This window comes from Sphingorhabdus sp. EL138 (assembly GCF_945890115.1).
GTDB lineage: Bacteria > Pseudomonadota > Alphaproteobacteria > Sphingomonadales > Sphingomonadaceae > Sphingorhabdus_B.
The window spans coordinates 1-44266 of the sequence record NZ_CAMDCK010000020.1 but is presented as its reverse complement, the minus strand read 5'-3'; the positions used below and the strand labels follow the sequence as shown (position 1 = coordinate 44266).

Here is a 44266-nt window from a genome sequence, read left to right as displayed (position 1 = left end):
AAATCATGATGATGTCCTCAACCGGGTCGACGAAAAAGGCGGTGGAATACATGCCACCCCAATAAAAATCGCCGTTGGAACAAGGCGCAAGTGTCGCGGCGCTGTCGATGGTTGTGGCAAAGCCAAGACCAAAGCCAATGCCGGCCATTTCGGCCTCACTGAACAAGGATTTCGACATTTGCGTCAGGTCTTGACCGCCGGGAATATGATTGGCGGTCATCAATTCTATTGTCTTGGGGCTCAAGATTTGTACGCCGTCAAGCGCACCCCCGTTCAGCAGCATCCGGCAGAACCGATGATAATCCGCAACGCTCGACGCTAGGCCCCCACCGCCGGAGTTAAATGACCAGCCTTTGGCCCACATGCTTTCGGCTCCCGCTTTGTCGATCAGCTTCATTTTCGCTTCGGGGTCAAAGCCAAAGCCTTCGGGGATACGCGCTGCCTTATCGGCGGGCACTTGAAAAAATGTATCGGTCATGCCCAAAGGCGCAAAAATATGCGTTTGGAAATATTCAGGCAGGGATAGCCCGCTGATCCGTTCAACCAATATGCCGACGATGTCGGTGGCAACCGAATAATTCCACTGCGTGCCGGGGTCGAATTCCAGCGGGATTTGCGCAAGTGTATCAATCACGCTTTGCGATGTGTTTTTGGTCCAGCTTTCAACATCGGTCTTGCGATAGGCCGCGTCGACATTGCCTTGTTCCTGAAAGCTATAGGTGAATCCGGCCGTATGCCGCAGCAAGTCAACCACCCGCATGAGCGTGGATGGCGCGCGCGTCATAAATGGCACATTGCCGCCACCGCCCACAAACACGCCCAATTTTGCAAATTCGGGGATATATTTGATGACCGGATCGGTCAGCGCGACCTTGCCCTGTTCCACCAACTGCATGAACGCGACCGAAGTGATTGGCTTGGTCATCGATGCGATGCGGAAAATGGCATCTTCGGCCACGCCCGAGCTCCATTGCAACGCGATATCGTCACCGCGCCCAACCAGCACGGACGCAAAAGGCAATTTGCCATTGTCGAGATAATTGGCCTGAATAAATGCGGGAATCCGCGCGAGGCGGTCGGGCACGAAACCTAAATCTTCGGCGTTCATACGGCGGTTTGTCCTGTCAATTGGCGGGTAACGGGGTGCGAGCTGGAAAGCCCGCCGTCCACGGCAATGGCTTGGCCGTTGACATAAGAGGCTTGGTCGCTGGCAAGGAACAAGGCAACATTAGCGAGCTCCTCTGGCTGCGCACCTCGGCGCAATGGGTTTAGGCGGCCGATTTTTTCGGTCACGCCCTTTTCGCGGGCATAATCGAAAGTCGGCTTCGTCATGCCGGTTTCGGTGAGACCCGGGCAAATCGCGTTGCAGCGTACATTGGTGCCTGACAATTGCTGCGCGCTGACCTGCGCCAAATTGATAACGCCGGCCTTTGACGCCGAATAAGGTGGCCCGCCTGCGCCCGAACGAATGCCCGCGACGCTTGCTGTCAAGATGATCGACCCGCCATTGCCTGCATCGGCCATGACCTTTCCGGCATGTTTAACCATCAGCCACGGGCCAATCAGGTTGACGCGCAGAACGCTGGTGAAATTTTCGACCGTATTGTCGAAAATCCCCTCCATGCCCCCGGAAATGCCTGCATTGGCAAAGGCGATGTCGAGATGGCCGTGGAGCGCGATGGCCTTGGCGACCAAAGCTGTGACATCCGCCTCATCGCCTGCGTCCATTTGCACGGCGGTGGCGGCATCGCCGATCATCGCAGAGGTGTCGTGGACGGAGGCCGCCATATCGCCCAAAACGACCTTCGCACCCTCGGCTGCGAAACGGATGGCGGATGCGCGGCCAATGCCGGAACCCGCGCCCGTGATGATGGCGACTTTGCCCTCTAATGCTCCACTCATACGACGACGCCCCCATCAACGACAATTGTCTGCCCTGTCATAAAGCTTGATGCGTCGGATGCCAAATACACCGCAGCGCCAGCGATCTCGCGCGGCTCGCCGATGCGGCCCAATGCCGCGCCAGAGGTGGACGCTTTCAGATTTTCGGGATTCTCCCACAATGCCTTGGCAAAATCGGTTTTCACTAGCCCCGGTGCGATCGAGTTGATGCGCACATTATACGGCCCATATTCCCGGGCGAGGTTTTTGGTCATCTGGATATCCGCCGCCTTGGTGATTGCATACGCGCCCAAGATCGGTGAGCCGCGCAGGCCGCCGATGGACGACACAATCACGATGGATCCCGATTTCCGCTCGATCATTTCGGGTACGACCATTTGGATCAGCCAATGCTGCGAGACGATATTGTGATCGAGTGTTTTGCGCAGTTGCTCGTCGGTGATGGTCGCCATCGGGCCATAATGCGGGTTCGATGCCGCATTGCAGACCAGAACGTCGACTTTGCCAAACGCCTTGCGGGTTTCGTCGACTAGGTTTTGCAAGGACTCTTTGGAGGAGAGGCTTGAGGCCACGGCAATCGCAGCGCCTGAATGCTTGGCATTGATGCCAGCAGCCACTGCTTCGCAATCCTCGATATTCCGACTGGAAATCGCAACCTTTGCGCCTTGCCCGGCCATTTCTTGGGCAATCGCTTGCCCGATGCCGCGTGACGAACCGGTGATGATGGCGACCTTACCGGTCATATCGAATAATGACATTTCTCTCACTCCAAGTTCCTCCCCGCTTGCGGGGAGGGGGACCATCCGTAGGATGGGGGAGGGGGCTCTCCACTCTAACATCATGCTAACGGAGAACCCCCTCCGTCAGCCCTGCGGTCTGCCACCTCCCCACGAGTGGAGAGGAACTTATTTCTACGCCCCGGCTTTTTCGGCGAATTTCCAGGCGGATTCGGCCAGCGGGAACACGCGTTCGGCCATGGCTTGCGCATGGGATGAACTTGCGGTGCCGTCGATGACGCGTTTCTTGATGCCCTGAATAATCCCGGCTAACCGGAAAAAATTATAGGCAAAGTACCAGTTCATGTCTGGCACGCCGTCGCGGTTCGTTGCCGCGCAGTAACGTTCCACCATCGCGTCAAGTTCGGGAATACCTAAGCTCGCGCGGTCCAAATCCATAATGCCCGACCGGCCCTCATTTTGGGTAACCCAAGCCATTGCGGCATAGGTGAAATCCGCCAGTGGGTCGCCCAGCGTCGACAATTCCCAATCCAGAACCGCGATGACCTTAGCCTCTTTTGCATCGAAGATCATATTGTCGATGCGATAATCACCATGCACCACACTGGTGCGCGTTTGTTCGGGCAAAGTCTTGGGCAGCCATTCGATCAGCCGCTCCATTTCGGGCATGGTTTCGGTTTCGGCGAGGCGATATTGCTTCGTCCAGCGTTCGACCTGCCGTCCGAAATAGTTTCCGGGCTTACCAAAATCGGACAGGCCAGCGCTTTCGACATCCACATTGTGCAAGGCCGCGAGGGTATCAATCATCGCCTCATAAGTGGCGCGGCGCTCAGGCGGGTTTGACCCCGGCATAGCGCCGTCCCAAATAGTGCGACCCTCAACCATGTCCATGATGTAAAACATGGACCCAGCGATACTGTCATCGGTGCACAGGCCAAAGGGCTTGGCGACCGGAAAGCCCGTGGGATAGAGGCCAGCAATAACTTTATATTCACGGTCAACGGCATGCGCGCTAGGCAATAGCACGCCAAAAGGCTTGCGGCGTAGGACGTAGGAACCGCTTTTCGCGTTCAACCGGTAGGTCGGGTTTGACTGCCCACCTGCAAATTTCAGAATCTCGACCGGGCCTTTAAAGCCTTCGACATTATCCGACATCCATGCCGCCAATTTATCGGCGTCGAGGATGTCGGCTCCGGTCGGCGCAACGGTGCCGGTAAAGGCCGTCTGCGCATCAATCGGGGTTGGGGATGCGCTCATTGGTCAAAAACGATGACCGAACGGGCGGAGTCACCGCGCTTCATCTGGTCAAAGCCTTCGTTAATCCGTTCCAACGGAATGGTTTCCGAAATGATGGTGTCGAGGTCGAGCATCCCGCGCATATAAAAATCCACCAGACGCGGAATATCAACCGGAAAGCGGTTGCCGCCCATGATCGCGCCTTGCAGTTTCTTGCCCGACAATAGGTCCATCGCGGATAGGCCAACCGAATGCTGCAACGGCATCATGCCCAAGATGGTAGCCGTTCCGCCGCGCTTCAGCGACTTGACCGCAAGTTCGCCCGATGCAGGACGACCTACAGCCTCAATCGCATGATCGACGCCGCCCTTGGTCAATTCCTGAATTTGCTTGGCTGCATCGGCATCCATGGGATCGATGACATCGGTCGCACCCAGCTTCATTGCAAGTGCACGTTTTTCCGGCATAGGGTCAGCAGCAATGATGCGGCCAGCGCCAGCAATTTTCGCGGCATTGATAGTCGCAAGACCAACACCGCCGCAGCCGATCACGGCCACGGTTTCGCCCGGCGTTACTTTGCACGCGTTGAATATCGTGCCGGCCCCTGTCGTCACGGCGCAGCCGATAACGGACGCTTGCGGTAAAGGCATGTCGGGATGGATTGCGACGCACGCATGTTCGTGCACCAGCATCATTTCGGCATAAGCCGACAGGTTCAGCATCTGGTTGACAATGCTGCCATCTGGCCGCGTCAGACGCGGAGCCTCACCTGCTTTACGCCGTGTGTCGCCGCCAAGGCACAAGGACATGCGTCCAGTGACGCAATATTCGCAATGGCCACAAAACGCCGAAAGACAAGTGACAACGGCGTCACCCACCTTCACGGTGCGCACTTCGCTGCCCACAGCCTCAACAATGCCCGCCGCCTCATGCCCTGGGATAGCGGGCAGTGGATGCGGATAGGTACCTTCGATGAAGTGCAGGTCGCTATGGCATAGCCCGCAGGCCGCGGTGCGGATCAGCACCTCATGCGGCCCGGGATTGGCAATGTTGATCTGCTCAATCTGAAGCGGTTTGCCCGCTTCGATTAGAACGGCAGCCTTCACCGTGTTGCCCCCATATCGCCGCTGGACAGGCCGTCTTTGCTGCGGCTTCCATGCTTGCCAAGCTCCATACGGGCAATCGCGCGAGCGTGCACTTCGTCGGGACCATCGGCCAGACGCAAGGTGCGCTGATGCGCCCAAGCAGATGCGAGACCGAAATCGTCGGACACACCGCCGCCGCCATGCGCTTGGATGGCATTGTCGATGATGCTCAACGCCATATTTGGGGCCTGCACCTTGATCATCGCGATTTCTGCCGCCGCCGCCTTGTTGCCGACCTTGTCCATCATGTCCGCAGCCTTCAGGCACAGCAGACGCGTCATTTCAATGTCGATACGGGCACGCGCAATGCGCTCTTCCCATACGCTATGTTCGGCAACGGTCTTGCCAAAGGCAACGCGCGATTGCAGGCGCTTGCACATTTTCTCCAGCGCCTCTTCCGCCGTACCAATGGTGCGCATGCAATGGTGGATGCGGCCTGGTCCAAGGCGGCCTTGCGCGATCTCAAACCCGCGACCTTCGCCCAGCAACATGTTCGATGCCGGAATGCGGACATCCTTCAATTCGATTTCCATATGACCATGCGGCGCGTCGTCATATCCGAATACGGGAAGGTGACGCAGAATGTTAACGCCGGGGGCATCAAGTTCCATCAACACCATCGATTGTTGCGCATGGCGTTTGGCTTCGAAATCGGTCTTGCCCATGACAATCGCGATTTTGCAGCGCGGATCGCCTGCGCCTGATGACCACCATTTCACGCCGTTGAGGACATATTCGTCGCCTTCGCGGCGGATCGAAGTTTCGATATTGGTGGCATCCGACGACGCAACGGCTGGCTCCGTCATCAAGAATGCCGAACGGATTTCGCCGTTCATCAACGGGATCATCCACTTTTCTTTTTGCTCTGCGGTACCGTAACGCAGGAACACTTCCATATTGCCGGTGTCGGGTGCGGAACAGTTATAGACTTCAGATGCAAAGCCGATGCGGCCCATTTCTTCGGCGCACAATGCATATTCCATGTTGGTGAGGCCGGGGCCATCAAAATGGACGCTGTCGTCGACATGCACGCGGCCCGACGTTGGCGGCATGAACAAGTTCCAAAGGCCAGCGGCCTTCGCGCGCGCCTTTTCCTCTTCAACGACTTGAAGCACTTTCCAACGGTCGCCCACTGCCTGTTCGGCATAATAATCGGCGATGCGCGGACGCAAGAAGCGTTCATTATGGTCGCGGATACGGTCCCGCCAGTATGTTTGCTTGTCGTTGAGATCGAAATCCATGACTCATTCCTCTTTCAAATTTAATTGACTGGTTAACTGGCAGACTCTGCCGCCGTGTTCAAGGCGCGCAAGCGTTCATTGTGACTTTCGCGCGAAATCGGGAAATGGCGCAGGATCAGAATGCCGATAATTCCAAAGCCCACCACTGCGCCCATATAATATAACGCCAACCCGTCGAGGACAGCGACATCAACTTCGCCCGGCTTCGCATCTTGCGGGAAATTGGCAAAGCTCAGGATCATTCCGGCGGCAAAGGTGCCGATGCCAACCGCGCATTTTTGCATGAAGAAATAGCCTGCGAAAAACAGCCCTTCGGAACGCCTGCCCGTTTCCTGCTGCGATGCCTCAACCACATCGGCCATCATTGAGGATGTCAGCATCATCATACTTACCGCCGCGCTATTGGCGATGGTCATTAACGCAAACATGAACAGGATCGAAGGGTCCGACGGCGCACCGGGCACAAGGTCAAGCAGCCAGCTACCGTATAATACGCCCGTGAAGGTCAGTGAGATAATCGCGAACAGGATCGCCGCATTTTTCTTGCCCAGTCGCGCGGAGACAAATGGGACGATGATGAAGGCAATGATGACCGTCGAGAATAGGGTCAGCGCATAATAAAGCATTTCCATCTGTTGCAGCTGCCACAGAAAGGAGAGCTGATAATTGGTGAGCGCAAAGGTCATCCCTTGATTGATGAGCCCGAACAGCGCGGCGGACACGAGCCATAGAAAGGCGCGGTTCGATAAGGTCGCTTTCACCTCGGCAAAAGCATGGCCAAGGCCGGCACCGCGTGGCGCTGGGGGGGATTGCTTGGCCACATGCCGATGCTGGCCAAGCGCGGAAATCAACACCGCGCCGCTCATCATTAGCGCGCCCCAGACCGAATAAGCATCATATCCCGCAGGGTCGCTCACGCCCTTTTCGCCGGTGAAGAAAATGCCATAAGCGAAAATGAGCATGAGCAAGCCGCCCGCCCAGCCAAATAGGAACCGATAACGTATCAACCGTGTGCGTTCGTCATAATCGCCGGTAAGTTCAGGCACGAGGGCGATGGACGGCACCTCGCACATTGCCACGAATGTGCGCGCCAAGACGGCGGTGCAGAACAGCCAGATTATCGTGCCCGTCTGCCCCATTGCGGGGGGATGCCACAGCAACAGCCAGATGATGCCAAGCGGAATGGCCGCCGCATATAACCAAGGCAGGCGCCTGCCCCATTTGCTTTGCGTACGGTCGGACAATTCGCCAATAATCGGGTCGGCAAAGGCATCGAATATCAGCGCGGCCATGATGACGGTGCCAACAAGACCGGCATTGATTCCCAACACCTGATTATAGAAGATCAGCAAGAATACTGAAAAGCCATTGTCCTTGACGCCATAAGCAACTGAGCCGAGGCCGTGCATGACTTTTAACGATCGGGGAAGCGCGACGACTGATGTCATGTCGGATTAAATCACAAACCGCGAAAAGGTATGTTTTCCGGCGAATCGCACGATGTTTCTCTCCTATATCCCGCGCTTATGCTAGGGCCGCGACCTCGTCTGTCAATCGAGATGCAAATGACGTTACGGCATGCATCGTTCACCGATAAAGGCTTGCGTTTCGGTGCGTGACCGCCCAAAAATTCATCACGCAATTAAACAGGAGAGCCTCATGTCCGACCTTGAAACATTCCGTGCCGAGGCGCGCGCCTGGCTGGAGGAAAACTGCCCCGCCGAAATGCGCACACCGGCCAAAGGTGACGAAGACGTCTGCTGGGGTGGACGCAATTTCCTGTTCCAATCCGAAGCCCAAAAATTGTGGCTCGAAGCTTGCGTCGCCAAGGGCTACACCGTGCCTGATTGGCCCAAGGCTTATGGCGGCGCTGGTCTTTCCGCGCAGGAAACAAAAATACTGCGTCACGAAATGGCAAAGCTTGGCTGTCGCTCGCCGCTCAACAGCTTCGGTATCTGGATGCTTGGGCCAGCCTTGCTGAAATTCGGCACCGAAGAACAAAAAATACATTATATGGGCCAAATCGCCCGCGGCGAAATCCGTTGGTGTCAGGGCTATTCGGAGCCAGGTTCAGGCAGCGATCTTGTGTCGATGCAGACCTTTGGCGAGGATAAGGGCGACCATTGGGTCGTCAATGGCCAGAAAATCTGGACGTCATATGCGGACAAGGCGGACTGGATTTTCTGCCTTGTGCGCACCGACAAGACCAACAAATATCACGGCATCAGCTTCCTGTTGTTCGACATGGAAACGCCCGGTGTTTCGACCAAGCCCATCAAGCTGATTTCGGGCAATTCGCCTTTCTGTGAGACATTTTTCGACAATGTTGTTGTGCCGAAGCATCAAATTGTTGGCGAAATCAATCGCGGCTGGGATGTGGCGAAATATCTACTTGGCCATGAACGCGAGATGATCTCGGGCATGGGCGGCGATGGCGGCGTGACCTCGATCGGCGCGGCGATGAAGGCGACCTTGGCCGAAGAGCCTGTGCTGCGCGCGCAAATGGCCTTGTTCGATGTCGATAACCTGACCTTCCGTGCGCATGGCGAACGTTTCATGGACGAATGGAAAACGGGCAAGGCGCACCCCGCTTATTCCAACCTGATGAAATATGTCGGCACCGAATTGAACAAAAAACGCAATGAGTTGGTGATGTCGATTGGCGGCAGCCAAGCGCTTGAGTGGGAAAGCGAGCGCGCCAATGGCGGGTCGAAGGCGCGTAATTGGTTGCGGACCAAGGCGAACTCGATTGAGGGCGGCACCAGTGAAGTGATGCTGAACGTCGTGTCGAAGCGCATCCTTGAGATGCCGGGCGGTTAAACACGACCGTTACCCCCGCGCAGGCGGGGGCCAACTCGTGCCGGTTAAATTTAAGGCGCGGGGGTTGGCTTCCCGCCTGCGCGGGAATGACGGGATAAATCGTCGGCATGACGAGATAGATTTGGAGAGGCTTTAACATGGCAATGACCTTAAACGACGACCAGAATATGCTGCGCGACAGCGCGCGGGATTTCATGGCTAGCGAAGCGCCCGTTACCCATTTCCGCAAGTTCCGCGACATGGGGTGCAAGGACGGTTTTAGCCATGGCCTGTGGAAGCAATTTGCCGAAATGGGCTTTACGGGCATCCTCATCCCCGAGGCTGATGGCGGCATGGGCATGGGGCAGATTGAGGCTGGCATTGTCCTTGAAGAAATTGGCCGCAACCTGTCACCCTCGCCTTTCCTGACCACGTCAGTTGCGGCGGTTGCGGCGTTGAAGTTGGCGGACAAGGCGATGCGCGACCGCTGGTTCCCCGGCATATTGGCTGGCGAAACCGTGATCGGCATCGCGATTGAAGAAGGCGTCAAGCACCGTCCGGAGAAAATCGCCTGCGTTGCGGAACGCAGCGGCAATGGCTTTAAGCTGACGGGGCAAAAGCAATTTGTCGTGCAAGGCGCGTCATCGGACATGCTGATCGTCGCGGCGCGCACCGCTGGCGCGGCAGGTGAAACCGATGGTTTGACCTTGTTCGCGGTGGACAAGGATGCCGCCGGCCTGTCGATGGAGGCAGCAAGGCTTGTTGATTCCGCTGTTGCTGCGCATGTAAAACTTGACGGTGTTCAGGTGGATGCCGACGCCGTCATCGGCGAAGTCGATGGCGGCTGGGCCGTGCTCTCCAAAATGCTCGACGCTGGACGCGTGGGTGCTGCTGCTGAAATGGTGGGCGTTGGCACGGGCGCGATGGACATGACCTTTGAATATCTAAAGACGCGCAAGCAATTCGACCGCGTCATTGGCGAATTTCAGGCGCTTCAACACCGCGCGGCGCATTTATATGGCGAAATGGAAGGCGCGCGTTCGATCGTGCTGAAGGCGCAATCTTTAATGGACGAAGGCCATGCCAAGGCCGAACTGTATGTCGCCGCAGCCAAAGCGAAGGCCGGGCTGGCCTGCAATCTTTCGGTGCGAGAAGGCGTGCAAATGCATGGCGGTATCGGCATGACTGACGAATATGACATCGGCCTATATATGAAGCGCGACCGCAGCTTGAACGAATTTTTCGGCGACGCTTATTATCACGCAGATCGCGTGGCGACGATGAGCGGTTATTGAGCATTCTCCCCTCCCGCATGCGGGAGGGGCCGGGGGAGGGTTGTCGCCTGCTTCTTAGCCCGCTCGCCTGTGGCGAGCCCCACCCCTAACCCCTCCCGTCTGCGGGAGGGCAACTGTCAGGAGAGACCCATGGACATCAACACATTATTCAACCTCAAGGGCCGCGTGGCCTTAGTCACTGGCGGATCGCGCGGCATCGGCAAGATGATCGTCGAAGGCTATCTCAAGGCTGGCGCAGCACGCGTGTATGTCAGCGCGCGTAAGGTCGACCAGATTGAGGAAACCGTCGCCGAATTCGGCAATCAGGTCATCGGCCTGCCTTGTGACCTTTCGACCGTGGACGGTTGTCTCTCACTCGCCGAGCAAATCGCGGCGCGCGAGGAGAAGTTGGACATTTTGGTCAATAATGCTGGGGCCGCATGGGGCGCGGAATTTGGTCAGTTTCCGGAAAGCGGATGGGACCGTGTGATGGATCTGAACGTCAAATCCTTATTCTTTTTGACGCAAGCCTTGCACCCGCAGTTGAAAGCAGCCGCAACCTTTGACCGCCCCGGCAAGGTCATCAACATTGCGTCTATCGATGGCTTGCGTATCAACCCGTGGCAGACCTACAGCTATCAGGCATCGAAAGCTGCCGTGATCCATTTGACTCGCCGCTTGGCGGCTGAACTGGTCAAAGACAATATCTTGGTTTCGGGCATTGCGCCGGGTGCATTCCAGTCGGACATGAACAAGGCTGCGCGCGACCATGCAGAAGCGGTGGGTAAGAATATCCCGTTCCCACGAATCGGAACGCCGGAGGATATGGCTGGCCTGGCGATCTTCCTGGCGGCGCGCGCTGGCGATTATATCGTGGGTGAGACCATTGCGTGCGATGGCGGTATCGTAAATGCGTCGCTTCCGGGCAATGGCATCGCGCCTTAACGGCTCAATTTGGCATAATTTGGGAACGAAATTTACGCGATTTCGACAGAAATAGGGCTAGTTGCAAAACACGCAACTAGTCCTATTGTTTTCGCAATTGCAGCATTTTCATCCAGTCGGTACCTGCTTGGCAACGGCAAGCCTTTGTCGAAACGCATATTGACCGGTCGGCACCCTCCTCCTCTCCCCCTCGCCCCCGGACAATTTTTACGGCCTCCATGCACTGCATGGGGGCCGTATCGTTTTGGGCTCCAAACTTGTCCTCCATTTTGTCCACCACGAAGTACACGTTCTGTGGATAACTCAGAAAATTAAGCTTTGAGCGACTCGAAAGTCATGAGAACTTCAACTCATCAGGCAGAAACGCTTCAAAGTAAAACCAGACCGGAAACGGGAAAGTAGAGCGGAGGAGACAGAAAGCAGGATCGCCAAATTGGAGGGCAGCCCGTCGCAAGACAGGAGATGTAGCCAAGATGGTGGGTACGAAGAAAACGAATATCGAGTGCGGGGTCACGCAAGTGGCACAACGCCAGATAGGATACCCAATGTACTGAGGCGAACCACAAAGGTCTTTGACCTGGATTGGGGAACCGGACGTCAGACTGAGGAAAAAATGGCCCTTGTGGTCATAGACTTCGAAAGTCAGACGCAGTGGGCGCTGGTAGCGATGCCAGCGCCCATTTTATTAGGTGCTGGCCCCTTTCCGGCCTCTCGGCTGCGCGCGTGGCGCATGGGATTGGGCAATTCGCGCGTAATCAAAATCAAACAGGCTGGATAAACGCAAGCGGTCTCGCTAAAGCCCTCTCATGTCCGAAATCACGCCCCAAATTGTCGCCGACCATGGTCTAAACGAAGAAGAATATGCGCGCATCTTGCACGCCATGGGGCGCGAACCCAACATGGTCGAGCTTGGTATATTTTCGGTGATGTGGTCGGAGCATTGCTCGTACAAATCCTCACGTATCCATCTGAAGAAATTGCCGACTGAGGCCCCTTGGGTCATTTGCGGTCCCGGCGAAAATGCGGGCGTTATCGACATCGGCGAAGGTCCAAATGGCACCAAGCTTGCCGCAATCTTCAAGATGGAATCGCATAATCACCCATCTTATATCGAACCCTATCAAGGCGCGGCAACGGGCGTGGGCGGCATATTGCGCGATGTGTTCACCATGGGCGCGCGGCCCGTGGCCAATATGAATGCGCTGCGTTTCGGGCGGCCTGACCATCCCAAGATGAAGCATCTGGTGCAGGGCGTTGTTGCGGGCATTGGCGGCTATGGCAATTGCGTTGGCGTGCCAACCGTGGGCGGCGAAACCAATTTCCATCCGGCTTATGATGGCAATATCCTTGTGAACGCGATGACCGTTGGCGTCGCGGACCAAGACAAGATTTTTTATTCCGCCGCAACGGGCCTTGGTAATCCCATCGTCTATGTCGGTTCAAAGACGGGCCGCGATGGCATTCATGGCGCGACCATGGCGTCTGCCGATTTCGGCGCCGATATCGAAGAGAAGCGCCCCACGGTTCAAGTGGGCGACCCGTTCACGGAAAAGCTGCTGATTGAGGCATGCCTTGAACTGATGGCGTCGGATGCAATTGTTGCGATTCAGGATATGGGCGCAGCGGGTTTAACCAGCTCCAGCGTCGAAATGGCGACCAATGGCAAGGCGGGCATTATCTTGGACATGGACAAGGTGCCGTGCCGCGAGCAGGGCATGACGCCCTATGAAATGATGCTGTCGGAAAGCCAGGAGCGTATGCTCATGGTGCTGAAGCCTGGCCGTGAAGAATTTGCCAAGGCGATTTTTGACAAATGGGAACTGGATTTCGCGGTCATTGGCGAAGTCACGGACACCGGCCATATGGTGCTGACATGGAAGGGCGAAATTGTCTGCGACATCCCGCTTGGCCCGCTCGCCGAAGACGCGCCTTTGTACGATCGTCCCGCTGCGTCGAAGGAAGACTATAAGGCTTGGGCCAAGGTTCAGCCCTTGGGCGATGTTCCTGCGAGCCATGACATCGGCGCGGATTTGTTGAAGCTGATGGCCAGCCCTGACCTCGCAAGCCGCGCATGGATATGGCAACAATATGATAGCCAAGTCGGCGGCGACACGGCGCAGCTTTCGGGGGGGGATGCCGCGGTCGTCCGCATTCACGGCACCAACCGCGCTCTCGCAATGAGCACGGATTGCACGCCGCGTTATTGCTATGCCGACCCATATGAAGGCGGCAAGCAGGCTGTGGCCGAAACCTACCGCAATATAAGCGCCGTTGGCGCAACGCCGCTGGCGATTACCAACTGCCTGAACTTTGCCAACCCGCAGCGCCCCGAAATCATGGCGCAGATTGTTGGGTGCCTCGAAGGCATGGGCGATGCTTGCCGCGCGCTCGATTACCCGATCGTGTCAGGCAATGTGTCCTTATATAATGAGAGCAAGGCCACAGGCGGCGGCAGCGCGATCTTGCCGACGCCCGCCATTGGCGGTGTTGGCGTGCTTGAAGATGTCAGCAAGATGGCAACGATTGCTTTCAAGAACGAAGGCGACGGCATTTTTGTGATCGGCGATAGCAACGGGCATCTTGGCCAGTCCTTATGGCTACGCGAATTGCATGGCCGCGAAGACGGCGCGCCGCCGCCTGTCGATCTGGCGCAGGAACGCGCGCATGCCGAATTTGTGCGCCAACTCATTCACGACGGCAAGGTGAACGCCGTGCATGATGTTGCCGATGGCGGTTTGCTCGTCGCTTTGACGGAAATGGCGTTGGCCAGTAATAAGGGATGTGCGCTTGAAGAAATCGGCGACGCCTTCACGGCCTTTGGCGAGGATCAGGCGCGCTATGTTGTGACCAGCGCCGCTGCTGACCAAATTCAGGCTGCGGGCATTCCGATGACGCGGATAGGCACTGTTGGCGGGACATCGGTCGCAGGGCCGGGGTTTGACGTGCCCATCGCAACATTGCGTTATGCCCATGACAGCTTCTTCAAGGATTGGATGGAAAGCTAAAGCTTAACGCCGATCGGCGGCGTGCATTCGTCCGATTTCCATTTTGCCTCTCCGCGTCCTCTGCGCCTCTGCGTGCAAAATGGATTCACGCAGAGGCGCAGAGGACGCAGAGTTAAAACACAAGGATAATGTCGGTACGACCCACCCCATATTTGTCACCCAAAACAAGTTCAGGGTGACGTGGGGGGATAAGCGTGACGAAGCGTATACTTCACCCGTCCCCGCTCTTGTGGAACATAGTCGATATGTGTGTCAGTCGTCCCGGCCCTTGACCGCGGTCGAGGCACATGGAATGCGCGTCTCAGGTTTAAACAGCCTGTGCCAGCAAGTTATACGGATCAATGCCGCTGGAACGCATCGCGGCATGGGCTGCTTTGTAGGTCACTGGTTCGGCAATCCCCAAGCGCTTACGGGCATCGACCAAAGGCTCGCGCAACAAGGCTGCGATATCTTCCTGCGCGATGTTCTTCGCCGCTTTGCCGATACGATAGCCTTCGTGCACCGCTTTCATAATCGGTGCCGATTTCGCCACGCGATATTTCAGTTCCAGTCCGCCTGCATAAGCAATGAAGCCGACGCCCAGATTGTGATTTTGCGCATAGGTAAAGCCAAGCACGCATTGTTCGCCCAGCGCATCGCGGCCATAGCCTGTGAGAATATGCAGCATGTCATGGGTGTCGCGCAAGCGGTCGCCATAGCGTTCAACCACATCGCCGAACATGGGATAGGATGTTTGGAATTGGGCATATTCCGCCTCAAGACCCGCAGCGCTAAGGCCTTCGCGCTCCATGAAATCGACATAAAAGCGGCCAACCGTACCTTCTGGAAGCTTCTTGATGCTGTCATGATCATCGAGCATGTCAATCAGGCGCTCATTGCTTTCAAGCAACGCTCTGCCCTTGGGTGTTTCCCAAAATTTCCGCGCCATCTTACCAAACTTGCTACCACTTAAGGCTGCAATGATGTGAAAGACCTGCTCTGTGTCTTCTTTGTTGGCAATTAGCTTACGAAAATGACGCCACGCCTTTAACGGCTGCATTTTTGCGGTGGGGCGGTCAGGGTGCGAAAAATACAGTTCAGTCATGACGAATCCAAGTATGTTGTTAAGCTATAGTTAAAAACTACCTACATGAGTGTCAATAAGAAATATTGAACGCACTGGACGCGCAGGTAAGAGCGCTGTATTCATGTGATTATTTAGAGGGCAAAGCATGCAGAACACTGAACAGAGGCACATCAGCTTGGACGCGATGCGCGGCTTTGCTGTGATGGGCATCTTGGCGATGAACATCATCGGCTTTGCGATGCCCGAATGGGCTTATGTTACGCCTGCAGCTTATGGCACCGACACCTTGGCCGACCAAATTGCATGGGCATTTTCTTTCATCTTCATTGACGGCAAAATGCGCGGGCTATTCTCGCTTTTGTTCGGCGCGAGCATGATGCTCATCATCGACCGCGCCGAGACCAAGGGGGAAAGCGCCGCGCAGGTTCATTATCGCCGCATGGCGTGGCTCGCACTATTTGGCCTCGCGCATTATTTCTTCATCTGGTTCGGGGATATCCTGTTTTTATATGCCATGATCGGCATGATCGCTTTTGGCTTCCGCGATTGGGCGCCAGCGCGGTTAATCAAGGTCGCTTTAATCATTTTTGCGGTTGGGCTGGCGTTCTGGGGCCTACAATTTGGCGGGCTGCAGGTCTTTCAATATGTCGCAACCCAGCCCGACGCCAACGCCGACACGGCCCGCCAGTTTCGCGAGCTGATGGCTAGTGGCGACCTTGCTTTTAACATTGCACCTGAACTCGCGCTGCACAGGGGCAGCTATGCCGCGATTACATTGGATAAGCTCGGCGAGTGGGCCGAGCCACTGATCTTGGTGGTGCAGTCAATCAGCGAAACTTTGCCGCTGATGATGATTGGCATGGCGATGCAAAAAAGCGGTTTCATCACAGGTGCATGGGAACTGGCCGATTACCGGCGCTGGTCCTTGCGGCTGGTGCCGATTGGGTTGCTGCTGACCCTGTCCCTGGCGGTTTGGATGGTCGCGGTTGACTTTGACCGGATCACCGCGCTTGCGGTTCTGTACGTCTGGGGCGGAATTCCGCGTCTAATGCTGACGATTGGCTATGCGGCGCTCTTGATTCTGCTCATCGGTCATTATCGCAACCATCCGATGCTCGCGCGGATCGCTGCGGCTGGACGCGCCGCGTTCAGCAATTATCTGGGCACAAGCGTTATCATGACGACGATTTTTTATGGTTATGGCTTTGGCTTTTACGGCGATGTTGGCCGCGCCGGATTATGGCTGTTTGTGCTGGGCGCGTGGGCAGTGATGCTGCTGTGGTCAAAGCCATGGCTGATGACATTCCAATATGGTCCGTTGGAATGGCTGTGGCGAAGCTTGGCGCGCGGAAAAATGCAAGCCATGCGTCGCTAATGCTATTGCAATCAGTTCTCATTAACGGTAAGGCGATTCCATAGGAGTTGATCCATGGTCGTTTGCATCTGTAATGCTATCAAGGAAAAAGACCTGCGCGCTGCGGTGCGTTGTGCCTCGGAACGTCCGAATGACGTATATGCCCGCCTTGGGCGTAAGCCAAAATGCGGCCAGTGCCTATCGTTCGCGCGAAACATTATCAGCACCGGACCTGCAACCGCTTAGCAATAGCGGGTTAAAAAAATCAGCTTTTCCGCCATTTTTTCGCCTTCACGATCATGCATTAACGCGCTAGCATATGCGCAACTAACCTAAAGGACATGGCGATGAAAGGTGATGCAAAAGTCATCGAATTTTTGAACGAGGCACTCAAAAATGAACTGACTGCGGTCAATCAATATTGGCTGCATTATCGCATGCTCGACAATTGGGGCGTCTCGCGTCTTGCACATTTTGAACGGCATGAATCGATTGACGAAATGAAGCATGCCGACAAATTGTCGGAGCGTATCCTGTTTCTGGATGGCCTACCCAATTTCCAATTGCTCGGTCGCCTGCGCATTGGCGAGACTGTTGAGGAAATCCTGAAAGCCGATCTTGAGCTCGAATATGAAGCGCTGCCTTTGCTGAAGGATGCAATTGCGCATAGCGAAAGCGTCCGCGACTATGTCAGCCGCGACCTGTTCGCATCCATATTGGAAAGCGAAGAAGAGCATGTCGATATGCTGGAAAAACAGTTCGACTTGATTGCGCGCATGGGCATAGAAAATTACATCCAGCTACAGTCAAAACCCATTGAGGACTGATATTGCGCTGGGTAATCCTTAGCCGCAATCCTTAACCATTGTCGGCGAACGGGTTCTTTGACGACCGGAAGTTAATCCGCACAGGCACAGCACCAAAATCCAGATCGCGGCGGATACCGTTGAGCAAATAGCGCGCATAGCTGGCGGGCAACTCGTCTGTTCGGTTGCCAAAGATGACAAAGGTCGGCGGACGGTTCCGCGCTTGGGTCATGTACCGCAGCTTTATTCGCTTGCCCCCAGGGGCAGGTGGCGGGTTTGCCGAAATCGCGGCTTCAAACCAGCGGTTGAGAATGCCCGTTGGCACGCGCTTGTTCCACGCTTCGCGCGCATCGAACGCGGCGGAAATCATTTGGTCCAGACCCTTGCCAGTCAATGCCGACACTGCGATCATCGGAACGCCCTTTAACTGCGACAGGCCTTCATCGAGCGCAGCGCGAATGCCCTTGAACAGACCGCTGCCATCAACCGCCACATCCCATTTGTTGATCGCGATGATGAGCGCGCGGCCCTCTTGGATCACATGGTCGGCAATTTTCAGGTCCTGCACTTCCAACCCCTTGGTCGCATCCAGCAGCAGCACGACAACCTCGGCAAAATCGATCGCATGGCGCGCATCGGCCACGGACAGCTTTTCCAGCTTATCCTGCACCTTGGCGCGCTTGCGCATGCCAGCGGTGTCAATCAAGCGCACGCGGCGCTCGGTCAGCAATGGCGGAATATTGCCTTCTTCATCAGGCTCGCCTTCTTTGGGATTTGGGTCTGTCCAGATCCAGTCCACCGAAATACTGTCGCGGGTAATTCCGGCTTCAGGACCGGTAATCAGGCGGTTCTCGCCTAATAATTTGTTGATCAACGTTGATTTACCAGCATTGGGCCGCCCGACAATCGCCAGCTTCAATATCGCGTCGGGCGCCTCGGGGTCAGGCACTTCAAATGCGCCGCCGTCAATATGTGGCAGCAAAGATTGAAACAGGTCGGCCATGCCTTCGCCATGCTCGCCGCTAATGGCGATGGGGTCGCCAAAGCCAAGCGCGTAGCTTTCCAGGATGCCATTATCGCCTTGCTTGCCTTCAGCCTTATTAACCGCGAGCACGACCGGCGTTGCACTGCTGCGCAGCCAGCGGGCGATTTCTTCGTCAAGCGGGGTCACGCCCACGCGGCCATCGATCAGGAACAGGGCAACTTGTGCGCCAGCAATCGCGGCTTCAGTTTGCATCCGCATTCTGCCGGGCAGGGTGTCGGGATCTTCATCCTCATAACCCGCCGTGTCGACAATGGTGAATTCCAAGTCGAACAAGCGGCCTTCGCCTTCACGCCGGTCACGGGTGACGCCCGGCGTGTCGTCGACAAGCGCGAGCTTCTTGCCAACCAGCCGGTTGAACAAAGTGGACTTGCCGACATTGGGCCGACCGATAATGGCTACCGTCGGCAACATGCCGCTACTTCTCCTTGTTTGGCCTAGCCGCGGAACGCCGAAATGCGGCCGGAATCATCCAGAATGTATAAGATGTTGTTTGCGACAATCGGCGCAAGCGACACATCGGATTTCACGTCGGCAATTTCAGTGGCTGTGCCATCTTCTGGCGCAACCGCCCAGATGGAACCGCGCGAATTGGCAATTATCAAGCGACCACCCGCGAGTATCGGGCCATACCAGCTAATCGGGCCCTTTTTCTTTTTTGCATTGTCGTACCGCTGCAGGGTCGAAATCCAACGGATTTTTCCGCTGGAACGGGCAACGCTCAATAAACGAGCTTCGTCGGTCATGACAAACACCCATTCACCCGCCGTCACGGGTGTCGAAATGCCCGCAATATTGATTTCCCAAATGCGCTGGCCAGTCACCAGTTCATAGGAGGCCATACGCCCGCCCTTACCCAAGGCAAAGACGCGGCCACGGTCGATGACAGGGTCGGCATCAATATCGGTCAACGTCGAAACCGATGTCGACATTGCGGTGCGCGACAAGGTATCGTTCCACAGGCTGCGGCCATTTTCATACCGATAGGCGGCAAGCTCACCACTGGAATAACCAGCGATAACGGTGCCCTGCGCCGCTGCAGGCGCGCCAACGCCAAATATGCCCGATGCCGCAACTGGCCCGGCCTCTTTCCATTGTGGCTCACCATCGCTTTGGCGCAGCGCGTAAATCTGGTTGTCCTGCGTCATCACATATAGGTTGCCGTTGGACAATGTCGGGGCACCGCGCAAGGGGCCCGCTGGACGCTTTTTCCACACAAGCGTGCCAGTGTCCGCCGCCAGCGCGACAACATCGCCGACACCATTGGTCGCAAAAACATTGCTGCTGGTTGCGCTGACGCCGCCGCCATAACGGGATGGCTTGCCGTCGCTGTCAACCTCAAGCGCGTTCGACCAAATTTGTGCGCCCGTGTTCGCATCAAATGCCGTAACGCGCGCGGTGGTGTCCACCACATAGACGCGGCCATCGCTCATCACTGGGCTCGCGGCCAAGCGTGCACGCGGGTTGGCACCGGTCACATCTGCGGTCCAAATGCGTGTCAGATTTTGACCAAGCGCCGCATGACCGGGCGATTTCGATGCATTACCGCCGGGCTGTGCCCATGCTTCGTTGACCATCGCTGGCGGCAGGGTGACGGCGACGTCGGCCAAGGACGCATCGACCTCAGTGTCACGCTCTGTGCCCAAAATGCTGACGCGCGCGCCGACGGTCGGCGTGTTATTCTTCTTACCGGAATCGCCGCGTACCCCGTCAAGGACGGCGCAGCCACCAAGCGACGTTGTCACGGCGAGCGCCAGAAGCAATTTGGATATGGTCTTCAAAGTCACTCTCCTTTGGCGGCGGTATCGCCAGCCTTCGATGCCGCATTGCGGGTTACGTCAAGCTGAACGGTATCAATACCAAGCGCGCCTGCCATTTGCTGCGCACGGCTGCGCAAAGTCTGCGGCGCGTCTTCTTGTTTCGCAATCTGCGCAAAAATGGGGCCAGCCAAATTGTCCTTACCCATTTTCATATAGGCTAAGGCGGTTAATTCGCCCGCGCTGCCGAAATAAGGGTGGCCAGCGGTCGCCAATGGTTTCAATCGGTCAATCACTTGCTGCGGCGGGATGGCGTCAAACTCGGCGCTCACTTGGCGGATCAGGGCCAGATCGCGGAATGTCTGTGGCAGGCTGTCGTCGCCTGCAACCTTTGCATAGATAGCAATCGCCTTCTTGGTCTCACCATCTTCGCCGAGCAGATTTGCCTCCACCAATTGCGCCATGGCGCGATATCCGGGTTGATCAGCCTTGGCGAGCGTTGCCAATTTGGCGCGGGCCTCTTTTTCTTGCCCAGCGCGCAACTTGTCCATTGCGTCTACAAATTCTTCGCTTTGCAGGTCTGCGGCGGCCTGCATCTGGTTGTTATAGATGATCCAGCCCGCAAAGGCCAAAAGTCCGGCCACCACAGTCGCCAAAAGCCAGCGGCCATAACGTGTCCAAAAACTGCTGAGATCACTCGCGCGGACGGCATCATCGACCTCACGCAAAAATGCCTCGTCGCTACCGCTCCGGTCTTTATCCGCGGGCTTTTCAGTCGGTGTCAAAGCCAAAAGGGCCTCCGAATTTGTTTAGTCAAAATTGGTCAGTGCCGTCCTTAGCCCGACTTGGCCCGATAGGCCAGCCTGCTTTATACAGGCTGATACAGCTGGTCGGGTCCGGGGAAGCTGCGGTCACGGACGCCAGCGGCATATTCGCGCACGGCATCTTCGACGCTGACGCCCATATTGCCGAATTTCTTAACGAATTTCGGTACGCGGTCGAACAGGCCCAACATGTCTTCGGCGACCAAAACTTGGCCGTCGCATTGCGCCGACGCGCCAATGCCGATCGTTGGGCAGGCGATTGTCTGCGTGATTTCGATGGCGATATGTTCAAGCACGCCTTCAATCACCATGGCAAATGCCCCGGCGTCGGACATCGCAATCGCATCATCGACGATCGACTTGGCTTCTTCCGGGCTTTTGCCGCGCACGCCATAGCCGCCAAGGATGTTCACCGCCTGCGGGGTCAATCCCACATGCGCCATCACCGGAATGCCGCGTGAGGTCAGGAATTCCACCGTGGGCGCGAGCACCTTTCCGCCTTCCAGCTTCACCGCCGCCGCGCCGGTTTCTTTCAACAACCGGGATGCGTTGACAAATGCTTGTTCAGGCGAGGCTTCGTACGATCCAAAGGGCATGTCGACGATCACTGCGGCGTGATAGCTGCCGCGCACCACCGCCGCGCCATGCGCCGCCATCATTTCCATCGTCACCGCCACGGTATGCGGCAGGCCGTAAATCACTTGTCCCAGCGAATCACCGACCAGCAGCATATCGCAATGCGGGTCCATCAACTGCGCCATGCGTACCGTGTACGCGGTGAGCATGACAAGCGGCTCTTGGCCCTTCTGCTGACGGATGCGCGGCACGGTTAGCCGCTTCATCGGCGACGGCGTCGGGTTCGCGCGGCTGGTGGATGTATCGAAAGTGAGCGTTTTAGGATGTGTAGACATAAGGCAAGGGCTTAGCCGCTAAACGCCGCGGGCAAAAGCAAATTGAATCCCCGCCTTATTGGCGCGCCGCAACCGCCTCTGTCACATTGTCGCTGAAAATGCCGTCAATGCCCGTGGCCAAGAAGGCTTTTATCTCTGTTTCCAAGTCACCATGCCCGCGCGGATCAATGCCGGATTTTTGCGCGAGCGGCAGGAAGTAATTCTCCCGCCGGAAAGTCCACGGGTGAACCGCAAGACCCAGCCTATGCGCGTCGGCAACAAGGCTGGTGGGCGTGCCGAGATTGCCCAGCAAAGTGCGCGGAATGACGAGCGCCTTATTGGGGCCAATACCATCGGCATAGGTCGCCACGGTTTTCAGGCCCTCTGCCGTCGCCATCGCGGCATAAGTCAAATCGCTGCGGTCGGGCGGGCTACCTATTTCCGCCATCAACTGGATCAGGCGCAATTTCGTCTTGGGCCGCAAGGCCTTCAGGTTTTCGACCTCGAACGATTGAATGAACACCGGCGCGCTTTTTGCGACATGACCATATTTGGTGAGCGCCGCCAGCAACGGCCCCGCATGCGGCAGGCCAATCGCGGTGAAATAGCTGGGATGCTTGGTTTCGGGATAGACGCCAATCGTCCGCCCCGTTGCCGTGCTTTGTGCCTTGGCCAGCGCCAAGACTTCGTCAAAGGTCGGGATTTCAAACTGCCCGTCATAGGCCATATTGGCGCCACGTAATTGTGGCAGGCGTTCCTTTGCGCGCAGGGTTTTAAGCTCGGCGAGCGTGAAATCCTCGGTAAACCAGCCCGTCATTTTCTGGCCATCAATGGTCTTGCTGGTTTTGCGGTCGGCAAATTCGCGCTTCTCGGCAACATTGGTGGTTTCCGAAATCTCATTCTCATGCCGCGCGACCAAAATGCCATCCTTGGTCAGCACAAGGTCCGGCTCAATATAATCCGCGCCTTGTTCAATCGCGAGGGTGTAGCTTGCCAGCGTATGCTCGGGCCGCTCGCCACTCGCGCCGCGATGGGCGATGACGATCACTTGGCCTTCAAGCGGTTTTTCCATGGCGTGGCTTTCCGGGGTCGAACAAGCGCTCAGCAGCGCGGCGATGAGGATCAGATGATATTTCATGTGTGTGCCATCGCCCAGCACTGTGTCAGCGCGATGACAGCGGCGGACGTTAGCTAACCTCAACGCCTTTCCAAAAGGCTATCCGGTCGATGATCTCGCGCGCTGCGTCCTTGGGCTCAGGATAATACCACGCCGCATCTGCGTTGGTTTTACCATCGACGATCAGCGAATGATAATGCGCTGTACCCTTCCATCCGCACACCGAAGTCTTGTCGCTATCTTGAAGAAAGTCGGCATTGACGCAATCGCGCGGAAAATAATGATTGCCCTCGACCACGACAGTGTCATCCGATTGCGCGATGACCATATTATTCCAACGAGCGGTTACCATGAGCGTTTCCTTATATTACAACAATTCGGCATCATAGACCGCAGGGGTAAAGCCCACCAGCAAAGCCTTGCCGCCTTCAACCACTGGCCGTTTAATCATGGACGGGTTGGCGACCATCAACGCAATCGCCTTGGCCGCGTCTATATCGGCCTTGTCGGCATCGGGCAGCTTCTTAAACGTGGTACCAGCCCTGTTCAGCAACCTTTCCCAACCCACAACCTCGCTCCACCGCTCCAAATCCGCCGCCGTCACGCCCGCCTTTTTATAATCATGGAAATGATAGCCAAGCCCGCGCCCATCAAGATAATTGCGCGCTTTCTTGACCGTGTCGCAATTGGGGATGCCGTAGAGGGTTAAGGTCATATGCTGGGTCCGTTATCTGTCATGAATATCATTTATAATGCGCGCGCCGGTCCCCGAAATCGCGGACACGCTTGCGCCATGCGCGATAGCTTCCGGGCTTTAATTGCGTGCGCATGAGGACTTTGATTTCGTCGGGCGTGACCCCATGCTGCGCCGAAATCTGTGTGAAGCTGATATGGTCGGACAGCGCCATTTCGACGATCTCGCTAATCTGCGCAGGCGATAGCGTTGTGGTCATGTCACACCGCCGACATGATATCGGTATGCGCAAAATCATGCCCTTTGAACAGCAAAGGTATGTCGCGTGATTTGGCCAGCGCATAGGCGAAGAGATCGCCAAAATTGAGCTGCGCCGCATGACCGCTGCCTTTGCCGTAACGCACATTGGCGGCGTGCGCATGGTCTGCCTCGGGCAGCCCCGGCGGCGCGATTTCATTGCCATAGGCCAGCACCAACGCATTGACTTGGTCAACAAGCAATTCTTGTCCCCGCGCCCAGGCAACCAATCGAGTTTCGACCAATGAAGGCGCGCTCATGACGATAGCAGGGGCATTATCAAGGATATCCAAAAACGAAGCGCGCTCCGCCTCGTTCAGCATGATCGCGATCAATGCCGACGAATCGACTGCGATCATATGGGCAGGCCGTTTTCATCCCATAACAGCGGATCGGCCATATCCCTGTTGATTGGCATGGCGTCTACCCGCGTCAAAATGGCATCAACGCGCTTGCGGCGTTCTGTGCGGTCGACGTCCATGGCCAATTGCAGCGGGACAAGTTTCAGCTTTGGCACGCCGGCATTTTGCACAATCACCTCTTCGCCGCGCAGCGCCGCGGCGCACAGTTCGGAAAAACGCGTTTTGGCTTCGCCAATGTTGACGTGAATGGTCATGATGGCGGGAAGTCTAGCTTGACCAAGCGGGTTGGTCAAGGCTGCTGCCCAAGCCGACGGGGCCTCTTGTCACTCCCACTCGATCGTCCCCGGTGGTTTTGACGTATAATCATACACCACACGGTTAATGCCCTTCACCTCATTGATGATGCGCGTGGACACACGGCTGAGGAAGGCGCTTTCGAACGGGTAGATGTCCGCCGTCATGCCATCGGTGGAGGTCACCGCGCGCAAGGCGCAGACATTGTCATAGGTGCGGCCATCGCCCATCACGCCCACGGTGCGGACGGGCAGGAGGACGGCGAACGCCTGCCAGATTGCGTCGTATAATCCGGCATTGCGGATCTCTTCGAGATAGACCGCGTCTGCCTTGCGCAACACGTCGCAACGTTCCTTGGTCACTTCGCCCGGGATGCGGATTGCAAGGCCGGGGCCGGGGAAGGGGTGGCGACCGACAAATTGATCGTTGAGGCCCAGCTCACGGCCCAGAACGCGGACCTCATCCTTGAACAATTCACGCAACGGCTCAACCAATTGCATATTCATCCGCGCGGGTAGGCCGCCGACATTATGGTGGCTTTTGATCGTGACCGATGGCCCGCCGGTGAAGCTGACGCTTTCGATCACATCGGGGTAGAGCGTGCCTTGCGCAAGGAAATCCGCGCCGCCAACTTTCTTCGCTTCTTCTTCAAAGACGTTGATGAATTCCGCGCCGATGAATTTGCGCTTCTTTTCTGGGTCCGTAACGCCTGCCAACCCAGCCATGAACCGTTCCTCAGCATCGACGACGACCAACGGGATGTTATAATGGTCGCGGAACAGGGTTTCGACCTGTGCGCGTTCATTCATACGCAGCAAGCCATGGTCGACAAACACGCAGGTGAGTTGATCGCCAATGGCTTCGTGAATCAGGATCGCCGCGACCGAGCTGTCCACGCCGCCCGACAGACCGCAAATGACGCGGCCGGACCCGACTTGCGCGCGGATTTCGGCGATTTTCGTCGCGCGGAATTCGGCCATCGTCCAGTCGCCGGCTAGGCCGCAGACCTTATGCACGAAGTTGGAGATCAGCTTTGCGCCATCGGGGGTGTGCACCACTTCGGGGTGAAACTGGATGCCATAATATTGCCGCGCTTCATCGGCGATGAAGGCATAAGGCGCGCCGTCGCTGGTGGCGACAACGTCAAAGCCCGGGGCAAGGCTGGTGACCTTGTCGCCATGGCTCATCCATACCTGATGCTTTTCGCCCGTCTGCCAAAGGCCATCGAACAAGGCGCAAGGCTTCTCCACCTCGATAAAGGCACGGCCAAATTCGCCGCCTTCGCCTTCGCTGACATGGCCGCCCAACTGCATCATCATCGTTTGCTGACCATAACAAATGCCAAGGATGGGTAGGCCGCTGTCAAACACAATTTGCGGCGCGCGCGGGGAATCGGCGTGCGTCGTCGATGCAGGACCACCCGACAAGATGATGCCCTTTGGCTGCATCCGCGCAAACGCCGCCTCGGCATTATTGAACGGAGCGATTTCGGAATAGACCCCCGCCTCACGCACGCGGCGGGCAATAAGCTGGGTGACCTGACTACCGAAATCGATGATAAGGATGGAGTCGGACGGTTGAAGGGATGATTTAGATTCTGGCATGGTCCGCCGATAGAGATACTGGCGCACGCTGTCCAGTTGCCACCTCTGTCTTTGACGCGCTATGCTATGTGCGTGCGCAAGAATGACACCCGCCGTGCGGAGATTATCCAGCGATTGACCGATTATGTCCTAATAGAGGGATTGTCGGCCGCAAGCTTGCGTCCTTTGGCCAAGGCGGCGGGGACGAGCGACCGGATGCTGTTATATTATTTTACCGACAAGCGCGCGATTATCACGGCGGTGCTGGAGCAAATTGCGGCGCGGTTATTGGGGTTGATGTCCGAACGGACCGCGTCCGAACCATTGCCGTTGGATGCCCTGCGGCAGCAATTGGCCGGGGTGCTGTTTGAGGACGCTTTATGGCCGTATATGCGCATCTGGCTTGAAGTCGCGGCGCGTGCGGCGATGGGGGATGTATTTTATCGGGCGGTCGGCGAACAGATTGGCCGTGGTTTTTTGGACTGGGGCAAAATGCAGTTGAAGGCGGACAGCGCGGCGCAGTTGGAAATTGATGCCGCGCGCCTGTTGGTCAGCATGGAAGGCATGCTGTTCCTCAAAAGCATTGGCCTTGATGATGTGAACGCAACGGCGCTTTAACGCCGGTTTGCGGCCCGCGCTTCGCCCAATAAAATGGCGGCGCTGTCGCCTTTATGCCGGACGCTTTCGACAAGCAGATAGGCCGCCAGAAACGGCGCGCCAAGGTTGAACGCCGCAAATCCCAAGATTAGTCCGCCCACCGAAAAGGCATGTCGCCACGCGACCCAGACGCCGGACAATATGAGGAAACCCAAAAAGTCGAGATTAAACTGCCCAGGCCATGTCATGTCCGCAATGTCGCCGAAAAAAATCGGATATAGCCCTATGCCATGGTTCGCGATGACAATGGCGGTATAGACGCCAATAACGGCAATGATGGTGACGAGAAATATGCGGAACAAGGTCATGGTTCGGCTCCTGAAACTGGAGCATTTTCATAACAAAATGTAGCGAGTGCTACAATGATTGTTTTAGTCCGCCAGCTCAACCCAAGTCGGCGCATGGTCGCTGGCTTTTTCGCGGCCCCTATGTTCCTTGTCGACGCCGCAGCTGGTTAAGCGATCGGCGACGACCGGGCTTAACAACAGATGGTCGATGCGAAAGCCATGGTCGCGTTGCCATGCACCGGCTTGAAAATCCCAAAAGGTCCACACCCCGCCTTGCGGATAATGCGTGGCGAGCGCGTCGGTCCAGCCCTGACCCAGCAGCGCGCGATAGGCAGCGATGCTTTCGGGCTGACGCAGCGCGTCATCCAACATCGCCGCCGGGGCCCAAATATCATGGGCATGGGGGATAACATTATAGTCGCCTGCTAACACCGCAGGGATTTCGGCCGCCAGCAGTTCTGCCGCGCGGGCATAGAGCCGTTGCATCCACGCCAGCTTATAATCAAATTTGGGGCCGGGTTGCGGGTTACCATTGGGCAGGTAGATACTCGCGACGCGGATACCGAAAATATCGGCCTCCAAATAACGCGCATGTTCGTCCGACGGATCGCCGGGCAAAGTGCGCTGCGCCTCAATCGGCTGCGCACCCTTCGCAAGGATGGCGACGCCGTTGAACGATTTCTGCCCATGCCAGATCGCGCCATAGCCAGCGCGTTCAAAGTCCGCGACGGGAAAGCCCTCATCCTGCGACTTCACCTCTTGCAAACAGGCAATGTCGGGCTGTGTTTCCTCCAGCCATTCGAGCAATCGGGGCAGGCGCGCCTTGACGCCGTTAATATTGTAAGTCGCAATACGCATGGTTTGGCTTTAGCTGGAAAACGCGAATAACGAACCTGTTTTTCGGGCTGCTGCTGTGCGTGGCTGGCTTCTTTATGCCTTCATGTCTTCGTGCGAACTATCAAGGGTTTCTGGTGCGCACGAAGACACGAAGATACCAATATCCCATTAAAGCCGTCATGCTGGAGCCGAAGGCGTGCAGCGCACAACTTGGTTCAGCATCCATCGAGCCGCAAAGGCCTAGCTTGAAGGGCGAAATGGACCCTGAAATGAGTTCAGGGTGACGAGTCGGTGAACCGCTGTCGCACTGAATCGCCTCTTGGTGTCTTTGTGCGAACCAAACAACTTTGAAGGTTCGCACGAAGACACGAAGATAAGAAGACTCGATTAAACCGAAAAGCTGGATCCACAGCCGCAACCGGCTTGGGCTTGCGGGTTTGTCACCTTGAAGCTTTTGCCGCCAAGCGATTCAACGAAGTCCACCGCTGATCCGCGTACGAGATCAAGGCTTATGGGGTCCACAACCAGCGAAGCGCCGTCGCCCTGCGCCCTAATGTCGTCGGCCTCAATCGATTCGGCCAAGCCAAAGCGATATTGAAAGCCCGAACAACCGCCGCCTTCCACGGACAGGCGCAGCACGGGCTCTTTGCCCAATTTGATCGCGATTTCGGCCACGCGGCGCGCGGCGTTTGGTGTCATGGAGATGGGGGTCATGGAAATGACTTCAGTGTCGGTCATACATGTCATGTAGGCGATGCCACACATAAAGAAAAGGGGCGGCAAAGTTTCCGATGCCAGCCCCCAAGATTACACCCTCTCCCAAAGGTGATGCGTTAGCCTGTCCGCTTACTCGCCTTCAGCAGGTCCGCCAATGGCTTTGCTATCAGCAGTTTTCGCGGCAAGCAAGAATTTTGCGCCGCTCGGGTCTGATTGCTGCGGGGCCAAGAAAGCAATCGGATTGATCGCCTCACCAGCGATGCGCACTTCATAATGCAGATGGCTTCCAGTCGAGCGGCCAGTTGAGCCCATATAGCCAACAATATCGCCCTTGCGGATGCGTTGGCCGGGCGTCACGTTCATCGCCGACAGATGGCCGTAACGGGTTTGCACCGCGTTGCCATGGTTGACTTCAACAAATTTGCCATAGCCCCCAACCCATTCGGCGCGGCCAATGGTGCCGTCCGCAGTTGCAAAAATAGGCGTGCCCACAGGACCGGGAATATCAATGCCCTTGTGGTTGCGGCTTGCGCCACGTGTGGGTGCATTGCGATATCCGTAACCACTGGAGAATTTCATAGTCTCAACAGGGTTGATCGAAGGAACGGCAACCTCAATTTTATGAACGGTGCCGTTGATGCGGCCCCAATTATCGTTCAATGCCCGAAATTCAGGGTCCGAAACGCCAAGAGCGGTTTGGTTGGCCTTCAAATCTTCGGGTGAAATACGGAAAGTGTCAGAGGACGCGGCGGACGAATTTGCCATAGCAGGCGTTCCGGCTGCAACAGCGACCAAGATGCCAATCGCGGAGGCAGCTTTCAGGATCAGGGATTGGCACGAAGCCAAAGCGCTGGATACCATGTGTCTCGTTACCTTGTTGTTGCGACCCGCACCGATTTTGGCGCAGCCCCGAAATTGGACCAAGGCAGATGATCTGCCCACTTCTCATGACAAGGCTGGTGTCCGATGGCTCAAACGATTGCAACATCTGTGCAATAATCGCGGGATAAGCCGCCGCTCAAACACGTTGAGTCGTTGAATCAAGGCTGTGGCGGCTGGCAAAATGACGGTTTACCGATGTTTTTAACGCGGCCAGCGCGGCTTTGTTCCGGCTGCACTGCACATGATGAAAGAGATTCGGCTTATGCCCGCCGCATGTTCGCGGTGCCTTTCAACGGCAGACGCCTATAACGCCTTTGCCGCCGCCAACACTTCTGCCGCATGGTCCTTAACCTTCACCTTGCGCCAGACCTGCGCCACTTTGCCGTCCTTGCCGATCAGATAGGTCGACCGGTCAATGCCCATATAAAGTTTGCCATACATGGATTTTTCGACCCAAGCGCCCATTTGTTCGGTGGCATCGCTGGCTTCGTCCGATAGCAAATGGACGTCCAGTTCATATTTCGCTGCAAATTTGGCGAGCTTGGCGGGCTTGTCCTTCGACATGCCGTAAACGGGGCAATTTAGCGCTGCAAATTCGGCTGCTAATTCGGTAAAATCCTTCGCCTCATTGGTGCAGCCGGGCGTGTCGGCTTTGGGGTAGAAATACAGCACAAACGGGCCGGGAAGCGCCGCCAGATTGACTGGATTGCCTGCGCTATCCGCGACGGTCACGTGGGGCAGCGTGTCGTTGATATCGGTCATCTTCTTATTCCTTTTCAAAAATCGCGGGGTCCAAATAGGCTGTGCCATTGGCTTATGACAACCCCGCGATAATCCCTAAGCGCGCGTGTTAACCCATCCCAATCGTCAAAGCCTAAGCTGTGCGCAATCAAATATTGCGCCGCTTCGGGCGGGGCAGCGCAATCGGGCGCGATCAGGCGCACCATGACCAACAACCGCGCCATCAAGGCAAATGCCTTGGCAAAGTCAGCTTGTAAGTGCCCCGCCGCCGCCAACGCGTCAATCGCCGGGCCAAGCTGCGGCTGCATGCCGTCATGTGTTTCCAACTGCAGCGCGTGAATGATGAACTCCATATCCACCAATCCGCCGGGCAGCAGCTTTACATCCAATACCCCCTTTGGGGGTTTATGCGCGGCCATATCCTTGCGCATCTTCGCAATATCGTGGCGCAGCTTATCGCCGTCGCGTTGCGTATGCAAAACATCGCGGATGATTTCGGCGACTTGGCCGCGCGCGCCTGCGGATCCAAAAAGCACGCGCGCCCGGGTGAGCGCCATATGCTCCCAGGTCCATGCATTTTCCCGTTGATATTGGTCGAAGCTTTTAACCGACGCGCACAACAGCCCATCGGCACCCGATGGCCGAAGGCGTGTGTCAATCTCATATAAAGCGCCCGAGGCCGTCGCCACGGACATCGCGGCAATCACCCGTTGCGCCAGCCGGTTAAAATATTGCGTCGCGCCCAACGCGCGCGGTCCATCGGACTCCGCCAGATGGTCGCCCGTGAACAGCAGGATGATGTCCAAGTCCGATGCGTGGGTCAACGCCTCACCCCCAAGCCTGCCGAGCGCGAGAATGATCAGCTCGCCGCCCACAATCTTGCCATGTGCCTTTTCAAATTCATTTACCGTTGCCGTCGTCAGCGTCTCCAATGACGCCTCTGCCAAATGCGCATAAGCTTGCGCAATCGCCAGCGCGTCGCTGCGCCCCTCAATCAACTGCACGCCCAGCGCAAAGCGTTTTTCGCCCACATAATCGCGCACAATGTCGAGGGTGGATTGATAATCAGCATTGCCAATCCGGCGCTGCATCGCGTCCTGCAATGCCGACACGTCGCCGGGCAAATGCATGGCGCTGGTATCGATCAACGCATCCAAATATCGGCTTTGCCGGCCCAAATCGTCGGCCAAAGTCGGCGCGTAGCTCAAGATATCTGCAACCAGTTGCACAAGGCCGGGACGCGCTTCCAGCAAGCGGAAGACGTTGATCGCGCTGGGCATCCCCTCAATCATATTGTCGAAACGGGCGATGGCGCGGTCCGAATCGGGTGCTTGCGCAAGCGCCGCCATGATCGCGGGCAACACCGCCTCAAATGCATCACGCGCCGATGGGCTGCGGATCGCGCGGATTTTGCCGCTGCGCCAGCGGGCCAATCGCTGCATCACCGCAGCAGGGTTAGCATAACCGAGATCGGTGAGCTGTTCCTCTAGCGGGAGACCTTCGTCCGCCAAACGCGGCCCATCACTGCCCCCTGCATCGACCATGCGGTCATAGATGGCGGCAACCAAAGCCGTGATCGGTGCAATCGCCGCAATCAATGCGTCGGCATCATGAAGGCCATGTAATCGCGCGACAGCATCGGCGGTGTCGCGATTGGCGGGTATCTCATGCGTTTGCCGGTCACTGTGCATTTGCAAGCGATGTTCGAACATCCGCAACTGCGTATAAGCCGAGGACAAGGTCTCCGCCTCTTGCGCGCTGATCGGTCCAGCCGCCGCCAGCGCTGTTAAGGCGGCGCGTGTGTCGGCGACGCGCAACAAAGGGTCGCGGCCGCCGTGGATAAGCTGATGCGCTTGGGCGAAGAATTCGCACTCGCGAATGCCGCCATGGCCACGCTTCAGGTCGAACCCCAGCCCCATTGTCTGCCCCTTGGCATAATGGTCCCGGATTTGGGCGGTCATCGCGGTGATATTCTTCAACTGCCCAAAATCGAGCGATTTGCGCCAGATGAACGGCTGAATGGCATTCAGGAAATACTCGCCCAGCGCGCGGTCGCCGGAACTCACCCGTGATCGGATGAACGCCGCTTGCTCCCACGCCAAAGCGGACGATTCATAATAGCCGATAGCTGCCTCCACTGGCAGAACGATGGGGCTGACCTCCGGCGATGGCCGCAACCGCATGTCGACGCGAAAGACATAGCCATCCCCGTCAAGTGCGGAGAGCATTTCAATGACGCGCCTACCATAACGCACCGCCGCTTCGGCCACATCATCGCGCTCGCGGTGGGGCAGCGTCTTGGGATCGAACAGGAATATCGGGTCAATATCCGACGAATAATTCAACTCCCGCCCGCCATGCTTGCCCAAAGCGATGACGGCAAAGCCTTGGTTGGGTGCACCCGGCACGCGTTCCTCAATGGCGGCGGCAATGGCTTGATCTAAGGCATGGTCCGCAAAGTCGGAGAGGATGTGCGTGACGCGGGTGAGGTCCCAGATGCCCGATAGGTCGGCAATAGCGGTAACCAAAGCAACGCCTTGCCGCTGCTTGCGCAATGCCGTGCCGACCGACCCTGCGCTGCGGGCAAGGGCGCGGGCAAGCGCCGCGTCGAAGTCGCCCGCCTCGATCATCGGCATAAGGTCAGCGTTGCGGTCGATCAGGCCAGACAGAAACGGGCTGTTGGCTTGCACACGGGCGATGGCGTCTTCCACGTTGCTCATAACCGAACCTCCACTAAATAGCTTTCGTCATTCCCGCGCAGGCGGGAATCCAACTCCCGAGTTGGCGGTTTCTGCGGACGGAGCTTTAGAATGTAAAGGTTAGGAGTTGGATTCCCGCCTATGCGGGAATGACGAGGCTTGGTGTGGCAAAGCCACAGATTGTTTTTCGGCAGTCCGCTGCCCCCGCTTTCGCGGGAATGACAATGCAGGTCACATAAGCTCACCGCCCCAAATAATCCCGCCGGAAATCTTGCGCAAAGCCTGCAAAGCGCCCTTGCGCAATCGCGGCGCGCATGTCGGCCATCAGCATCTGGTAATAATGCAAATTGTGCTGCGTCATCAGCATCGCGCCCAATATCTCGCCCGAACGGATTAAATGATGGACATAAGCGCGCGTCCATGTTGCGCACACTGGACATGTGCATTGGTCGTCAATTGGCCCTTGGTCTTCGGCAAATTTGGCATTGCGGATGTTGATGGGGCCGTGATGGGTAAAGGCTTGGCCGTTGCGGCCCGACCGTGTCGGCAAAACGCAATCGAACATGTCTATCCCGCGCTCCACCGCGCCGACCAAGTCATCGGGCTTGCCAACGCCCATTAAATAGCGTGGCCGGTCGGCGGGCAATTGGTCAGGCGCATAATCAAGGCAGCCAAACATCGCCTCTTGCCCTTCACCAACGGCAAGGCCGCCCACGGCATAGCCGTCAAAACCAATGTCGATTAGCGCATCGGCAGACCGCTTGCGCAATTCTTCGTCCAACGACCCTTGTTGAATGCCAAACAAAGCCGCGCGGGCGGCATGTTCGCCGCCGCTGTCAAACCCGTCGCGGGAACGCTTGGCCCAACGCATCGACAGCTCCATCGACTTTATCGCCTCGTCGCGGCTCACGCCATTGGCGGGGCATTCGTCAAACGCCATAACAATGTCGGAACCCAATAGACGCTGGATTTCCATTGAGCGTTCGGGCGACAGCATATGTTTCGACCCGTCCAAATGGCTTTGGAACGAGACACCTTCTTCTGTAATTTTGCGCAAGGCCGACAGGCTCATTACCTGATAGCCACCACTGTCGGTCAATATCGGTCGGTCCCAGCCCGAAAATTGATGCAAGCCGCCCAATCGGGCCACCCGCTCCGCGCCGGGACGCAGCATCAGATGATAGGTATTGCCCAATATGATGTCCGCACCCGTCGCCCGCACTTCGGCAGGGCGCATCGCCTTGACGGTCGCAGCCGTGCCCACGGGCATGAAGGCAGGCGTGCGAATTTCGCCGCGCAGCATTTGAATGCTGCCTGTCCGGGCCTTGCCATCGGTGGCGGAAATCGAAAACTGGACTCGCGTGGTCATAAGGAGGCTCTAGGGGGGTATTGCGTTGGAGAAAACCAACTTTGCGTTTGGAGGAGCGGAAGACGTATAATCCTCCCCATCGCAAGTCGATGGGGAGGTGGCGCGCTGGAACGCAGTGAAAGCGTGACCGAGGGGCTTTCAACGGTAAGAGGCCCCTCCGTCATTCGAAGCTCAACGCTTCGACTGCCACCTCCCCATCGCAAGTCGATGGGGAGGAATATACAAATTATCCTTTCAACCGCCGCCGCGCCGTCCCATATACGCAAAATGACTTATACAGACCCACGCTCTTATCTCTATCAACCCGGCCTGCTCGACCCTGACGCAGCGCAGCGTATTACGCGGGACGCGCTGAAGGCGTGCGATGATGGCGAGTTATATTTGCAATATAGCGCGACCGAGAGCTTTGGCTTTGACGATGGCCGCCTGAAAATGGCCGATTATTCGACAGGTTCAGGCTTTGGCCTGCGCGGCGTTTCGGGTGAGATGACGGGGTTCAGCCATGCCAATGACATGAGCGAGGCCGCGATTCGCCGCGCGGGTGAAACGCTGAAGCTGCTCGATCCAGCCAAGGATCAACCCGCGCCACCGCCACGCCAGAACAACCGGCATTTATACACCGATGGCAACCCGTTGGAGCTGGTGCCCTTTGCGCAAAAGGTTGCTTTGTGTCAGCAAATCGACGCCGCCGCCCGCGCCCGTGACCCGCGCGTTGCCCAAGTCAGCGTCAGCCTGTCGGGTAGCTGGAGCGTGGTTGAAATCGTCCGCGCCGATGGTTTTGTCGCCACCGATGTTCGGCCTTTGGTGCGTCTCAATGTCGCGATCGTCGCGCAAGATGGTGAACGCCGCGAAACCGGAAGCTATGGGTTTGGCGGGCGCTATCTATATGACAAATTATTTGAAGAGCATGAATGGGAACATGCGATTGACGTCGCACTGGCGCAGGCGCTGACCAATTTGCGCTCGGTCGCTGCGCCCGCCGGCGAAATGACCGTGTTGCTTGGTCCCGGCTGGCCCGGCGTGTTGTTGCATGAGGCAGTCGGCCATGGCTTGGAAGGCGATTTCAACCGCAAGGGCAGCAGCGCCTTTTCCGGCAAGATTGGGCAGCGCGTTGCTGCGCCCGGCGTCACTGTGGTCGATGATGGCACGATGCAGAACCGCCGTGGGTCGCTGTCTATTGATGATGAAGGCACGCCGACTCAGGAAAATGTCCTGATCGAAGATGGCATATTGCGCGCCTATATGCAGGACCGCATGAACGCGCGCCTGATGGGTGTGGAGCCCACCGGCAATGGCCGCCGCGAAAGCTTTGCTCATGCACCGATGCCGCGCATGACCAACACCTTCATGCGCAGCGGCAACGACGACCCTGCTGAACTTTTGAGCCGCGTCAAAAACGGCATTTTCGCCAAAAGCTTTGGCGGCGGCCAAGTCGACATCGTGTCGGGCAAATTCGTGTTTAGCTGCACCGAAGCTTATTTGGTCAAGAACGGCAAGCTGGGCGACCCGATCAAGGGCGCGACCCTGATTGGCGATGGCCCAACCGCGCTCAACAAGATCATCGGTCTTGGCAATGACATGGCGCTGGATGAAGGCGTTGGCGTCTGCGGCAAGGCGGGGCAAAGCGTGCCTGCAGGCGTCGGGCAACCCACGACTTTAGTGAGCGCGCTTACAGTGGGCGGGACGGCGGGGTAACAACCACCGGTCACGACATCGCTTCGCCGAACAGAGCCAAATAAAGTCAGACGCTGTTAGGTTGCGCTCACGCCGCTAATCCGTCAGAACCTGTGCATGGCTGACTTTACAGATACGCTCACAGACAAGCAGATTGAGATGATCGGCAAGCAGCCGGTGTTCTTCGTCGCCACTGCCGCCGCCGATGGCCGGATTAACCTGTCGCCAAAGGGGTATGATTCGTTTCGGGTGCTTTCGCCCTCATGCGTTGCCTATCTGGACTTGGGCGGGTCAGGCAATGAAACCCATGCCCATCTGGCTGCCGATGGGCGCATCACGATCATGTTTTGTGACTTTGACCGGCCGGCGTTGATCTTGCGGATTTATGGCAAGGGCAGGCCGGTTTTGCCGCAGGATGCCGAATGGGAAGCACTTGCCGCGCATTTCACGATTCTGCCCGGCACGCGTCAGATTTTCCTGATTGATGTCGAAAGTGTTCAGGGCAGCTGTGGCTGGGGCGTGCCGTTTATGACGCTGGAACGTGAACGCGACACGCTCACCAAATATCATGCGCAGGCCGATCCTGCGACATGGGTCGAAAAGACAAAGGCCAGAACACAAAGCATTGATGGTCTGCCGACGCGTGCCACTGATCGGTTCTTTGGCCCCGCGAATTAACGGCGTGACATCTTCATGAGCCACGCACTTAAGGTTGCGACCTATAATATTCGCAAGGCGGTGGGGCTTGATCGACGCCGCGATCCGGCGCGCATACTGTCCGTGCTTAATGAAATCGACGCCGATATTGTTGCGTTGCAAGAGGTGGACCGCCGCTTTGGCGCGCGGGTGAGCGCGATTCCCTTGGCGATGCTGGAGGCGGATTCGCCTTATATACCCGTGCCGTTGAACTTTCGCCCCGCCGCCATTGGTTGGCACGGAAATGCGATTTTGGTGCGCAAGGGCATTGAGGTCCGCCATGCCCAACCGATTGACATGCCCACGCTTGAACCGCGCGGCGCGGTGATGGCGGAGCTGTCTGTCAACGGGCATAGCTTGCGCGTGATTGGCGTCCATCTCGATCTGTCGGGGCTATGGCGGCGCAAGCAGATCCGCGCCTTGCTCGCTGCCGTTGATGCCAGCCCCCGATTTATGCCTACGATCATGATGGGTGACTTTAACCAATGGTCGGACAAAGGCGCGCTGCGCGAGCTTGCCTTTCACCATCACCGGTTGGTGCAAACGCCCAAAAGCTTTCATACCGCGCGCCCCGTTGCCCGGCTTGACCGCATCATCGTCAGCCATGAGGTGACGGTGCGCGCCGCCGATTGCCATATTTCGGCTTTGTCGAAGCAAGCGTCGGACCATCTGCCCTTATGGGCAAGCCTACAGATTGGGTAATTGCCTAAACATTAGGCAGTTAAAAATGACTGATTAAATAATAGGCATATGTTGCCGCCATGTCGCGCGACATCATGCCCCCAATATCCGGATACCTCTGCTTTTGCCTGCTTTCTGCATTCTGGCACGGCGTTTGCATATTGCACTGCACAACCATTGCACTGAAAAACCATTGGGGGGTCTGCATGAAATATATTATTGCCATTATTAAACCGCACAAGCTGGATCCGGTGCGCGAGGCGCTGACAGCTTTGGGCGTGTCGGGCATGACTGTGACTGAGGTCAAAGGCTTTGGCCGGCAAAAGGGGCAGACCGAAATCTACCGTGGTGCCGAATATGCAACCAACATGGTACCTAAGGTCAAAATCGAGGTTGCATGTGCATCCGATCAAGCCCCTGCGGTCATTGAGGCCATTCAGCATGCCGCCGAGACCGGAGCGATTGGCGATGGCAAAATTTTCGAATTTGAGCTCGCTGGTGCGTTACGCATCCGCACCGGTGACACCAACGAAACCGCGCTTTGACGCGATCACATCAAGCTAGGGGAACAAGATAATGTCAAAGACACTGAAATTTTTAGGCGCGGTAGGGACGACAATGTTCGCTGCCTTGCCCGCCTTCGCGCAGGAGGCTGTGGAGAAAGCAGCCGACGGGCCGATCAAGGCACCAACGGCTGAACAAATGGCTGGCATGGTCGACAAAGGTGATACGACGTGGATGCTCATCAGCTCCGCCTTGGTATTGCTGATGTCGGTCCCGGCACTTGCTTTGTTCTATGGCGGCCTTGTCCGCACAAAGAATATGCTCAGCCTGTTGATGCAGGTATTCATGATCGTGTCGATCGCGGCCCTCGTCTGGGTTAGCTGGGGCTATTCGCTCGCTTTTACCAGCGGTACGCCGTTTATCGGCGGCTTCTCCAAATTGTTTCTGCAAGGCGTTGATGCAACCACAGTTGCGGCGACCTTCTCGAACAATGTCTATATTCCGGAATATGCTTTTGTTGCGTTCCAGATGACCTTTGCCTGCATCACCCCGGCGCTGATCGTCGGGGCATTTGCGGAGCGGATCAAGTTCACGCCGTTAATGCTCTTTGTGGTGGCCTGGCTGACAATCGTCTATTTCCCGATCGCGCATATGGTTTGGTACTGGGCTGGTCCAGACTTCCTCGTCGATGCCCCGACTGACACCGGCTATCTATGGGGCATGGGGGCACTCGACTTCGCTGGCGGCACGGTGGTGCACATCAACGCCGGCATTGCGGGCCTCGTTGGCTGCATCATGATCGGCAAGCGCGTTGGTTACGGCAAGGAAGCCACGCCGCCACACTCGCTGACCATGACGATGATCGGTGCCTCGCTTCTGTGGGTGGGCTGGTTTGGCTTTAACGCCGGATCCAATCTTGAAGCGAACGGCCTTGCCGCTCTTGCGTTCCTTAACACCTTTGTTGCGACTGCGGCTGCCGCCGTTGCATGGTGCCTGATTGAACAGTTCCACCATGGCAAACCATCATTGCTGGGTGCGGTTACGGGTGCTGTTGCCGGCCTTGTTGCGATTACGCCGGCAAGCGGATTTGCATCGCCCATGACATCGATCCTGCTTGGCTTTGCCGCTTCTGGTATCTGCTATATCTTCGTCGCTTATGTGAAGAACAAGCTGAAATATGACGATACGCTCGATGTGTTCGGCGTGCACTGCGTCGGCGGGATTGTCGGCGCCATCGCCACTGCCATCGTTGCCGACCCGGCACTTGGCGGTCAGGGCTGGCTCGATTACACTGTCTTCCCGGCTGTTGCTGGTGAATATGACATGGCTGGCCAGATGGTCACCCAGATTAAAGCGGTCGTCCTGACGCTGCTCTGGTCGGGTATCGGTTCGGCGATCCTCTTCTTCATCCTCGACAAGATCATTGGCCTTCGTCCAACCGAAGACGCCGAGCGGGAAGGCCTCGACCTCACCGAGCATGGGGAGCGCGCGTATAATTATTAATCGGGCGTGCAGCAGGAAAAGTGGGAACCGATTTTTCCCTTCGTCCGCACGACCGACATAAAATGTTTCAAAGCTTGGCGGCGGGGCGTTCTCTCCTCTCCATTTACGCCCCGCCGCCTCCCGATGTTCCTCCCGCGAACATCCAACTCATGGCCCGGACCCGCGATGGTCCGGGCCTTTTTATGCGGTGCGAACAGATGTGGGCCGGTATCGTGCCGTTTGTGTCGCACGAAGACAAGACAGCGTGCCGCCACAAAAATCTCCGCCGCACAAAAAACCACTTTCCTACAAATAACCAGATGGGTTATCTGATTCGGGTCATGCAGGCTGCGGTCTAGAACGTGGGTCGGGATGATGGGAACGCTGGCGCGGAAACGCGCTAGCACGGCCGGCGCGATAGGGTGTTTGCTTCTGCCTTTTAAAAGGGCCTGTTGCATCAAGCTCTGAACAGCGCACAAAAGGCTGGGTGTGGCGGGAAACCGCCCCGTTCGTCATGGACGACCTTGGGGGCTTTAGGAACCTTCATCCCAAGGAAAGCAGCCCAGCCAAGATAAAGGCGGCTCCTAGAATTAGACTGATGGAACAAACGAGCCTTAATCAACGAACACCATCAGCCGGAAGCAGCACCAGCGCTTCCGCGTCGGCCGTCCCTTTTTTCTACGCGGAGATGCGCGCGCCGCTTTTGTAGGAAATATTATTGCGCGTGTTGGAAATTATGGGGTTAGCCAAAACAAGTTCAGGGTGACGTTGTGGGTGGCTCCAAGATGACGAGGTTGGGGACTGTTTACCTTCCCCCTCTGCGTGAGTCTATTTTGCACGCAGAGGCGCGGAGGACGCAGAGGGTATGCACATGGATAAAAGCCGTTCGTGTCGCGCGAAGACGAGACACCTCTATTGCTTACGCGCCCGCTTTGAACCTCAGGGCCATCCCCGTTTACGCGACCTTCGACGCCGTTGTTAGGATAAGGGGATCACTATCCCTGCCGACTTCCACCGGCGCGGTTGCAATGCTTGGCTTGGCCCTGGACTTAGGGCTGAACTTGCCTTCAATTTGTCCGCCAGGTGCGATGGTCAGGTTGCCGTAGATCACGTCGCCTTTGATACGGGCAGAGGATTCGACCACGAGCTCATTTGTTTCGATTGAACCTTTGACATGGCCCGAAAGCTTGGCTGATTCGGCCGTGACCTTGCCTGTGATAATGCTGCCTTCGCCCTGCACCAGCTTGGCGCAGGTCACGTCACCCTGCACCTTGCCGTCGATATGCAGGTCAACGCCCGCCGACACATTGCCGATGATTTCGACGTCGGATGCAATGATCGAGAATGTATGACCTGAATTGTTGCGCATGCTTATGTTATTCCTTTGCGGCAGAATCTGCGCGGTGTCCGGCGACTGTTTGGACCTTGAGAACATCTGGATTTGCCTCCAAAAATTTACGCGGGTTAATCGCCTGACCGTTTAAGCGCACCTCAAAATGCAGATGGCTGCCAGTCGACCGACCCGTGCTGCCCATCCGTCCGATTTGAACGGCGCGTTCAACCATCTGACCCCGTCTGACATTTAAGCCCGACAAATGTGCATAGCGTGTGACAAGACCATTGGCATGTCTAATTTCAATCGCGTTGCCATAGCCGCCATTGAAACCAGCAAACACGACCCTGCCCTCGGCTGCGGCAAGGATAGGGGTGCCAACAGGGCCCATAAAATCGAGCCCGGCATGCATCGCGCCGCTGCCCGTGAATGGATCCGTGCGATAGCCAAAGCCGCTCGACATCATCATCGACGCGGCGGGCATTGCGGTGGGGATTGCGGCCAAGGCGCGTTCCATCGCGTCCATGCGGCCAAGCGCTGCAGCGAGATTTAAGAAACGCGGGTCGCGTACGTCTTTCCCTTTGCCGGAAAATGGTTCGAACAGACCACCTTGCGCATTGCGCGCTTGGCGGGCCAAAACTTCGGGGTTGAGCCCGAATTGACGAATGGCGGCCTCGGCCTTTGATGTGCGGGCGCGCGCCACCTTCGTCATTTTTTCGGCGAAGCGAATTTGCCGCGCCTCAAGACGGGCAAGGCCAGCGGCTTCGGGAATCATCGCGCTGATGGTCTTCACGGTCTCATCTTCTTCACGCGCGTTGGCAGAGGCGGGTGCTTGCGCTTCGTCCTGCGGTAAATCACCCAGATATTGATCGCCCAAGCTTTCCAGCATTTCCTGCCGACGCTCCAAATCCTTCGTCACTTCGTCGATAGAGCCGCGATAGCTGGCCACGCGTTCTTCGGCGGATTCAATCTTTGCCTTTTGCTCGGTCAGCGCAAGACGCTGCGCGGAGACGGTCAGTTGATTTATGGCCATGTCAAAAGTGACCAACAACCAAACACCGATAACGGACGCCAAGGTCACGGCGGTGCGGCGTTGCAATCGCGCCGATATTTTCAAAAACCGGACTTGGCCATTGGCCCGCATGAAAAATTCACGGTCAATAAACCATCCAGCCATCCGGTCTTTCCAACCGGATAATCTGATTTTTAGCGACACGGTCCACCCCATTATAATTGATCCAAGCGGCTAGCAGAGGAAATGGCGCGCGGCGAATCACCGAAAGCCGACTCGTGACGAGTCGGTTGAGTCGTGCGATGAGCTGTGGAAAACCCTTTCCAATGATACTCGGAATATATCCGAATCTGTCTTCATTGTCCAAGTTTCAGGGGTAAAATTTGTTAAATTTAATAATATACGATCGATTCGCATTTGTTCCATAGGTGATACAACCGATATGGGGACGATCGCTTTCCCTTTTGGAGCCAATTCTCTACGAGTATCAGGCAATGACAGACAGCAACATTTTGATGAACATTCTCACGGCCAAGGCGCGTATCGCGGCGCGGCATTTGGCAGGCGTTGATGACGCGGCGAAGGCGGCGGCGCTAAAGGGCGCTGCGCAGGCTTTGCGCGAAGCCATGGCGGATATCCTCGCGGCCAATGCCAAAGATGTCGATGCTGCGGTAGCAGCCGGGATTTCGTCCGCGATGCTGGACCGGCTGACGCTAGATGCCGCGCGCGTTGCGTCCATGGTGTCTGCGGTCGAAGTGGTCGCAACGCTGGAAGACCCGGTGGGGCAAATCATCGACCGCCGCGAACGGCCCAATGGCCTAGTGATGGAGCGCGTCCGTGTGCCTGTTGGCGTATTGGGCATCATTTACGAAAGCCGGCCTAATGTTACTGCCGATGCTGCGGCCTTGGGTTTGCGGTCGGGTAATGCCGTTATCCTGCGCGGGGGCAGCGAGGCGGTGCACAGCAACCACGCAATTCATGCCGCGATGGTGAAAGGCGTCACACAAGCGGGCTTGCCAGCCGATATCATTCAGCTTGTCCCGACGCAGGATCGCGCGGTGGTCGGCGACATGTTGCGCGCGCAAGGGGCGATTGACATGATCATCCCGCGTGGCGGCAAATCGCTTGTGGCGCGCGTTCAGGACGAAGCCCGCGTGCCGGTGCTCGCGCATCTTGACGGCATCTGCCACAGCTATGTGCATAAGGACGCGGACCCCGAAATGGCGCAAGCGATTGTCGTCAATGCCAAGATGCGGCGCACGGGCATTTGCGGCGCTACCGAAACGCTGTTGATTGATCAGGATTATCCTGCGCCTGCCGCGTTGATCTCGGCGCTGCTGGACGCAGGGTGCGAAGTGCGGGCGGACGATGTACTGATGGAGCTGGATGCGCGGACGGTTTCTGCCGATGCGCAGGATTGGGATACCGAATATCTCGACTCGGTCATTTCGGCCTGCGTCGTGTCCGGTCAGGATGAAGCCATGGCCCATATTGCCTGCCATGGGTCGCACCATACTGACGCGATCATCACGCAGAATGCGGCCGCCGCCGCACGTTTTTTGGCAGAGGTCGATAGCGCAATTGTCATGCACAATGCTTCCACCCAATTTGCCGATGGCGGCGAATTTGGTTTAGGTGCAGAGATTGGCATCGCGACGGGCCGTCTGCATGCGCGTGGCCCGGTCGCGTTGGAGGGGCTGACAACCTATAAATGGATCGTGCGCGGGCAGGGCCAGACTCGCCCTTGAAAAGTGTTGCGCCCTTGAAAACTGTTGGCCTCATGGGTGGATCGTTCAACCCTGCGCACAAAGGGCATCGCGCGATCAGCCTGTTCGCGATGGATTCGCTTGGCCTTGATGCATATTATTGGATGGTGTCGCCGGGCAACCCGTTAAAGCCCAAATCCGACATGGCCCCATTGCCCGCACGCATGGCATCGGCCAAGGCGCAAGCGCGCCGCACCCCGATTAAGGTGACCGCCATTGAACGCGACCTTGGCACCGTTTACACCGCCGAAAGCTTGCAAAAGCTGGTGGCACGTTACCCAAAAACCCGGTTCATCTGGATCATGGGTGCAGACAATTTGGTGCAATTTCACCATTGGCGGCGGTGGCGTGATATAGCGCGGTTGATGCCGATTGCAGTTATCGCCAGACCCGGCTATAAGCCCCATGTCGTTGCGGGTCCCGCAATGGCCTGGTTCAGACGGTTTGTCCGGCGTCCGGAACAGCGTCATCACTGGACGAAATGGAGTACGCCAGCGCTTGTCTTTTTGCGCTTTCGTCCAGATCCGCGTTCGGCCACCGCTCTTCGGCGCGCTGACCC

General features: G+C 57.0%; 43 protein-coding genes. 15 read left to right on the top strand and 28 right to left on the bottom strand.

Translation table 11 applies throughout. The features are described from left to right. The 7 genes from Q0O07_RS09880 to Q0O07_RS09850 form a co-directional block, all read right to left on the bottom strand. On the bottom strand, window positions 1–1108 hold a 1108-nt coding region (locus Q0O07_RS09880), incomplete at its 3' end, for a serine hydrolase (RefSeq protein WP_295493078.1). Further along, window positions 1105–1902, bottom strand: a complete 798-nt coding sequence (locus Q0O07_RS09875; RefSeq protein ID WP_295493075.1) for an SDR family NAD(P)-dependent oxidoreductase — start codon at window positions 1900–1902, stop codon at window positions 1105–1107. The genes Q0O07_RS09880 and Q0O07_RS09875, both read right to left, overlap by 4 nt. After that, window positions 1899–2660 carry an SDR family NAD(P)-dependent oxidoreductase gene (locus tag Q0O07_RS09870; RefSeq protein WP_295493072.1) on the bottom strand — a complete coding sequence of 254 codons (762 nt, stop codon included), beginning with the start codon at window positions 2658–2660 and terminating at the stop codon, window positions 1899–1901. Before Q0O07_RS09870 ends, Q0O07_RS09875 begins: the two co-directional genes overlap by 4 nt. A gap of 153 nt (window positions 2661–2813) precedes the next feature. Further along, complete coding sequence (locus Q0O07_RS09865; RefSeq protein ID WP_295493069.1) at window positions 2814–3896, bottom strand: phosphotransferase family protein; 1083 nt, start codon at window positions 3894–3896, stop codon at window positions 2814–2816. After that, window positions 3893–4981 (bottom strand): Zn-dependent alcohol dehydrogenase, encoded by a 1089-nt coding sequence (locus Q0O07_RS09860; protein ID WP_295493066.1) that lies wholly within the window; start codon window positions 4979–4981, stop codon window positions 3893–3895. The genes Q0O07_RS09865 and Q0O07_RS09860 overlap by 4 nt, the downstream gene beginning before the upstream one ends. Further along, a complete protein-coding gene (locus Q0O07_RS09855; protein WP_295493063.1) occupies window positions 4978–6261 on the bottom strand; it encodes an acyl-CoA dehydrogenase family protein in 1284 nt (427 codons plus the stop codon). The genes Q0O07_RS09860 and Q0O07_RS09855 overlap by 4 nt, the downstream gene beginning before the upstream one ends. Window positions 6262–6293: 32 nt before the next feature. Beyond that, entirely contained in the window at window positions 6294–7709 is a 1416-nt protein-coding gene (locus Q0O07_RS09850; protein WP_295493061.1) for an MFS transporter, read from the bottom strand. A gap of 211 nt (window positions 7710–7920) precedes the next feature. Between Q0O07_RS09850 and Q0O07_RS09845 the strand changes: the two genes are divergently transcribed. From Q0O07_RS09845 to purL, 4 genes are all read left to right on the top strand, one after another. Further along, window positions 7921–9081: an acyl-CoA dehydrogenase family protein gene (locus Q0O07_RS09845; protein ID WP_295493060.1), complete on the top strand. Its 1161-nt coding sequence runs from the start codon at window positions 7921–7923 to the stop codon at window positions 9079–9081. Window positions 9082–9218: 137 nt separating this feature from the next. Next, complete coding sequence (locus Q0O07_RS09840) at window positions 9219–10355, top strand: acyl-CoA dehydrogenase family protein (protein ID WP_295493058.1); 1137 nt, start codon at window positions 9219–9221, stop codon at window positions 10353–10355. Between the two features lie 129 nt (window positions 10356–10484). Beyond that, window positions 10485–11279 carry an SDR family NAD(P)-dependent oxidoreductase gene (locus Q0O07_RS09835; protein ID WP_295493056.1) on the top strand — a complete coding sequence of 265 codons (795 nt, stop codon included), beginning with the start codon at window positions 10485–10487 and terminating at the stop codon, window positions 11277–11279. An 806-nt stretch (window positions 11280–12085) separates the two neighbouring features. Continuing rightward, on the top strand, window positions 12086–14284 hold the full coding sequence (gene purL, locus Q0O07_RS09830; RefSeq protein WP_295493054.1) for a phosphoribosylformylglycinamidine synthase subunit PurL: 2199 nt from the start codon (window positions 12086–12088) through the stop codon (window positions 14282–14284). A gap of 307 nt (window positions 14285–14591) precedes the next feature. Here the strand turns inward: purL and Q0O07_RS09825 are convergent, their stop codons facing one another. Next, window positions 14592–15368, bottom strand: a complete 777-nt coding sequence (locus tag Q0O07_RS09825; protein WP_295493052.1) for a Coq4 family protein — start codon at window positions 15366–15368, stop codon at window positions 14592–14594. Between the two features lie 127 nt (window positions 15369–15495). On the opposite strand from Q0O07_RS09825, the gene Q0O07_RS09820 reads away from it, so the two are divergent. The 3 genes from Q0O07_RS09820 (at window position 15496) to bfr (ending at window position 17531) form a co-directional block, all read left to right on the top strand. Further along, window positions 15496–16725, top strand: coding sequence for a DUF418 domain-containing protein (locus Q0O07_RS09820; protein ID WP_295493050.1), 1230 nt, complete (start codon window positions 15496–15498; stop codon window positions 16723–16725). Window positions 16726–16779: 54 nt separating this feature from the next. Further along, window positions 16780–16950, top strand: a complete 171-nt coding sequence (locus Q0O07_RS09815; protein ID WP_295493048.1) for a (2Fe-2S)-binding protein — start codon at window positions 16780–16782, stop codon at window positions 16948–16950. A 101-nt stretch (window positions 16951–17051) separates the two neighbouring features. Next, complete coding sequence (gene bfr / locus Q0O07_RS09810) at window positions 17052–17531, top strand: bacterioferritin (protein ID WP_295493046.1); 480 nt, start codon at window positions 17052–17054, stop codon at window positions 17529–17531. Window positions 17532–17562: 31 nt separating this feature from the next. On the opposite strand, the gene der is transcribed toward bfr, so the two are convergent. The 11 genes from der to guaA all read right to left on the bottom strand — a co-directional run bounded on the left by der (window position 17563) and on the right by guaA (window position 26391). Next, on the bottom strand, window positions 17563–18966 hold the full coding sequence (der, locus tag Q0O07_RS09805) for a ribosome biogenesis GTPase Der (RefSeq protein ID WP_295493044.1): 1404 nt from the start codon (window positions 18964–18966) through the stop codon (window positions 17563–17565). Window positions 18967–18989: 23 nt separating this feature from the next. Further along, window positions 18990–20339 carry a PQQ-binding-like beta-propeller repeat protein gene (locus tag Q0O07_RS09800; RefSeq protein ID WP_367271066.1) on the bottom strand — a complete coding sequence of 450 codons (1350 nt, stop codon included), beginning with the start codon at window positions 20337–20339 and terminating at the stop codon, window positions 18990–18992. Continuing rightward, window positions 20336–21100: a tetratricopeptide repeat protein gene (locus Q0O07_RS09795; protein ID WP_295493039.1), complete on the bottom strand. Its 765-nt coding sequence runs from the start codon at window positions 21098–21100 to the stop codon at window positions 20336–20338. The genes Q0O07_RS09800 and Q0O07_RS09795 overlap by 4 nt, the downstream gene beginning before the upstream one ends. 77 nt (window positions 21101–21177) lie before the next feature. Continuing rightward, a complete protein-coding gene (gene panB, locus Q0O07_RS09790) occupies window positions 21178–22044 on the bottom strand; it encodes a 3-methyl-2-oxobutanoate hydroxymethyltransferase (protein WP_295493038.1) in 867 nt (288 codons plus the stop codon). A 55-nt stretch (window positions 22045–22099) separates the two neighbouring features. Continuing rightward, window positions 22100–23095 (bottom strand): glycerophosphodiester phosphodiesterase, encoded by a 996-nt coding sequence (locus Q0O07_RS09785; RefSeq protein WP_295493084.1) that lies wholly within the window; start codon window positions 23093–23095, stop codon window positions 22100–22102. Between the two features lie 115 nt (window positions 23096–23210). After that, window positions 23211–23492, bottom strand: a complete 282-nt coding sequence (locus Q0O07_RS09780) for a DUF427 domain-containing protein (RefSeq protein ID WP_295493035.1) — start codon at window positions 23490–23492, stop codon at window positions 23211–23213. 15 nt (window positions 23493–23507) lie between these two features. Then, window positions 23508–23855, bottom strand: a complete 348-nt coding sequence (locus Q0O07_RS09775) for an arsenate reductase (RefSeq protein WP_295493030.1) — start codon at window positions 23853–23855, stop codon at window positions 23508–23510. A gap of 28 nt (window positions 23856–23883) precedes the next feature. Continuing rightward, window positions 23884–24093 (bottom strand): DUF2805 domain-containing protein, encoded by a 210-nt coding sequence (locus Q0O07_RS09770; protein WP_295493027.1) that lies wholly within the window; start codon window positions 24091–24093, stop codon window positions 23884–23886. A 1-nt stretch (window position 24094) separates the two neighbouring features. Continuing rightward, complete coding sequence (locus Q0O07_RS09765; RefSeq protein WP_295493024.1) at window positions 24095–24490, bottom strand: type II toxin-antitoxin system VapC family toxin; 396 nt, start codon at window positions 24488–24490, stop codon at window positions 24095–24097. Beyond that, window positions 24487–24786, bottom strand: a complete 300-nt coding sequence (locus tag Q0O07_RS09760; protein WP_295493021.1) for a hypothetical protein — start codon at window positions 24784–24786, stop codon at window positions 24487–24489. Before Q0O07_RS09760 ends, Q0O07_RS09765 begins: the two co-directional genes overlap by 4 nt. 30 nt (window positions 24787–24816) lie before the next feature. Continuing rightward, window positions 24817–26391 carry a glutamine-hydrolyzing GMP synthase gene (gene guaA / locus Q0O07_RS09755; protein ID WP_295493018.1) on the bottom strand — a complete coding sequence of 525 codons (1575 nt, stop codon included), beginning with the start codon at window positions 26389–26391 and terminating at the stop codon, window positions 24817–24819. A gap of 72 nt (window positions 26392–26463) precedes the next feature. On the opposite strand from guaA, the gene Q0O07_RS09750 reads away from it, so the two are divergent. After that, window positions 26464–26988 carry a TetR/AcrR family transcriptional regulator gene (locus Q0O07_RS09750; protein ID WP_295493015.1) on the top strand — a complete coding sequence of 175 codons (525 nt, stop codon included), beginning with the start codon at window positions 26464–26466 and terminating at the stop codon, window positions 26986–26988. Here the strand turns inward: Q0O07_RS09750 and Q0O07_RS09745 are convergent. From Q0O07_RS09745 to tgt, 7 genes are all read right to left on the bottom strand, one after another. Beyond that, the gene (locus Q0O07_RS09745) at window positions 26985–27335 is read right to left on the bottom strand and encodes a hypothetical protein (RefSeq protein WP_295493011.1); all 351 of its coding nucleotides are present in this window, start codon (window positions 27333–27335) and stop codon (window positions 26985–26987) included. The genes Q0O07_RS09750 and Q0O07_RS09745 overlap by 4 nt on opposite strands. Before the next feature lie 63 nt (window positions 27336–27398). Further along, window positions 27399–28172 carry an exodeoxyribonuclease III gene (gene xth / locus Q0O07_RS09740; RefSeq protein WP_295493009.1) on the bottom strand — a complete coding sequence of 258 codons (774 nt, stop codon included), beginning with the start codon at window positions 28170–28172 and terminating at the stop codon, window positions 27399–27401. 366 nt (window positions 28173–28538) lie between these two features. After that, the gene (locus Q0O07_RS09735; RefSeq protein WP_295493081.1) at window positions 28539–28865 is read right to left on the bottom strand and encodes an iron-sulfur cluster assembly accessory protein; all 327 of its coding nucleotides are present in this window, start codon (window positions 28863–28865) and stop codon (window positions 28539–28541) included. 132 nt (window positions 28866–28997) lie between these two features. After that, the gene (locus tag Q0O07_RS09730) at window positions 28998–29729 is read right to left on the bottom strand and encodes a M23 family metallopeptidase (protein ID WP_295493006.1); all 732 of its coding nucleotides are present in this window, start codon (window positions 29727–29729) and stop codon (window positions 28998–29000) included. A 324-nt stretch (window positions 29730–30053) separates the two neighbouring features. After that, on the bottom strand, window positions 30054–30512 hold the full coding sequence (locus Q0O07_RS09725; protein WP_295493003.1) for a peroxiredoxin: 459 nt from the start codon (window positions 30510–30512) through the stop codon (window positions 30054–30056). Window positions 30513–30526: 14 nt separating this feature from the next. After that, complete coding sequence (gene glnE, locus Q0O07_RS09720; RefSeq protein ID WP_295493000.1) at window positions 30527–33211, bottom strand: bifunctional [glutamate--ammonia ligase]-adenylyl-L-tyrosine phosphorylase/[glutamate--ammonia-ligase] adenylyltransferase; 2685 nt, start codon at window positions 33209–33211, stop codon at window positions 30527–30529. Window positions 33212–33431: 220 nt separating this feature from the next. Then, complete coding sequence (tgt, locus tag Q0O07_RS09715; RefSeq protein ID WP_295492996.1) at window positions 33432–34559, bottom strand: tRNA guanosine(34) transglycosylase Tgt; 1128 nt, start codon at window positions 34557–34559, stop codon at window positions 33432–33434. Between the two features lie 267 nt (window positions 34560–34826). Between tgt and tldD the strand changes: the two genes are divergently transcribed. The 5 genes from tldD (at window position 34827) to Q0O07_RS09690 (ending at window position 39617) form a co-directional block, all read left to right on the top strand. Further along, window positions 34827–36254 (top strand): metalloprotease TldD, encoded by a 1428-nt coding sequence (gene tldD, locus Q0O07_RS09710; protein WP_295492993.1) that lies wholly within the window; start codon window positions 34827–34829, stop codon window positions 36252–36254. Window positions 36255–36350: 96 nt separating this feature from the next. Continuing rightward, on the top strand, window positions 36351–36911 hold the full coding sequence (locus Q0O07_RS09705; protein WP_295492990.1) for a pyridoxamine 5'-phosphate oxidase family protein: 561 nt from the start codon (window positions 36351–36353) through the stop codon (window positions 36909–36911). A gap of 15 nt (window positions 36912–36926) precedes the next feature. After that, on the top strand, window positions 36927–37631 hold the full coding sequence (locus Q0O07_RS09700) for an endonuclease/exonuclease/phosphatase family protein (protein WP_295492987.1): 705 nt from the start codon (window positions 36927–36929) through the stop codon (window positions 37629–37631). 185 nt (window positions 37632–37816) lie between these two features. Continuing rightward, window positions 37817–38155, top strand: a complete 339-nt coding sequence (locus Q0O07_RS09695) for a P-II family nitrogen regulator (protein ID WP_295492985.1) — start codon at window positions 37817–37819, stop codon at window positions 38153–38155. A gap of 31 nt (window positions 38156–38186) precedes the next feature. After that, window positions 38187–39617 carry an ammonium transporter gene (locus tag Q0O07_RS09690; protein WP_295492984.1) on the top strand — a complete coding sequence of 477 codons (1431 nt, stop codon included), beginning with the start codon at window positions 38187–38189 and terminating at the stop codon, window positions 39615–39617. 934 nt (window positions 39618–40551) lie between these two features. On the opposite strand, the gene Q0O07_RS09685 is transcribed toward Q0O07_RS09690, so the two are convergent. Both Q0O07_RS09685 and Q0O07_RS09680 read right to left on the bottom strand, forming a co-directional pair. Next, window positions 40552–40965, bottom strand: a complete 414-nt coding sequence (locus tag Q0O07_RS09685) for a polymer-forming cytoskeletal protein (RefSeq protein WP_295492981.1) — start codon at window positions 40963–40965, stop codon at window positions 40552–40554. A gap of 7 nt (window positions 40966–40972) precedes the next feature. Beyond that, window positions 40973–42145, bottom strand: a complete 1173-nt coding sequence (locus tag Q0O07_RS09680; protein WP_295492979.1) for a M23 family metallopeptidase — start codon at window positions 42143–42145, stop codon at window positions 40973–40975. Between the two features lie 311 nt (window positions 42146–42456). Between Q0O07_RS09680 and Q0O07_RS09675 the strand changes: the two genes are divergently transcribed. Beyond that, window positions 42457–43689 (top strand): glutamate-5-semialdehyde dehydrogenase, encoded by a 1233-nt coding sequence (locus tag Q0O07_RS09675; protein WP_367271065.1) that lies wholly within the window; start codon window positions 42457–42459, stop codon window positions 43687–43689. 14 nt (window positions 43690–43703) lie between these two features. Then, window positions 43704–44266, top strand: a 563-nt coding sequence (locus tag Q0O07_RS09670) for a nicotinate-nucleotide adenylyltransferase (RefSeq protein ID WP_295492973.1), incomplete at its 3' end; no start/stop codon positions are given.

Bases quoted from the DNA above. Each gene is read 5' to 3' on its own strand.
- Q0O07_RS09875 (WP_295493075.1), bottom strand. From the start codon at position 1,902: ATGAGTGGAGCATTAGAGGGCAAAGTCGCCATCATCACGGGCGCGGGT.
- Q0O07_RS09870 (WP_295493072.1), bottom strand. From the start codon at position 2,660: ATGTCATTATTCGATATGACCGGTAAGGTCGCCATCATCACCGGTTCG.
- Q0O07_RS09865 (WP_295493069.1), bottom strand. From the start codon at position 3,896: ATGAGCGCATCCCCAACCCCGATTGATGCGCAGACGGCCTTTACCGGC.
- Q0O07_RS09855 (WP_295493063.1), bottom strand. From the start codon at position 6,261: ATGGATTTCGATCTCAACGACAAGCAAACATACTGGCGGGACCGTATC.
- Q0O07_RS09850 (WP_295493061.1), bottom strand. From the start codon at position 7,709: ATGACATCAGTCGTCGCGCTTCCCCGATCGTTAAAAGTCATGCACGGC.
- Q0O07_RS09845 (WP_295493060.1), top strand. From the start codon at position 7,921: ATGTCCGACCTTGAAACATTCCGTGCCGAGGCGCGCGCCTGGCTGGAG.
- Q0O07_RS09840 (WP_295493058.1), top strand. From the start codon at position 9,219: ATGGCAATGACCTTAAACGACGACCAGAATATGCTGCGCGACAGCGCG.
- Q0O07_RS09835 (WP_295493056.1), top strand. From the start codon at position 10,485: ATGGACATCAACACATTATTCAACCTCAAGGGCCGCGTGGCCTTAGTC.
- purL (WP_295493054.1), top strand. From the start codon at position 12,086: ATGTCCGAAATCACGCCCCAAATTGTCGCCGACCATGGTCTAAACGAA.
- Q0O07_RS09825 (WP_295493052.1), bottom strand. From the start codon at position 15,368: ATGACTGAACTGTATTTTTCGCACCCTGACCGCCCCACCGCAAAAATG.
- Q0O07_RS09820 (WP_295493050.1), top strand. From the start codon at position 15,496: ATGCAGAACACTGAACAGAGGCACATCAGCTTGGACGCGATGCGCGGC.
- Q0O07_RS09815 (WP_295493048.1), top strand. From the start codon at position 16,780: ATGGTCGTTTGCATCTGTAATGCTATCAAGGAAAAAGACCTGCGCGCT.
- bfr (WP_295493046.1), top strand. From the start codon at position 17,052: ATGAAAGGTGATGCAAAAGTCATCGAATTTTTGAACGAGGCACTCAAA.
- der (WP_295493044.1), bottom strand. From the start codon at position 18,966: ATGTTGCCGACGGTAGCCATTATCGGTCGGCCCAATGTCGGCAAGTCC.
- panB (WP_295493038.1), bottom strand. From the start codon at position 22,044: ATGTCTACACATCCTAAAACGCTCACTTTCGATACATCCACCAGCCGC.
- Q0O07_RS09785 (WP_295493084.1), bottom strand. From the start codon at position 23,095: ATGGAAAAACCGCTTGAAGGCCAAGTGATCGTCATCGCCCATCGCGGC.
- Q0O07_RS09780 (WP_295493035.1), bottom strand. From the start codon at position 23,492: ATGGTAACCGCTCGTTGGAATAATATGGTCATCGCGCAATCGGATGAC.
- Q0O07_RS09775 (WP_295493030.1), bottom strand. From the start codon at position 23,855: ATGACCTTAACCCTCTACGGCATCCCCAATTGCGACACGGTCAAGAAA.
- Q0O07_RS09770 (WP_295493027.1), bottom strand. From the start codon at position 24,093: ATGACCACAACGCTATCGCCTGCGCAGATTAGCGAGATCGTCGAAATG.
- Q0O07_RS09765 (WP_295493024.1), bottom strand. From the start codon at position 24,490: ATGATCGCAGTCGATTCGTCGGCATTGATCGCGATCATGCTGAACGAG.
- guaA (WP_295493018.1), bottom strand. From the start codon at position 26,391: ATGCCAGAATCTAAATCATCCCTTCAACCGTCCGACTCCATCCTTATC.
- Q0O07_RS09745 (WP_295493011.1), bottom strand. From the start codon at position 27,335: ATGACCTTGTTCCGCATATTTCTCGTCACCATCATTGCCGTTATTGGC.
- xth (WP_295493009.1), bottom strand. From the start codon at position 28,172: ATGCGTATTGCGACTTACAATATTAACGGCGTCAAGGCGCGCCTGCCC.
- Q0O07_RS09735 (WP_295493081.1), bottom strand. From the start codon at position 28,865: ATGACCCCCATCTCCATGACACCAAACGCCGCGCGCCGCGTGGCCGAA.
- Q0O07_RS09730 (WP_295493006.1), bottom strand. From the start codon at position 29,729: ATGGTATCCAGCGCTTTGGCTTCGTGCCAATCCCTGATCCTGAAAGCT.
- Q0O07_RS09725 (WP_295493003.1), bottom strand. From the start codon at position 30,512: ATGACCGATATCAACGACACGCTGCCCCACGTGACCGTCGCGGATAGC.
- glnE (WP_295493000.1), bottom strand. From the start codon at position 33,211: ATGAGCAACGTGGAAGACGCCATCGCCCGTGTGCAAGCCAACAGCCCG.
- tgt (WP_295492996.1), bottom strand. From the start codon at position 34,559: ATGACCACGCGAGTCCAGTTTTCGATTTCCGCCACCGATGGCAAGGCC.
- tldD (WP_295492993.1), top strand. From the start codon at position 34,827: ATGACTTATACAGACCCACGCTCTTATCTCTATCAACCCGGCCTGCTC.
- Q0O07_RS09705 (WP_295492990.1), top strand. From the start codon at position 36,351: ATGGCTGACTTTACAGATACGCTCACAGACAAGCAGATTGAGATGATC.
- Q0O07_RS09700 (WP_295492987.1), top strand. From the start codon at position 36,927: ATGAGCCACGCACTTAAGGTTGCGACCTATAATATTCGCAAGGCGGTG.
- Q0O07_RS09695 (WP_295492985.1), top strand. From the start codon at position 37,817: ATGAAATATATTATTGCCATTATTAAACCGCACAAGCTGGATCCGGTG.
- Q0O07_RS09690 (WP_295492984.1), top strand. From the start codon at position 38,187: ATGTCAAAGACACTGAAATTTTTAGGCGCGGTAGGGACGACAATGTTC.
- Q0O07_RS09685 (WP_295492981.1), bottom strand. From the start codon at position 40,965: ATGCGCAACAATTCAGGTCATACATTCTCGATCATTGCATCCGACGTC.
- Q0O07_RS09675 (WP_367271065.1), top strand. From the start codon at position 42,457: ATGAACATTCTCACGGCCAAGGCGCGTATCGCGGCGCGGCATTTGGCA.